We start from the raw sequence: 56,364 nt of genomic DNA, 5'->3' as shown, positions 1-56,364 counted from the left end.
CCTTCGTCGACGGCATTCCCCACACCGCGACCGGCAAGATCCTGAAGACGGCGCTGCGCGACCAGTTCAAGGACTACACGTTCCCGACCGCCGCGGCGTGAAAACAAACGCTCGTCATGCCCGGGCTTGACCCGGGCATCCACGACTTCATCGTGCGGCAAGACATGGATGGCCGGGTCATAGGCGAGCGGAAGCGACGCCGTCCTTCGGACGGCTATGCCCGGCCATGACGATTCGGGGTAAAGCCCAAATCCCTTGAATTCGCCGCAGGTCCGTGGTCTCACACGACTGATCGCGGCGGCCGAGGTCGCCTGAGGACATCTCAACCGGCAGATTTTTCGACGATGGCGCGCAGGTTTTCCGCTCCCTACCAGCAGGAGCCCGTGTCCGGTCTCGCCACCTGGTCGCGCAACCTCGCCATCTTCTCCGTCGTCGCGGTGGTGGTCTCGATCCTGATCGTCCGCTTCGGGTTCCTGGAGATCAAGCCGGCGCTGGCGACCTTCTTCGGCGCGCTGGGCCTGGCCGGCCTGTCGATCCTGCTTGGGCTGGCCGCCTTTGCCGCGATCTGGCAGAACGGCACCCGCGGCATGGGCCGGATCCTGCTCGCGCTGCTGATCGACGCGGCGATCCTCGCCTACCCGGCCTACCTCATCTATCAGTACCGCAAGCTGCCGCGGATCTACGACGTCACCACCGACGCGATCGACCCGCCGAAATTCGAGGCGCTGGCGCGGCTGCGCACCGGGGAAGGCACCAATCCTGCCGCCTATGCCGGCCTCTATTCGGCCGAGCGGCAGCGCGCGGCCTATCCCGATATCGAAACCGTCGAGCTCGAAACCCCGGTCGACCGCGCCTACGAGCTGACGCTGCGGCTGGTGAACCGCCGCAAATGGCTCGTCATCGACGCGCGCGCGCCGCAGCCGCCGCGCCGCATCGGCCGCATCGAGGCGGTGGCGCGGACGCCGATCATGGGTTTCCGCGAGGACGTCTCGATCAGGGTCACGCCTGACGACGAGGACTCCCGCGTCGATATCCGCTCGGCGTCGCGCTATTTCGACACCGATCTCGGCAGCAACGCCGCCCGCGTCAAGAAGCTGATCGAAGACCTCAACAGCGCGGCCGAGAACGACAATGCCAAGCCGGCGAAGAAGGCCGCTCCTGTCGCGCCAAAGGCACCGCCGGCGAAGACGGTGAAGAAGTGACGCGGTAGCGTCATTCCGGGGCATCGCGCAGCGATGAACCCGGAATCTCGAGATTCCGGGTCTGGTGCTCGGCACCATCCCGGAATGACGAACTAGGCCATCCGATACGTCCCGCCGATCACCGGATCGCCGTCCGTCGCCACGACGCCGCGTGCGACAAGGTCCTCCAGATGCGCCAGCACCGAATAGCCGGCGGCATTGGCGAGCCGCGGATCGAGCCCGATATAGATCGCCCGCACCATGGTCGGAATGTCGGCCTCGCCCTTGCCGAGACGATGCAGGATCGACGCCTCGCGCGCCCGGCGATGCCGCGCCAGGAAGCGGACGTAGCGCGGGCCCTCCGGAATCTCCGGGCCGTGGCCGGAGAAATACAGCTGCTCGGGCCGCTGTTCCAGCCGCTCCAGCGAGGCCATGTAATCGATCATCGAGCCGTCCGGCGGCGCCACGATCGAGGTCGACCAGCCCATCACATGGTCGCCGACGAAATTCATGCTGCGCTCAGTCCAGGCGAACGCCAGATGGTTGGCGGTGTGGCCGGGGGTCGCGACCGCCTCCAGCGCAAAGCCAGCGCCCTCGATGACGTCGCCATGCTTGACCTGCACGTCGGGTCGGAAATCGCGGTCGGCGCCGGATTCCGGATTATGCTTTTCGCTCTCGAAGCGCGGCCGCGAGGCGCGGTGCGGCCCCTCGGCATAGACCGGCGCGCCGGTCGCGGCCTTGATCCGCGGCGTGTTCGGCGAATGGTCGCGATGGGTATGGGTGACCAGGATATGCGTCACGGTCTCGCCCTTGACCGCATCGAGCAGCGCCTTGGCATGCGCCTCGTCGTCGGGACCGGGATCGATGATCGCGACCTTGCCCTCGCCCACGATGTAGCTGACCGTGCCGGTGAAGGTGAACGGGCTCGGATTGTTGCAGAGGACACGGCGAACGCCGGGGCGGACCTGTTCGAGCACGCCGGGCTTCAGCGGAAAGTCGCGGTTGAACGGGATGTCGTCGTTGTCGGCCATGGGGATTTTCTCTGCATCGTCATTCCGGGATGGCCCGCAGGGCCAGACCCGGAATCTCGAAAGAAGGGAAAGGAACGCGGCGCGAGATTCCGGGTTCGCGCCGTCCAAGTCGGCTGTTGCCGACTTAGACATTTAAAATCTGCCGAACTCGGGTAAACCTGAGTTCGGTTGGCGCGCCCCGGAATGACGAGCAAGCGCCCTTACGAGAACGCCTGGATGCCGGTGATCGCGCGGCCGAGGATCAGCGCATGGACGTCGTGCGTGCCCTCATAGGTGTTCACCGTCTCGAGGTTCGCGGCGTGACGCATCACGTGATACTCGATCTGGATGCCATTGCCGCCGTGCATGTCGCGCGCCATGCGGGCGATGTCGAGCGACTTGCCGCAATTGTTGCGCTTGACGATCGAGATCATCTCAGGCGCCATCTTGCCCTCGTCCATCAGGCGGCCGACGCGCAACGAGGCCTGCAGGCCGAGCGCGATCTCGGTCTCCATGTCGGCGAGCTTCTTCTGCACCAGCTGGGTGGCGGCGAGCGGCCGGCCAAACTGCTTGCGGTCGAGCGTGTATTGCCGCGCGCGGTGCATGCAGTCCTCGGCAGCGCCCAATGCGCCCCAGGAGATGCCGTAGCGGGCGCGATTGAGGCAGCCGAACGGGCCCTTGAGGCCGGAGACGTTAGGCAGCAGCGCGCTTTCCGGCACCACCACATTGTCGAGCACGATCTCGCCGGTGATCGAGGCGCGCAGCGACAGCTTGCCGCCGACCTTCGGCGCCGACAGGCCCTTCATGCCCTTCTCGAGGATGAAGCCGCGGATCTGGTTGTCGTGCGCCGCCGACTTGGCCCACACCACGAACACGTCGGCGATCGGCGCGTTCGAGATCCACATCTTGGCGCCGTTGAGCTTGTAGCCGTCAGCGACCTTCTCCGCGCGGGTCTTCATGCCGCCGGGATCGGAACCGGCGTCCGGCTCGGTCAGGCCGAAGCAGCCGACCCATTCCCCGGTCGCAAGCTTGGGCAGATATTTCTTGCGCTGGTTTTCGTCGCCATAGGCGTAGATCGGATACATCACCAGCGACGACTGCACCGAGTTCATCGAGCGATAGCCGCTATCGACGCGCTCGATCTCGCGCGCCACGAGGCCATAGGCCACGTAGCTCGCATTGGCGCAGCCATACTCCTCGGGCAGCGTCACGCCGATCAGGCCGAGCTCGCCCATTTCGTTGAAGATCTCGCGGTCGGTTTTCTCTTCCAGATAGGCCTTGGTGACCCGCGGCAGCAGCTTGTCCTGCGCATAGGCCCGCGCAGTGTCGCGGATCAGGCGCTCGTCTTCGGTGAGCTGGTCGTCGAGCAGGAACGGATCATCCCACTGGAAGCTGGCGGCAGCCGGCTTGTCCTTGGCCTGGGGGCGCACGCTCATGAAACATCCTTTCGCATCGTCTATCGGAAATTGGCGGATAAATTAAAGCGCTATGCTGCGAAGCGCAATTGAATTGGGACCTTCGTCATTCCGGGGCGATGCGTCAGCATCGAACCCGGAATCTCGAGATTCCGGGTTCGCGCTATCGCGCGCCCCGGAATGACAGTGCTAGGTCTCCAGCTTCTCGTTCGACACGATCTCGATGCCGAAACCTGACAATCCCTTGTAGTCATGCACCGACGAAGTCAGGTGCCGGATCGAGGTGACGCCGAGATCACGCAGGATCTGTGCGCCGACGCCGACCTCGCGCCACTGCCTATGGCGATCGGCCTCCGCCGTCTTCTGCTCGCCAACCGGCTCGACCGGAACACCGGCGGCACCATCGCGCAGATATACCAGCACGCCGCGGCCGGCATCCTTGAAATGCCGCAGCACGGCTTCCATTCGCGCCGGCCCGGTGAACAGGTCTTTCACGATGTTCGGCTTGTGCAGCCGCGTCAGCACGTCCCGGCCGTCGCCGATGCCGTTATAGACGAAGGCGGCATGCATGATCTCATCGAACGGCGAGCGATAGGCGTAGCCCTGCAGCGGGCCGATCGGGCTTTCGGTGGTGAAGGTCGCGACCCGTTCGATCAGCTTCTCGCGCGCCTGGCGATAGGCGATCATGTCCGCGATCGTGACATGCTTGAGCTTGTGGGCGGCGGCGAATTTGGCGACCTGCTCGCCCTTCATCACGGTTCCATCGTCGTTCATCAGCTCGCTGATGACGCCTACCGGCGGCAGGCCGGAGAGCCGGCACAGATCGACCGCCGCCTCGGTGTGGCCGGAGCGCAGCAGCACGCCGCCGTCGCGCGCGATCAGCGGGAAGATGTGGCCGGGACGCGCGAAATCATTGGCGCCGGCATTGGGATTGGCGAGCGCGCGGCAGCAGGAGGCGCGTTCCTCGGCCGAGATGCCGGTGCCACCATCGGGCTTGTAGTCGATCGAGACCGTGAAGGCGGTGGTGTGGTTGGACTCGTTGTGCGCCACCATCGGGTCGAGCCGCAGCCGGCGGGCATCCTCGGTGGTGATCGGCGCGCAGACGATGCCGGAGGTGTGGCGGATGATGAAAGCCATCTTCTCCGCCGTACAGAACGACGCCGCGACGATCAAATCGCCCTCGCCTTCCCGGTCGTCATCGTCGGTGACGACAACGAGTTCACCCTTCGCAAAGGCTTGCAGCACTTCCTGGATCGTATCGGCCATTGTCCTGACATCTCGCTATATGCAGGCAGTGGATTAGCCGGGTTCCGATGTCAGCGCCAGTATCATTATGCAACCCGCCATGCATCCGGCAGGGATACCAGGAGGGGAGATTTCACCTCTCCCAAAGGGAGAGGTCGGATCGCATCGCTCGATGCGATCCGGGTGAGGGGTTCAGCCCTCTCGTGGGACTCGAGCCCCTCACCCGCTGCGCAAATCGACCTCTCCCCGATGGGGAGAGGTGATGGACAGCCTTGAGACCGGCGTTACGGCAGCACCTCGCGCCGGTCGCTGAGCTGGACGTCCAGCTCGGCGCGCTTGTCGTCGAGCAGGCCGGCGTCGGCCGCCTCGATCACGGAATAGAGCTCGCCGGCGTCGCTGAGCCGGGTCACCGTCACGTAGTCGGCGCCGGCGCTGTAGAGGTCGTCGACGCCGGTCAGGAGGTCCGCGGTGGCAACGATCCGCGCGGTCGGATTGAGGGCGCGGACGTGGCGCACCAGCTTCTCATTGTCGGCGCCGACCAAGAGGAAATCCGGCACGCTCAGGATGATGATCTCGGCCTTGCCGATGCCGGCATGAACCAGGGTGTCGACATTGCTGATGTCGCCATAGATCACATGCATGCCGCGGTCGGACAGCGTGCGGAACACCAGCGGGTTGAAATCGATCACGCTGATCTGCTCGAGCAGCGACTGGTTCTGCCGCTCGATCTGGCTGATCAGCGCGCTCGCCGCGCGGAAAAAGCCGAGGATGACGATGCGCCGGATCTCGCCATGTCCGTCCTCGTGCCCGGCCTCGCCGCGGCCTTCCTGGTCGAGGTCGCGCAGCCCGATCCGCTTCAACGGACCAATCAGGCTGCGCACGATCTGGTCGCTGCGTCCCATCGCGAAGGTCGAGAGCACCGCCAACACCACGAAGGCGAACGAGGCCGCACTCGCGGTTTCGGTTCCGATGTGGTTGGCGGCGACGCCGGTCTGGATCACCACCAGCGAGAACTCGGAGATCTGCGCCAGGTTGATCGCTGGCAGCAGGCTGGCGCGCAGGCCCTGCTTCATCAGATAGAGCGGCGTGAACGTCGTGATCAGGCGGCTCGCCACCGTGAAGGCCGCGATGACGAGCGCAAGCCAGATCACCGAGAGGCCCGGAATCGGGATCGTCATGCCGAGCGCGACAAAGAACAGCGTGATGAAGAAATCCCGCAGCGTCGTGACCTTGGCGGTGACGTCGAGCGCATAGGGAAAGGTCGAGATCGAGACGCCGGCGACCAGCGAGCCCATCTCGCGCGACAGATGCAGCCGCTCGGCGATCTCGCCGATCAGGAAGCACCAGGCGAGCGCGCCGAGCAGCACGAGCTCGGGCCGCCGCGCGATCTGGTGGAACAGCCGCGGCAGCACGTAGCGGCTCAGCACCAGCGCGGTCGCGACCAGCACCGCGACGCGGGCAATCGACAACAGCACGACGCTGATCTGCAGATTGTCGAGGCTCGGCTGCACCGCCAGGAACAGGATCGCGAAGATGTCCTGCAGCACCAACACGCCGAGCGTGATGCGGCCCGGCAGCGTATCCAGCTCGCGCTTCTCGTAGAGCACCTTGACGATGATCACGGTCGACGACAGCGCGCAGGCGACGCAGAGATAGATCGCGTCGAACTTGCCGCCGCCGACCGCAAGCCCGATAGCGGCAAAGAACGCCACGCCGATCAGGCAGCCGCCGATCAGCTCGCCGGCTCCCGCGAACAGGATGACCTTGCCGGCACGGATGATCTTCTTGAGGTCGATTTCCAGCCCGATCATGAACAGCATGAAGATCAGGCCGAGCTCGGAGATGACGCTGATCGATTCCTGGGACTTGACCCAGCCCATGCCGAATGGACCAATGAAAAAGCCGGCGATAAGGTAGGCCAGTATCAGCGGTTGCCGGGAGAAATGGGCCAGCAGCCCAATCCCCCAGGCAAGCAGGATACAGAGCGTGATATCGGGAATCAGTTCATGCATGCGTCAAAGACTTCCTGTTGCCGCAACCTAGAGGGCCGGGCGTGAGGATCAACCGAGCAATGTGTCACATCCGCGCAGGCGGCATTTTTCTCGCAGTTTTGCTCTGCCTGCTCACCGTGCGCATGTCAGAGGCGCTAGCACAATCCTCGGCAAGTATTGAACAAAATTTCGCGAACTCGTTGACGACGGTGCCATCGGAGGGCCTCACCGCCTCCGGTGCATTCTACGTGCCGGTGTATTCCAGCGTGTCGATGAGCCAGGGCAAGCTCAGGGCCGATTTTTCGGTGACGCTCAGCGTACACAACGCCTCCGAGACGAAGCCGCTGGTGCTGAAGCGGATCGGCTATTTCGACACATCAGGCAAGATGGTGGAGAGCTACCTCAAATCGCCGGTCGCGCTAAAACCGTTTGCGACCGTCGAGGTCGCGATCGCCACGACCGATACCCGCGGCGGCACCGGCGCGAATTTCGTGGTCGATTGGGCGGCCGCCGGCGAGATCGCGGAACCGACGGTCGAGGCCCTGATGGTCGGCAGTGTCGGCGCAGGGCACTACGCCTTCATCAGCCAGGGCCGGCCGATCCGGCTGGTCGGCAAGAACTAACTTCACGGAAGACTGCTTGCCGCGGCCTTCTCAACGACAACAACACGGAGCGAAACGTCCATGTCCACCTCAGCCCAGTTCGACTTTGCACCGCTACTCCCGGCCGGCCTACCTGCCCCGGCCGCACGCTGGACCGGGCTCGCCAAATACAGCTTCGTCGGCGGCAACAACGATCCCGACCAGGTCCCGGTCGACGGGCTGCTGGAGGCGGTCAACGCCGTGTTGAAGCGCGAGGGCAGGAATCTGGCGACCTACAATCTCGCGCACGGGCCGCAGGGCTATCTGCCGCTGCGCCAGTTTCTGACCGAGAAGCTGAAGCGCGACGCCGGGATTGCCTGCACGTCGGACGAGATCATGATCGTCTCCGGCTCGCTGCAGGCGCTCGATCTTGTCAATCACACCTTGCTCGCCAAGGGCGATACCGTGCTGATCGAGCAGGAAACCTATCAGGGCTCACTGAACCGGCTGACACGGCTCGGCGTCAATGCGGTCGGCATTCCCCTCGATGGCGAGGGCATCAGGATCGATGCGCTGGCTGCGGCACTCGCCGATCACAAGCGGCGCGGTATCACGCCGAAATACATCTACACCATCCCGACAGTGCAGAACCCGACCGGCTCGATCCTTCCCGAGAGCCGCCGCGCCGAGATGCTGAAGCTGTCAAGGGAATACGGCGTGCCGATCTTCGAGGACGATTGCTATGCCGATTTGATCTGGAACGGCGAACGGCCGCCCGCGATCTATGCGATGAGCAAGCATGGCGGCGTGATCCATATCGGCTCGTTCTCCAAATCGATCGCGCCTGCGCTGCGGGTCGGCTTCATCGTCGCGCCCTGGGGGATCATGTCGCGAATGCTGCCGCTGAAGACCGACGCCGGCTCCGGCGCACTGGAGCAGATGGTGCTCGCGGAATATTGCGCACCGCATTTTTCGACCCATGTGCCGCGCCTGACCAAGGGCCTGCGCGCCAAGCTCGATACGCTGATGGAGGCGTTGAACGAGCAGTTCGGCACCGCGGCCGAATTCGAGGCGCCCAAGGGCGGCATCTTCCTCTGGGTCAAGCTGCCCGACAATGTCGACACGCTGAAGCTCTATCAGGCGGCGCTTGCCGCCGGCGTCTCGATCAATCCGGGACCGGAATGGTCGACCAGCAAGGCCCATTCCGGCAGCCGGCTCCGCCTCTGCTTCGCCAGCCCCTCGCACGAGCAGATCCGCGAGGGCGTTGCCGCGCTGGCCGAGGTGTGCCGCAAGGAGTTCGGCGTGCCGGCGCGCAGCAGCAATGTGGAGAAGCGCGGCTAGATCATGATGACTTTGCGCTGAAGCGAGTTGCGGACTCCGCTTCACCTCGCCCCGCGTGCGGGGAGAGGTCGGAACGCATCGTCAGATGCGTTCCGGGTGGGGGGAGCCTCCGCAACCTCAGCTATCACCGGATACGCGGAGGCAGCCCCTCACCCCAACCCTCTCCCCGTAAGAACGGGGCGAGGGAGCGCAGCGCGCTTGCGGTCGCCATTCGATCTGATCTCATCATGCTCTACCGATCTGCGCGCCTACCTCACCGAGAACGGCGCCTGATAGGGCCGGCCGAACGGCACGCCGTTGACCACGGTCTGCACCGGCCTCAGCAGCAGATTGCCGTCGCGCTTGTTGTTGCGGGTATCGACGAAGGAGACCGGGCCTTCGACGAGATCCATGATCGCGACGTCGCCGGGCGCGCCACGCTGCAGCGTGCCGACCTTCGGGGTCCGGTTGATGATCCGCGCCGGCGCCGAGGTCGCCATCGCCACCACCTGATCCAGCGACGAGCCCATCGCCAGGAACTTGCTCATCACGTTCGGCAGGAACGGAATGCCGGGCGAGTTGCCCGAGAAGACGTGGATGTCGGAGGAGATCGTATCGGGCGCGCAGCCCGCGGGGATCGCGACTTCGGCCACCGTGAAATCGAAGCTGCCGCCGCCATGGCCGACGTCGAACAGCACGCCGCGCTGCTTGGCCGCGAGCGCCGCCTGCAACAGCTTGCCCTCCTGGACGATATTGGTGAAAGCGCCGGACATGTTCGGCGCGCCGGAATAGGCGTGGGTCAGGATATCGCCCGGCCGCAGCAGATCGAGGATGTCGGACATCAGCTCCCTGGTCTCGACGCCGCCGATATGTACCATCATCCGCGCCGGCCAGCCGCACATCTCGCAGGCCTGGATGCCGCGCTTCAGCGGCTCGAGGCCGTGCTTGAAGATGACGTTTTCCGACATCCGCACCTTGACCCCGATCAGGAAGTCGGGGTTCTCGGCCAGCGCCATCGCGCAGGCTTCGACCTGGGCGTTGTCGATGTTGTAGAGCTCGGCCACCGGGAATGCCGACAGGCCGTTGTTGGCGATGTGGACGAAGGCGTAGATCCGCGCCCGCGATTGCGCGACGATGAAGCGCCGCAGCGCCGCGAGGTTGTTGACGCCGGCGTCGCCCGCCGAGACGACCGTCGTGGTGCCCTGGAATTGCACCAGCTCGTCGGCGGGAATGCCGATCGCCGATCCGTACGGGTAGACGTGGCAGTGCAGATCGACCAGACCCGGCATCACGAGCTTGCCCGACGCGTCAATGGTCCTGGCGGCGCGAGCAGCCGGGATCTCGTCTTCGATCGCCTCGATGATGCCCCACCGGATGCCGATGTCGCGCTTGCCGCGCAGCGACTGGCTGGGATCGATGACATCGCCGTTCTTGATCACGAGGTCGAACTTGTCGTCCGGTCCCATCGCCGCAGCGGCCGGCCCCGCGATGGCGGCGGCAGCGGCCGACCCCGTCACTTTCAAAAAATCCCGGCGTGAAAATTCGCTCACGGCAACGTCCCCCGAACATTGATTTTTATGGCGCGATGATGCGTCGGACGCAGCGGTTAGGCAAGGCCGGGAAAGCCGCCCGTGCGCTCGCTGTCGGTTGTGCAGCCTGCTCGCGGCGAACGCCGCGACGGCTGTTATTGCTGAACAAGTGTTCAGAAAACTCCTCTGGTTCCTGAGGAACGTTTCAATATCCGCACGGTTTTCTCTTCACTTATTTGAGGAGGATGAGATGAAAAAGATTGGCTTTGTTCTCGCGGCGGTTGGTGCGCTTGCGGTGGCCGTTCCGTCGATCGCGAGCGCCGAGACGGTCGTGATCAGACATGGCGGTCATCATCACTGGGACCGCGGCTGGGGCGCACGCGCCGAAATGCGCCATGACCGTGGCTGGCATCGCGGTTGGCATCATGGCTGGCATCGCGGCCATGACCGGACGGTGATCATCAAACGTCATCACTACTAAGGACCGACACAACGGAAAATGGCTCCTCACGGAGCCTTTTTCTTTTCTGCTTCCTCAGGGCCAGCGGCCTCAATCCCACGCCGGCGCAAACCCCGGATTGACGCAGCGCATGTCCTTGGGCAGCGCCGCAATCGCCTTGCGGTCCGCGTCGTCGAGCTTGACCTTCAGTGCGTCGAGATTGGCCTTTTGGCTTTCGGCGCGCGAGGCTTTCGGAATAGCCGCCACTCCATCCTGATCGAGCAGCCATTTCAGCGCCACCTGCGCCGCGGTCGCATCATGCTTGCTGCCGATTTTCGCCAGCGTCTCGTCGGTGGCGAAGCGGCCCTGGGCGAGCGGACAATAGGCCACCAGCGGGATCGATTTCGCGGCGAGATATTTGCGCACCGGCGTCTGGTCCAGCATCGCGTGATATTCGATCTGGTTGCAGGCGATCGGCGCCTTGATGTCCTCGACCACGGTCTTGAGCAGCGCGGTGGTGAAATTGGCGACGCCGATCGCACGGGTCCGGCCTTCCTCCTTCAGCTTCATCAGCGTCTCGAAGACGGCAGGCAGCTTCATGCTCCGCGACGGCCAGTGCACCAGATAGAGGTCGACGTGATCGAGCCGCAGCTTCTTCAGGCTGGCGTCGAACGCTGTCCGGATCGCATCCGGCGCCAGGTTCTCGTGCCAGACCTTGGTGGTCACGTGCAGGTCCGTGCGCGCGACATTCGAGGCAGCGATCGCCGCCCCGATCGCCTCTTCATTGCCGTACATCTCGGCTGTGTCGATATGCCGATAGCCGAGCCCAAGCGCGCTCTCGACCGCCGCGCGGCAGGTATCGCCCTGCATGCGGAAGGTGCCGAGCCCGAGCTGCGGAAGGCTGATGCCCTGTGTCTGCAGATTTTCCATGGATAGCTCCTGACGCGTGGGAAGCCGATGCCATCGACGACCTCACGCCAGCAAATCGTTTCGTGGGAATGAAATTGGCAGGACTGCCGACACGCAGTCTGCCCGCAAACCGGGCCCTCGGGCAAGACGCCGGCAATCAAGATGTCGCGACGGATCAGAGACGGCGCTAGATGTGCTGCGCCATGATCTGGCCGGGCCGCGCGTCCGGCCGCGGCTCGATATCGACCGACCAGAGGTCGTGGTTGTCGACGTCCTTCAGCGTCACCGTCATCACGCCGGTCTTGCCGTCGATGTCGACGCGGCCGAAGAATTGCAGCCCGAAGCACGGCGCGAGATTGTCGCCCTGTTCGGCCGAGCAGCCCTTCTGGTACATCGCCTTCGGGCCAAACGTGTTGTCGAGTTCGCCCGGCGACCAGGTGCCGGCATGCAGCGGGCCGGAGACGAACTCCCAGAACGGCTCGAACTCCTGGAACACCGCGCGATTCGGATCATAGTGATGCGCGGCGGTGTAGTGCATGTCGGCGGTGAGCCAGACCGTGTTGCGGACCCCGGCGCGCTTCATGAAGGACAACAGATCGGCGATCTCGTGCTCGCGCCGCGCAGGCGGGCCGTCGCCGAGCGCGACCGCATCGAGGCTGACGAGGCCGATCGGCAGATCCGCCGCGATCACCTTCCAGACAGCATCCGACGCCACCAGCTCCCGCTTCAGCCAGGCGAGCTGGCTCTGGCCGAGGATGCAGGCCTGGTCCGGATCGCCCTGCTTATTCCAGCTGGAATCGCGATAGGAACGCATGTCGATGATGAAGACGTCGAGCAGCGGCCCGTAGGGAATCTTGCGGTAGACGCGGCCATCGCGCTCCGGCATCAGCCCCATCGGCATGAATTCGTGGAAGGCGCGGCGTGCCCGTGCCACCAGGCGCGAGCTGCCGTCCGCCTCATAGCCGGTCGCATCGGTGGTGCCGAGCGGCGACCAGTCGTCGGCCACCTCGTGGTCGTCCCACTGCGCGAACATCGGCACCTCGGCGTGGAAGGCGCGGAAATTGTCGTCGAGCCAGTTGTATTTGTAGTTGCCGCGAAACTGATCGAGGCTCTGCGCGACGGCGGATTTCTCCTCGGTGACGATGTTGCGCCAGATCTCACCGTTGGGGAGTTTCTGCTCCGACGGCACCGTGCAATCGGCGTAGATGTGATCGCCGGAATGGATGAAGAAGTCCGGGCGCTCGTCCAGCATGGTGCGGTAGCTGCGCAAGCCGCCGCGCGCGGGGTCGATGCCCCAGCCCTGCCCGACAACGTCGCCGGACCAGACGAACGAGACCGGACGCCGGTCGGCCGGCGCGGTGCGGAAATGCCCGATGCGGCTTTCGCCTGATGTGCCGTCGCGGTCCTCGAAGCGCACGCGATAGAACAGGTCCTGGCCCGGCGGCAGGCCGTCGAGCAGCAGCTTGGCAGTGAAGTCGCGCTCGGGCAGCGCGTCGGCGGTCGCGGCGCGCAGGATGCTGGCGAAGCTTTCGACCGCCGCGCATTCGATGCGCATCCGCGCCGCGCGATCGGCGCGCGCCCAGATGACCGCGGAATCGCTTGCGACGTCGCCGGACTGGATGCCCGCAATCGCGGGCCGATCCGCGGCGCGGCTCAGATATGGTTTGGCCAGCGCGCCGAATCCCGCCAGCGCGGCGGTCGACGCCGAGCGCACCAGAAGCTGGCGCCGGGTGAGGCCACGCCGCCTCGCGGAGTTCGCAGTCGGCATCGAATAACCTTCGTCGAATCGCAACGAAGGTTTTGCCTGCGCTCCTTGACTCCGGCCTTACGGTTTCTTGACTCTCCGCCGACGGTTTTGCGACGGCGGGATGACTCGGGGGCGGCTGCTGGGACGGCGGCCCCGGATATAGAGCGCTCAAGCACCAAACCCGTCATCCTGAGGAGGTCGCGAAGCGGCCGTCTCGAAGGATGAACGGCCCGTCCGTGGCCGATCCATCCTTCGAGGCTCGCTTCGCTCGCACCTCAGGATGACGGGTCAAGGATTGACGCACTTCGAGAAAGCAGAGGCGCGAGAGCGCCGCCTCACCGATGCCACTTGCAGATGCCGCCGGTGCGGCACGGCCAGGTCTGGATCCTGGTGTCGCGAGCTTCCGCATCGAGCGGGTTCGAGTGGCGGCGCGCGAGCTTGGCACGGGCGGGCACGCGCGCTTCCGCGCGCTTCTTCTCGTGCGGTGCGGTCAACCTGGTGGTCCGCACGGCTTTCTTCGGCGCGACTTTCGGCTCCTCGACCTGCGGCTCGACGTTCGCATGCTGATCGGGGCCATGGTCGGTCTTCGCCTCGACCGGAACGGGCTCGAACTGCGCTGGCGGGCCAAGCGGCTTCGGCGACAACACTGCGCGTGAAAGATCGAGGCTGAAGAACTCGCTGGGGCGATACTCGTCAGCCAACGCCACGCCACCCCAAGCCAGGCACGCGGTACAAACGGTTGCAACAAAAGCGTTTTTCAGGACCATCAAACGGCCTCCTGAAATCACTCGAACAGACAGCCATCATGTAGGGGCTCGGCCGTGCGAATCCAGCCACCGCTTGCAGGCAGGGTCACCGGTCAACCAGGGCGGCCGTGGAAAGTTCCCCGGCCCCTACTCCGCCGCCTGCGCCAGCGGCTGGCTGATCGCGCGCTCCAGCCGCGCGCATTCGGTGCGGTAGCGGGCGACGTTGCCCTCCTTGATGTGGCCATAACCACGCACGAGCTCCGCAGCCTTCGCCAGCGCCACGAGGCGCGGCAAGTCGAGCGGCTTCTTGCCGTCGAGGTGACGCAGGATCATCGCCGAATACTCGACCGGCAATGCGCGCTCCATCTTGCGCTCGGCGGTATAGCCGAAGATGTCGAAGGCGGTGCCGCGCAGGCCCTTCAACCCCGCCAGCATGCCGAACGCGGTGAAAATCCACGGACCAAATTCACGCTTCTGCAGCCGCCCGGTGACGGGATCGCGCTGGGCCAGCAGCGGCGGCGCCAGCAAGACCTTCAAGCCGGAATTGCCTTGGAACTGCTCCCTCAAGGCCTTGCTGAACTCGCCGTCGGAATAGAGCCGCGCGACCTCGTATTCGTCCTTGTAGGCCATCAGCTTGAACAGGCCCTTTGCGAAGGCTTCGGTCAGGTCCTGCGAGCCAGGCGCGGCGGCCGCCTCGGCGGTGCGGACGCGCGCGACGTCGTCGAGATAGCGCTTGGCGTAGGCCGCATCCTGATAGTCGGTGAGGAATTTGGCGCGGAACGCGATCGCCTCGTCCAGCGTCTTCTTTGCCGGCGCGGCGCCGGCGCTCTTGAAGCGTGCGGCGCTGACCACGCGTTGCAGATCATGCGCGGCGAGCCGGCCCCACGAGAACGCGGTCTTGTTCATCTCGATCGCGGCGCCGTTGAGCTCGATCGCCTTCAGGATCGCTTCCAGCGACAGCGGGATCGCGCCGCGCTGGAAGGCAAAGCCGAGCATGAAGGCGTTGGTGGCGATGCTGTCGCCCATCAGCGCGGTGGCAAGCCCGGTGGCATCGAGGATGTCGAGATCGCCAGGCGTCACCGCGCCGTTTAGCGCATCGCGCATCGAGCTGGCTTCGAAGTCGATATCGGGATCGATCACGAAGCTCGCGGTCGGCAAGAGATCGGCGTTGACGACGGCGCGGGTGACGCCGCGCTCGGCGCGGCTCAGCGCCGGCACGCTGGTGGCAACGACGAGGTCGCAGCCGAGGATCAGGTTGGCGTTGCCGGGCGCGATGCGGACCGTGGTCAGCATGTCGGAGGCGGGTGCGAGCCGGACGTGGCTCATGACCGCGCCGTTCTTCTGCGACAGGCCGGTGAAGTCGAGCGTCGAGCAGGCGAGACCTTCGACATGCGCGGCCATGCCGAGCAGCGCGCCGATGGTGATGACGCCGGTGCCGCCGATGCCGGTGATCAGGATATTGTAGGGATTGCTCAACGTAGCCACAGGCGGCGTCGGCAAATCGGCGAACAACGCCTTGGGATCGGCGGCGGCGCGGTCGGCCTTGCGCAGCTTGGGATCCTGCACCATCACGAAGCTCGGGCAGAAGCCCTCGATGCAGGAGAAATCCTTGTTGCAGTTCGACTGGTCGATGCGGCGCTTGCGGCCAAGCTCGGTCTCCAGCGGCTGCACCGAGACGCAGTTCGACGCCACCGAGCAGTCGCCGCAACCTTCGCAGACGCGCTCGTTGATGAAGACGCGCTTGGCCGGATCGGGGAACAGCCCGCGCTTGCGGCGACGGCGCTTCTCGGCGGCACAGGTCTGGTCGTAGATCAGGACGCTGAGGCCCTCGATCTCGCGCAGGGTGCGCTGCACGGCATCGAGCTCGCGGCGATGATGGATGGTGGCACCCGACGGGAAATAATTGGCGGGATATTTGTCGGGATCGTCGGAGACGATCGCGAGCCGCTTGGTGCCCTCCGCCCAGACCTGGTGTGCGATCTGCGACACCGTAAAGCCGCCCTCGGCCGGCTGGCCGCCGGTCATCGCAACCGCATCGTTGTAGAGGATCTTGTAGGTGATGTTGACGCCGGCCGCAGCCGCCGCGCGCAGCGCCAGCAAGCCGGAATGGGTATAGGTGCCGTCGCCGAGATTCTGGAACACATGCTGTTCGCTGGTGAACGGCGCCTGCCCGATCCAGCTCACGCCCTCCGCGCCCATATGCGAGATGGTCTGGGTGTTGCGGTTCGGCACCGACAGCGCCATGCCGTGGCAGCCGATGCCGGCCATGGCGCGGCTGCCCTCGGGAATCTTGGTCGACGAGTTGTGCGGGCAGCCCGAGCAGAAATACGGCGTGCGCTGCAGCTTCGCGGTGCCCGTGCCCTCGGCCGGGCGATCGAACGCCTCGAGTTTTGCCAAGCGCTGCTCCAGCAGCGGACTGCGGTGACCGAGCCGGCGCAGCCGCGCCACCACGGCGGCGGCGACCATGGTCGGCGTCAGCTCGCCCTCGCTCGGCAGCAGCGGCGCGCCGCTCTCGTCGCGCTTGCCGACCACCGACGGACGCTTCGCGGCGTCCATGTTGTAGAGGATGCGGACCAGCTGGTCCTCGATGAAGCCGCGCTTCTCCTCGACGACCAGCACATCCTGCAGGCCCTCGGCGAAGGCGCGCGCGCCGCGCGCTTCGAGCGGCCAGGTCAGCGCCACCTTGTAGATGCGCAGCCCGAGCGCCTGCGCATCGGCATCGGTGATGCCGAGATCGGCGAGCGCCTGGCGCAGATCGAGATAGGCCTTGCCGGTCGCCATGATGCCGAGCCGCGCCGGCTTCGAATCCAGCACGATGCGATCGAAGCGGTTGACGCGGGCGAAGGCCGCGACCGCCTCCATCTTGGGCCCGTGCAGCCGGCGCTCGGCGTCGAGCGGCGGATCCGGCCAACGGATCGAGAGCCCGCCCAGTGGCATCTCGAAATCGTCGGGCATGATGATCTTGATGCGATCGGGATCGCTGACGATCGAGGCCGAGCTCTCCACGGTCTCGGAGATCGCCTTGAAGCCGACCCAGCAGCCGGAATAGCGCGACAGCGCGAAGCCGAGGATGCCGAGGTCGAGATAGTCCTGCAGCGTCGCCGGATTGACCACCGGCATCAGCGCCGAGGCGAACACCTGTTCGCTCTGATGCGCCAGGGTGGAGGATTGGCAGCCATGGTCGTCGCCGGCCAGCGCGATCACGCCGCCGTTCGGCGAGGTGCCGGCGGAATTGGCGTGCTTGAGCGCGTCGAGTGAACGGTCGACGCCGGGGCCCTTGCCGTACCAGATGCCGAACACGCCATCGACCTTGGCGCCGGGGAACATGCCCACCTGCTGGCTGCCCCACACCGCGGTCGCCGCCAGATCCTCGTTGAGGCCCGGAACGAAGGCGATGTCATGCTCCTTCAGGAAGGATTTCGCCCGCCACAGCGCGTGGTCGTACATGCCGAGCGGCGAACCGCGGTAACCGGAGATGAAACCGGCGGTGTTCAGCCCGTGCGCGCGGTCGCGTTCGCGCTGCAACATGGGCAATCGGACCAGCGCCTGGGTACCGGAGAGGAAGATTCGTTTCGTGTCCAACCGGTACTTGTCGTCCAGTCCAACTTCCATCAACGCCATCAGTTTCCCCGTCAGTCAGCCACGCCGGTCCGGACCGGTCTGATTATCTTCCGACATGATCATGCATCAGCATGCACTGATTTTGTTATGCATGAACAGCCCCGTTCCATGGCCGCAGCACATATCTCATGTTGCGCATGCGAGGCCTTGTCGTTCTGCAAGGCCTTGCCGAACCCCGGCATCTTTGAAACGGTGGCGCGCAAAGGGAGACCAAGGATGATTACAGTCGAATCCGCATTCACGACGGAAATCGTGGAGAACGGCAATCTGCTGGTGGGTCCCTGGCGCAGCCCGAAGCAGATGCTGCAGGCCCAGACCTACGATTCCCATGCCTCGATTCACGACGATGCAACCGCGCAGAAGCTCGGCTTCCGCGGCGGCACGATCGAGGGACCGACCCATTTCAGCCAGTTCGCGCCGCTGTGCGAGCGGATCTGGGGCCGCGCCTGGTTCATGACCGGATGCCTCTCGACGCATTACCGCAACCCGGTGTTCGAAGGCGAAGAAGTGCAGGCCCAGATCGAGAAGCCGAAGCCGGGCCAGACCGTTTGCACGATCGGGATGGTCAAGCGCGACGGCACCGAGATCCTGCGCGGCACCGCCTCGATCGATGGCAACGGCAGCGAGACGGCGCTCAGCCACCGGCTCGGCGAATTGAAGCCGCTGACCGATCCCGTGATCCTCGCCGACATCAAGGTCGGCATGAAGACGCCGCGACAGGCGATCAAGATGGATTTCGACCAGAACATGGGCGATCTCTATCCGTTTTCGCTGGCCGAAAAGCTCAAGGTGATCACCGAGCCTTCGGACTATTATTCGCTGGAGCACAATCCCTGGGGCCGCGCCATCATCCCGATGGAGATGCTGAGCGTGCTGTTCCAGTACCGCGCGCGCGAGGACCGGCTGCCGGTCCGCGGCCCCGCCGTCGGGCTGTTCGCCGACCAGGAGATTCGTCTTCTGCGCGGGCCGCTCTTCCCCGGCGAGACCTATTGGGTCGAGCGCGAGGTCGTGGCGCTTTCCGGCAGCAAGCGCACCGAGAGCATGTGGGTGCGCTCGACTGTGTTCGATGCCGACAACGCCGTGGTCGCAACGATGCTGCTCAACGGCGCCAGCATGAAGGACTCCTACGCCAACTACGCCAGCGAGCACAAAGCCCTCTACGGCTGAAACAACAGCCGCCTCTTCCGCAAGCCGCCGAAAAAAGGACAACAACAATGGCCCGCCTGCCCTATCTCGAAGCCGATCAGGTCGCCCCCGAATATCGCGACATGCTCAAGCGCAACACCAATCTGCACAAGCTGCTGGTGAACTCGCCGGACATGGCGCGCGCTTTCAACGGCGTCGGCGGCTATATCCGCTTCAAGAGCAAGCTTGATCCGCGCTTACGCGAACTCGCGATCCTGCAGGTCGGCTGGCTCGAGCAGTCGGAATACGAATTCACCCACCATGTGAAGATCGGCAAGGAGTTCGGCGTCACCGACGAGGATATCCAGAGCCTGATCGCGGAGACCAAAGGCCAGCCGTCGAAGCTCGAGCCGATGGCGAAAGCGATCCTCAAGGGCGCCCGCGAGATGGTGCGCGGGCTCGCGATGTCGGAGGCGACCTTCGCCGAGATTAAGCGCGAGCTGTCCGACGAGCACATGACCGACCTCGTGCTGACGATTGCGTTCTACTGCGCGGTGGTGCGGGTGCTCGCCACCATGCAGATCGACAACGAGCCTCACTACAAGGAGGTACTGCAGCAGTACCCGCTACAGAGAGTGAAGTAAGATGCGCCTGCAAGATCGCGTCGCCATCGTCGTGGGTGCCGGCCAAAGCCCCGGCGAGGGCATCGGCAACGGCCGCGCCACCGCGCTGACCTTCGCGCGCGAAGGCGCCAGGGTGCTGTGCGTCGATCACAATCTGGCATCGGCGCAGGAAACCGTCGACCTGATCGCGGCCAAGGGCGGCACTTCAGTCGCCTTCAAGGCCGATGTCACCAAAAATGCCGACATCAAGGCGATGGTGGCGGATGCACATGGCCGCTGGGGCAGCGTCGACATCCTGCACAACAATGTCGGCGTCAGCCTCTCCGGCGGCGACGCCGAACTGCTGGACATAACAGAGGAGGCGTTCGATCGCTGCGTGGCGATCAATCTGAAGAGCTGCATCCTGGCCGCCAAGCATGTGATCCCGATCATGCGCACGCAGCAGCGCGGCTCGATCATCAACATCTCGTCGATGGCCGCGATCACGACCTATCCTTACGTCGCCTACAAGGCGACCAAGTCGGCGATGATCGCCTTCACCGAACAGCTCGCCTACCAGAATGCGCAATATGGCATTCGCGCAAACGTGATCCTGCCGGGATTGATGAACACGCCGATGGCGGTGGACACCCGCGCCCGCGAATTCAAGAAGAGCCGCGCCGAGGTCGAGGCCGAGCGTGACAGCAAGGTGCCCCTGCGTCACAAGATGGGCACCGGCTGGGACGTCGCCAATGCCGCGCTGTTTCTCGCCTCCGATGAAGCGAACTTCGTGACCGGTGTCACGTTGCCGGTCGATGGTGGCGCAAGCGTGCGGCGCGGTTAATCGAGACGGTTAACCCGTGTGACAATTTGGGATTAATCACTGTGACGAAATCACGCGTCATTGCGCCGCAATGATTCGAAAAAATTGAAGTATTCCAATGACACAGCGATGTGACGACGCGTCCACATAAATCGAAATCCTGACTCGTTGTGGTCGCACGAAATTCATCTGCGCTCTGTATCTCGCACGCCAAGAACTTCTGGAGTGCCTGGACCGATGAGCGAAGAATTCGAACTCAGACCCGATCAATGGGATGCGCTGAAAGCGCTGCGGGCTCCCGCAGCAAACCCTACCCGGCTGAACCGGTTTGCCGTCGAGAGCCTGATCACGCTCGGCTATGTTGCGGTGCGAGGAGACTCGTTTGAGCTGACGCCCGCGGGCCGCAAGGTGCTGGTCCGCGGTTCGTCACTGTTGCTGCTCGATATCGCAGCCTGATTCCGTTCGAAGCTGACATCAAGCTTACACACGCGGCATCATGCCGCGTGTGCTTTTCCAGGGATGGTCGTCTCGCCGTGCTGCGTCAGCGGCTTCATCCCGGTGAGGCTGCGCAGCAGCACGTAGAACACCGGCGTTAGGAACAGGCCGAACACCGTGACGCCGATCATGCCGGAGAACACCGCAACGCCCATCGCGCGCCGCATCTCCGAGCCCGCGCCGGTCGACAGCACCAGCGGCAGCACGCCCATGATGAAGGCCATCGACGTCATCAGAATCGGTCGCAGCCTTAAGCGACTCGCCTCGATCGCGGCACGGATCGGTGACCGCCCGGCGAATTCGAGCTCGCGCGCGAACTCGACGATCAGGATGGCGTTCTTGGCCGACAATCCGACCAGCACGATCAGGCCGATCTGGGTGAAGACGTTGTTGTCGCCCTTCGACAGCCAGACCCCGAACATCGCGGCCAAGAGCCCCATCGGCACGATCATGATGATCGAGAGCGGCAGCGCCAGGCTCTCATAGAGCGCGGCGAGCACCAGGAACACCAGGAGGATCGCCAGCGGAAACACCCAGATTCCGGAGTTGCCGGCGATGAACTCCTGATAGGTCAGGTCGGTCCATTCGAAAGCGAATCCGGGCGGCAGCACTTCGGCCGCGATCCGCGTCGCCGCCTCCTGGGCCTGGCCGGAGGAATAGCCCGGCGCGGCAGCCGCGTTGATGTCCGACGACAGGAAGCCGTTGTAGCGGATCGCGCGTTCCGGACCCGCGCTCTGGCGGACCTTCAGCAACGCCGACAGCGGCACCATGTCGCCCGACGACGAGCGCACCTTCAACTGCCTGATGTCGTCGGCACGCGCGCGGAACGGCGCGTCGGCCTGCACATAGACCGAGTAGGTGCGGCCGAATTTGTTGAAGTCGTTCACATAGTAGGAGCCGAGATAGATCTGCAGCGTGTTGAAGACCTCCGTGACGGGCACGCCGAGCTGGAGTGCCTTGGTGCGGTCGATATCGGCGAACAACTGCGGCACGTTGACCTGGAAGCTCGAGAACACGCCGGCAATTTCCGGCGCCTTCTGCATCGCCGCCATGAACGCCTTGGTCGCGTCGTTCAGTGCTTCATAGCCGAGGCCGGCGCGGTCCTCGATCTGCAGCTTGAAGCCGCCGATGGTGCCGAGGCCGTTGACCGGCGGCGGCGGGAACATGGCGATGAAGGCGTCCTGGATGCCGGCATATTTCTTGTTGAGCGCCGCCGCGATCGCCGGACCGCTGAGCGAGGGATCCTTGCGCTCGTCGAACGGCTTCAAGGTCGAGAACACGATGCCGGCGTTGGAGGAGTTGGTGAAGCCGGAGATCGACAGGCCGGGGAACGCCACCGAGCTTTCGACGCCGGGCTGGGTCAGCGCGATGTCGCTCATCTTGCGGATCACTTCCTCGGTGCGGTCGAGCGTCGCGCCATCGGGCAGCCGCGCAAAGCCGACCAGATACTGCTTGTCCTGGCCCGGCACGAAGCCGCTCGGCACCTGCTTGAACAGCACGCCGGTCAGGCCGATCAGCAGCACATAGAGGCCGATAACCACGGCCTTGCCGTAGATCACCTTGGTGACGGTGTGGCCGTAGTTCTCGGAGGACTTGGTGAAGACCTTGTTGAAGCCGCGGAAGAACCAGCCAAGCGACCTTTCCATGATCCGGGTCAGCCAGTCCTTCGGCTCGTGATGCCCCTTCAGCAGCAGCGCCGACAGCGCCGGCGACAACGTCAGCGAGTTGATCGCTGAGATCACGGTCGAGATCGCGATGGTCAGCGCGAACTGCTTGTAGAACTGTCCGGTGAGGCCGGAGATGAAGGCCAGCGGCACGAACACCGCGATCAGGACCAGCGCGATCGCTATGATCGGGCCGGACACTTCGCGCATCGCCTGGTTGGTGGCATCGCGCGGCGACAAGCCGGACTCGATGTTGCGCTCGACGTTCTCGACCACGACGATGGCGTCGTCGACCACGATGCCGATCGCCAGCACCAGGCCGAACAGACTGAGCGCGTTGATCGAGAAGCCGAACACATGCATCACCGCGAAGGTGCCGACGATCGACACCGGGACCGCGATCAATGGGATGATCGAGGCGCGCCAGGTCTGCAGGAACAGGATCACGACCAGCACGACGAGGGCGACCGCCTCGAGCAGCGTGTGGATGACAGCCTCGATCGACGAACGCACGAATTGGGTCGGATCGTAGACGATCTGGTAGGACACGCCTTCCGGCATGTTCTTCTTGATCTCGGCCATCGTGGCACGGACATGGTCGGAGATCTCCAGCGCATTCGACCCCGGCGCCTGGAAGATCGGGATCGCGACCGCCTGCTTGTTGTCGAGCAGCGAGCGCAGGCCGTATTCGGAGGCGCCGAGCTCGACCCGCGCGACGTCGCGCAGCCGCACCACCTCGCCTGCCGAACCCGTCTTCACCACGATGTCGCCGAACTGCTCCTCGGTCGAGAGCCGTCCCTCGGCGTTGACGGAGAGCTGGAGGTCGATGCCCTTGACGCTGGGCGAGGAGCCGACCACGCCGGCGGCGGCCTCGACGTTCTGGGCCTGGATCGCGCGCACGACGTCGCTCGCGGTCAGCGAATGCTCGGCGGCCTTCTGCGGGTCGACCCAGACCCGCATCGAATAGTCGCCGGCGCCATAGAGCTGGACGTCGCCGACGCCGTCGATCCGCGCCAGCCGGTCCTTGACGTTGAGCACCGCGTAGTTGCGCAGATACGTCATGTCATAGCGGTTGTTCGGGGACAGCAGATGCACGACCATGGTGAGGTCGGGCGAGCTCTTTTTGGTGATGATGCCGAGCTGGCGCACCACGGCCGGCAGGCGCGGCTCGGCCTGCTGCACGCGGTTCTGCACCAGTTGGGTCGCCTTGTCGGGGTCGGTGCCGAGCCGGAACGTCACCGTCAGCGTCATCGCGCCGTCGGTGGTCGCCTGGCTCGACATATAGAGCATGCCTTCGACGCCGTTGATCTGCTCCTCGATCGGGGTCGCGACCGTCTCGGCGATCACCTTCGGATTGGCGCCGGGATAGGTCGCGCGCACCACGACCGACGGCGGCACCACGTCGGGATATTCCGAGATCGGCATCGCCAGCAGCGAGATCAGGCCGGCCAGGAAGATCAGGATCGAAAGCACGCCGGCGAAGATCGGCCGGTCGATAAAGAATTTTGAGAGATTCATGGCTCCGCCCCCGCGTGCAGCGCCTAGCGCTGCACGACGTGCTGGTTGGTTTCAGTGGATGCCTGCTGCATGCCGCGCGCGCCCATTTCGGCGACTTCCATCTTCAGGAGTGCGCCGGGACGCACGCGCTGCAGGCCGTTGACGACGATGCGGTCGCCGGATTTCAGGCCGGCGGTGACGATCCGCAGGCCATCGACCGCGCCGCCGAGCGTGACGGAGCGATAGACCGCGCGGCTGTCGTCGCCGACCAGCATGACGAACTTCTTGTCCTGGTCGGTGCCGACGGCGCGCTCGTCGATCAGCACCAGCGTCTGCTGCTTGGGCTGGCCCATGCGCACGCGGGCGAATTGCCCCGGGATCAATCGGCCGTCATCGTTCTTGAACACGGCGCGGACTCGGATGGTGCCGCTCTGCCCGTTGACCTGGTTGTCGATGAGCTGGATGTGCCCCTTGGCGCTGAGGCCGCCCGACGTCACCATGTCGACCGGAATCTGGTCGAGATTGCCGCGCTTGCCGGAGGCATCCGCGATCGAGTTCAGCGCGCGCAGCACGACTTCCTCGTCGGCGTCGAAGCTCGCATAGATCGGATTGACCGAGACCAGCGAGGTCAGGACCGGCGAGGATGTGCCGGCGGCGACGAGATTGCCGACGGTGACCTCGATCCTGCCGACCCGGCCGTCGACCGGCGCCCGCACCTCGGTGTAGTCGAGATTGAGTTTGGCCGTCTGCAGCGCGGCCTCGGCGGCCTTGACGTTGGCGACTGCCTCGCGATTGGCATTGTCGCGCTGGTCGAAATCGCGCCTGGTCACGATGTTGTTGCCAACCAGCTGCGCGCCGCGCTCGACTTCGCTCGTGGTGAACACGACGCGGGCCTTGGCGGCCTCGAGCTGCGCCTGGGCGCGATCGACCTCGGCGGCGTAGGGCGCGGGGTCGATCTTGAACAGGATGTCGCCGGACTTCACCAGCGCGCCCTCGGTGAAGTTGGTCGAAAGGATCGCGCCCGCCACCCGCGGCCGGAGCTGAACCCGGTCGACGGCTTCGAGCCGGCCCGAGAAGTCATCGAACAGCGTGGTCGGCCGCGGCTGGATCACGGCAACGGTGACCGGGACCGCCGGCTCGGGAGCCGCGGCAGTCGCGGTCGCCTGTGCGGCATGAAAATAGTGGCCGGTCGCGATCGAACCGGCCACCGCGAGGGCGCCAAGGATCACGATACCGCCGACGACACGTCGGAAGCGGCCGGAACGGGGATTTTGGATTGACGAAGGCATTCACGCGCTCCAGATATCTGTAGTGTTCGCTACAGATGTGGAGCTGGACGCCGGTTCGCAAGATACTTATGTATCGAGCACTATGAATTTCTTATCTCATTCATGGGGAAATGGGAAGTCGCGGAAAAACATCACGTGCAACAAGAGGATAAGCCAGGGACAATCCGTCATAGAAACGGCACCCGGCTTACGGAGCAACGAAAAATGGGAATGGGACGCCCCCGCGCTTTCGACGCGGACGCCGCTTTGGACCAGGCCATGGATGTGTTCTGGCGCCATGGTTACGAGGGCGCGACGATCGCGCAGCTCACCGAGGCGATGAATATCAATCCGCCCAGCCTCTATGCCGCCTTTGGCAGCAAGGAGGGTCTGCTGAAGGCCGCGCTCGACCGCTACACCGAGAAGCGCGACGCCTGGATGGAAAAGGTTTTGGGCGCCTCCACCGCCCGAGAGGTGGCCGAACGATTTCTGATGGAGCACGCGGACGCCCAGACCGATCCCGCCAACCCGCCCGGCTGCCTGCTGGTCCAGGGCGGCCTTGCCTGCGGCACCGGCTCGGAGAATGTTCCATTTGAACTGGCAGCGCGCCGCACCCGAACGGAGGACCAATTGCACGAGCGTTTTGTCCGCGCGAAGGCCGAACGCGACCTGGGCGAAAGCGCCGATCCGGCCACCCTTGCCCGCTATCTCTCCGCGGTGACATCAGGCATGTGCGTGATGGCTTCCTCGGGCGCCGACCGCAACGCGCTGCGCGAGATTGCAGCGGTGTCGCTGAAGGCGTTTGATGAGCAGGCGAAGGGGTAGAGCGGTTGAAGGGGTAGAGCGGTTCACGTCAAGCGCCTGCGGCCCCAACGACGTTGGGAGTGACCGGCGATGAAGCATTGGACCGGCTGGCTGCCGGGTCTCACCACGCTGCGTCGATATCAAGCGGCGTGGCTTCCACACGACATCGTCGCCGGGCTGGTGCTCGCGACCATGCTGGTCCCGGTCGGCATCGCCTATGCGGAGGCGTCCGGCCTGCCCGGCATCTACGGGCTCTATGCGACGATCATCCCGCTGCTCGTCTACGCCCTGCTCGGGCCGAGCCGCATCCTTGTCCTTGGGCCGGACTCGGCGCTTGCGGCCATCATCCTCGGCGTCGTCGTTCCGCTGTCTGGCGGCGATCCGATGCGTGCGGCAACCCTGGCCGCCATGATGGCGGTCGTCTCCGGGACGATATGCATCGTCGCGGGTATCGCGCGGCTGGGATTCCTGACCGAGCTTCTCTCCAAGCCGATCCGCTACGGCTACATGAACGGCATTGCCCTGACCGTGCTGATCAGCCAGCTGCCAAAGCTGTTCGGCTTTTCCATTGAAGGCGATGGACCTCTGCGCAGCCTCTGGGCGGTCATCGGAGCAATCGTCGACGGAAAGACGAATTGGGCGACCCTCGGGATCGGCCTTGCGACGCTGGCGGTGATCCTGCTGCTCGCCCGGAACAAGCGGTTGCCCAGCATTCTCATTGCCGTCGTCGCCGCGACGGTCGTCACCGGGGTTCTCGATCTCGGGGCCCGCTTCGGCGTGACGGTCCTGGGTTCGCTTCCCCAGGGCTTACCAGGATTCGCCATTCCCCGGATCGGCTATGGCGACATCGTGCAGGTGCTGATCGGCGGCAGCGCCGTCGCGCTGGTGTCGTTCGCCGATACCAGCGTCCTGTCGCGCGCCTATGCAGGACGATTGGGCGATCGCGTTGATCCCAACCAGGAGATGGTGGGGCTCGGCGCGGCCAATCTGGCGGCCGGCTTCTTTCAGGGTTTTCCGATCAGCAGCAGCGGATCGCGAACGCCCGTTGCGGAAGCTGCCGGAGCGCGCACGCAATTGACCAGCGTCATCGGCGCGCTGGCCATCGCCTTCCTGCTGCTGATAGCGCCGAATTTGCTGCAGCACTTGCCCAACGCCGCGTTGGCCGCCGTCGTCATCGCCGCTGCGCTCGGCCTGTTTGAGATCGGCGACCTCAGGCGAATCTACCGCATTCAGCAGTGGGAGTTCTGGCTATCGATGGTCTGCTTCGTCGGCGTGGCCGTGCTGGGGGTGATTCCCGGAATAGGCCTCGCCATCGTGCTCGCCATCGTCGAATTCCTGTGGGACGGCTGGCGGCCGCATTCCGCCGTGCTGGGCCGCGCCTCCGGCGTGAAGGGCTATCACGACATCACGCGATATCCGGACGCACGCCAGATCCCCGGACTGGTGCTGTTCCGGTGGGATGCGCCGCTGTTCTTTGCCAATGCCGAGTTCTTCAAGGAACGTGCGCTGGATGCGGTGGCGAAATCTCCGACGCCGGTGCGCTGGCTGGTGGTCACGGCCGAGCCCGTCACCAGCGTGGACGTGACCGCGGGCGATATTCTCGCCGAGTTGGACGAGGCGTTGCACGCACAGAAGATCGAGCTGTGCTTTGCCGAGCTCAAGGACCCCGTCAAGGACAAGCTGAAGAAATTCGGCCTGCTGGCGCAACTCGGCGAGAATAACTTCTTCCCCACCATCGGCGTTGCCGTTGCGCGCTACCTCGAGATCAATGCTGACGTGACCTGGGAGGACTGGGAAGACCGGGCTGAAGCCTAAGGCGCGATGGGTTCAATCGTCAGCGCGCTATAAGCGCTTTTGTTTGAGCATGATCTCCGCGCAAACGCTTCGCGTTTGTCGCAGGGAAAACCGCTTCGCACTTTTCCGGATCATGCTTCCCAGCCGTCCGGGCGCATCACCACATCGTCTGTCGCGCGCGCTCCGGCCATTCCCGATCGTATTTTTCGCCGCCGACCGTGTGCTCGCTCATCTCGGCGAGGATCTGGCCCGGCGTCGGCAAGACCTTCGGATCGACCCGCTTGTCCGGATTCCAGAGATCGGAGCGCACGATCGCGCGCGCACACTGGAAATAGATCTCCTCCACATGCATTACGATCACCGTGCGCGGTGCCTTGCCTTCCATCATGAAGGAGGCGAGCAGCTCCGGTTCGGCCGTGACATAAGCGCGGCCGTTGACGCGCAGCGTGCTGCCTGAGCCCGGAATCAGGAACAGCAAACCGACGCGGGGATCGCGAACGATGTTGCGCAGCGAATCGCAGCGATTGTTGCCTCGGCGATCCGGCATCATCAGCGTCTTCGCATCATGGATGCGCACGAAGCCCGGCAGGTCGCCGCGCGGCGAGCAATCGAGCCCTTCGGGGCCTGCGGTCGCAAGCGACACGAACGGCGACTGCTCGATGAGCACACGATAGAGCGGCGTCACGTGATCGGCGACCTTCACGGTCGACGCGTCGTTCGGGAAGCCGTAGATCGCCTCAAGCTGCTCGACCGTTTCGATCACCGACATTCGTGCTTCTCTCCTCTGCTTCCTTTTCGACGCGTTTTCTTCACGCGAACCGGTATCCACCTCGCTGGAAAACGCTCTATTCGTCCCAGCGTTCGCCCTTGATGATGCGGACAAGCTGTCGCGCATGATAGTCGGCGGTGCCGGAATTGACGATGGTGAAATCGGGCGTCGACGTGCTCTCGTCGACGGTGCGGGCCAGCCGCCGCTCGATAAGACCGTCGCTGCTGCGCGCCCGCATTGCGAGCCGCGCGGCCAGCACATCGGGCGGCGCCGTGACCAGCACCACGACAGCGTTGGCATAGTTGCGGCGCGCCGCGGCGATCACGGTGCGCGAGACGTTCGCGATCACGGTGCGTCCGGCGCCGATATCGTCGTTGATCGACCGCGACAGCGCGTAGCGATGGCCGTGCGCTTCCCAGTGCATGGCGTAGTCGCCGGCGGCTACCGCGCGCTGGAAGCTCTCCGCGCTGACCTCCTCATTGTCCTCCGACGCCGAGGCCTGGCGGGTGATCAGCCGGCGCGGAAACACGACATCGCGATCATCGCCACAGGCCGCTTTGGCGAACCCCAGCAGCGTATCCTTGCCGGCGCCGCTCGGGCCGACCACCAGGATCAGCCGGCCGGGGCCGATTCCGGCGCGCCGGTCGGCGACGACGGATGCAACGGTCATGCGACCCTCCCTCCTTCGCGCCAGACGCTGCGCACGACAGGCAGATCGCGCGCGACATGCACGCGGATCAGGTCAGCGCGCCGGCCGACCGCGATCTCGCCGCGGTCGGTGAGCCCGACCGCTTCGGCCGGCGTCTTGGTCACGGTGCGCACGGCGGAAGCAAGATCGATCGCCGGCACATGCCGCGGCAATTGCAGCGCCGCCATCAGCAGGCTGGACGGGATGTAGTCCGACGACAGGATATCGAGCATGCCCTCATTGGCGAGATCGACGGCCGCAATGTTGCCGGAGTGCGAGCCGCCGCGCACCACGTTCGGCGCGCCCATCAGGATGTCGATGCCGGCGGCGTGCAAGCCGCGCGCAGCTTCCATCGTGGTCGGGAACTCCGCGACCGCGACCTTGTCGCTGACGGCGTCGACCACGTTCTCGTCGGTGGTGTCGTCATGGCTCGCCAGCGGGATCCTGTATTCATGCGCCAGCGCGACGATCGCGCGGGTGTTCGCCACCGCATATTCCTTCTGATAGGCGAAGCGCCGCGCGAACAGCACGTCGAGCTGGGCGTCGGTCATGCCGCCGCCCTTGCCGCGATAGTAATCGCGCAGCTTCACCTCGTCGCGGAACTGGCGCTGGCCCGGCGTGTGGTCCATCAGCGACATCAGCCGCACGTCCGGCCGGTCGATCAGTTCCTTGGCCTCGGCGACCACGTCCGGCATCGGGACCTCGCAGCGCAGATGCAGGAAGTGATCGGCGCGCAGCAGATTCTCCTCGCGCGCCGCCGCGATCGCCGCCGCCAGCACGCCGGCGCGGCCGTCGACATCCTCGGCGCCGTCCTCGCGCCAGACCCGCAGCGAATCCAGCACCGTGGTGATGCCTGAGGTCGCGAGCTGACCGTCATAGGAGATCACGGCCGCGACCGGATTCCAGAACACCTTCGGCCGCGGCACATAGTGCATCTCGAGATGATCGGTGTGCAGCTCGATCAGCCCGGGCATCAGGAGGTCGCCGCCGGCATCCTCGGCGGCCTCGGGCGCTCTGCCCTCGCCGAACTCGGCGATCTTGCCATCAGCGATCGCGACCCAGCCCTGCTCGATCACGCGATCGGCGAGGACCAGCCGGGCGTTGCCGATGATGGTGTCTTGCTTGGCGGTCATTTCAAACGGTCCTTCAGGCAGCAGCCGCGAACGAGGTCACATCGACGATGCGGTCGGCGATCAGATGGCGGATTTCGTCGTCATGGACAATCGCGACCATCGCGACGCCCTTGGTCTTTTTTTCCGCGATCAGCTCGACCACCACGGCGCGATTCGCCGCATCGAGCGAAGCGGTCGGCTCGTCCAGCAGCAGGATCGGCAGGTCCGAGATGAAGCCGCGCGCGATGTTGACGCGCTGCTGCTCGCCGCCGGAGAAGGTCGAGGGCGGCAAGGTCCACAGCCGCTCCGGAATGTTGAGCCGGCGCAGCAGCTGGCCGGCGCGCGCGCGGGCCTCCTCGCGCGCCACGCCGTTGACGATCAAAGGCTCGGCGACGACGTCGATCGTCGCCACCCGCGGCACGGCGCGCAGGAACTGGCTGACATAGCCGATGGTCGAGCGGCGGATGCTCAGCACCTGGCGCGGCTCGGCGGTGGCAAGGTCGACAACCTTGCCGTGATGGCGGATGCCGATCCGGCCGCTGTCGCAGCGATAGTTGCCGAAGATCATCTTCAGGATGGAGGATTTGCCGGCGCCCGACGGGCCCGACAGCACCACGCACTCACCCGGATCGGCGTGGAACGAGACGCCGCGCACCACGGGCAGTTCGACGCCGCCCTGCAGATGCATGGTGAAGGTCTTCTCGGCGTTGGCAAGTTCGATCATCGCGGTCATTGGCACGCTCATGGCGGAAGAATCGAGGAAACGAGCAGCTGCGTATAGGGCTCACGCGGATCGTCGAGCACCTGGTCGGTGAGGCCGGTCTCGATGACGCGGCCGCCCTTCATCACCATCACGCGATGCGAAAGCAACCGCGCCACCGCCAGATCGTGGGTCACGACGATCGCGGCAAGCCCGAGCTCGCTGACGAGGTTGCGCATCAGGTCGAGCAGGCGGGCCTGCACCGAGACGTCGAGGCCGCCGGTCGGCTCGTCCATGAACACCAGCCGCGGCTCGGTGACGAGGTTGCGGGCGATCTGCAGCCGCTGCCGCATGCCGCCGGAATAGGTCTTTGGCGCATCGTCGATGCGGCCGGTATCGATCTCGACCCGCTCCAGCCAGGTCGACGCGGTGTCACGGATGCGGCCGTAATGATTCCAGCCGACCGCCATCAGCCGCTCGCCGACATTGGCGCCGGCCGAGACGCCCATGCGCAGCCCCTGCGCCGGGTCCTGGTGCACGAAGCCCCAGTCGGTGCGAAACAGGAAGCGCCGCTCGGCCTCGCCGAGTTCAGCGAGATCGCGCAGCACGCCGTCGCGCATCCGGTAGCACACCCGGCCCGCGCTCGGCGCGAGCTGCGCCGAGAGCAGCTGCAGCAGCGTCGACTTGCCCGAGCCGGACTCGCCGACGATCGCCAGCACCTCGCCGGGATAGAGCGCGAACGAGACGTCGCGGCAGGCCGCAAGCCGGCCGTAATTCTTGGCAAGCCCCTCGGCCACCAGCAACGGCTCGTCGTTGTCGAGGCTCGAGAGCTCAGACATGCGCCTTCTCCTTGTGCGGCGCTGCGCTCTCGGTGCCGTGATGGCCGGCGGCCTGGCGCTGCTCGCAGAAGTCCGTGTCGGAGCAGACGAACATCCGCCCGCCCTTGTCGTCGGTGACGATCTCGTCGAGATAGGAATTGTCGGCGCCGCACAGCGCGCAGGGCGCGTTGAAGCGGTAGCGCGTGAACGGGTGATCCTCGAAGTCCAGCGACACCACGGTGGTGTAGGGCGGGATCGCGTAGATGCGCTTCTCGCGGCCGGCGCCGAACAGCTGCAGCGCCGCGCAATTGTCCATCTTCGGATTGTCGAATTTCGGCGTCGGCGACGGGTCCATCACGTAGCGTGCGTTCACCTTCACCGGATAGGCGTAGGCGGTGGCGATGTGACCGAAGCGCGCGATGTCCTCGTAGAGCTTGACGTGCATCAGCCCGTATTCGGCGAGCGCGTGCATGCGCCGCGTCTCGGTCTCGCGCGGCTCGAGGAAGCGCAGCGGCTCGGGGATCGGCACCTGATAGACCAGCACCTGCCCGGCATGCAGCGACGCCTCGGGAATGCGGTGCCGGGTCTGGATCACGGTCGCGTCCGTGGTCGAGGTCGTGGTCGCGACACCCGCGGTCTTGCCGAAGAACTTGCGGATCGAGATCGCGTTGGTGGTGTCGTCCGAGCCCTGGTCGATCACCTTCAGCACGTCGTCGGGACCGAGGATCGCGGCCGTCACCTGCACGCCGCCGGTGCCCCAGCCATAGGGCATCGGCATCTCGCGGCTCGCAAACGGCACCTGATAGCCGGGGATCGCGATCGCCTTGAGGATCGCGCGGCGGATCATCCGCTTGGTCTGCTCGTCGAGATAGGCGAAATTGTACGTCGGCGCGTTCATTCCGCGGCCTCCTGCATTTCCACGGCCTCGTTGGCTTCCGCGAACTCCTGCCGCAGCTTGCGCAAGAGACCGAGCTCGGACTGGAAGTCGACATAGTGCGGCAACTTGAGATGCTCGACGAAGCCGGTCGACTGGACATTGTCGGAGTGCGACATCACGAACTCCTCGTCCTGCGCCGGCGCCGCCGCCTCCTCGCCGAGCTCACGCGCACGCAGCGCGCGATCGACCAGCGCCATCGACATGGTCTTGCGTTCGCTCTGCCCGAAGGCGAGGCCATAGCCGCGGGTGAAGCACGGCGCCTCAGTCGTCGAGCCCTTGAACTGGTTGACCATCTGACACTCGGTCAATTCGATCGAGCCGAGCGGCACGGCAAAGCCCGCGTCCTCGGCGAAGAACTCGACCTCGACCTCGCCGAAGCGGATCTCGCCGGCGAACGGGTGATTGCGACCGTAGCCGCGCTGCGTCGAGTAGCCGAGCGCGAGCAGGAAGCCCTCATCGCCGCGCGCCAGGTTCTGCAGCCGCAAATCGCGATCGGCCGGAAAGCTCAACGGCTCGCGCGTGAGGTCGCCGACCGGCGTGTCGCAATCTGCCTGCGGCGAGGATTCGATTAGACCGTCACGGCCGAGAATGTCGGTCACCCGCGGCGTGGCGGCCTGCGAGGCCTCCGCGGTCGCCGGCTGCTCCGGCACAAAGCCTTCCGCGAGCTGCGGATCGAGCAGGCGATGGGTGTAGTCGAAGGTCGGCCCCAGGATCTGGCCGCCCGGAACGTCCTTGAAGGTCGAGGAGATCCGCCGCCGCACCTGCATCTCGCCGGTGTTGACCGGCTCGGTGGCGCCAAAGCGCGGCAGCGTGGCACGGAAGGCGCGGACCAGGAAGATCGCCTCGATCATGTCGCCGCGCGCCTGCTTGATCGCGAGCGCCGCGAGCTCGCGGTCGTAGAGCGAACCTTCGGTCATCACGCGATCGACGCCGAGCGCGAGTTGCTCGGAAATCTGTGCCAGCGTCACCTCGGGCACCTCGCGGTCGCCGCGCCGCTCATGCGCGAGCAGACGATGGGCGTTCTCGATGGCGCGCTCGCCTCCCTTGACGGCTACATACATCGCTCACACTCCGCTTGCGATCAGCCGCGTGGTGCGCGGGATCGCCACAATGGCATCGTCATGGACCAGCACGACATCGATGCCGCGCGGGAACAGGGCTTCGTTGATCGCAAGCCGCTGGAACAGGTCGCGCGGCTTGATCATCGCCTGCAGCACGGCGCTGCCGTCGATGCCGGGCCCTTTCAGCTCGAAGGCCGGCCCCTGCGACAGGCTGTCGACCTGCAGGATCAGCGTGGTCGACCGGTCAGGATATTCGCTGCTGCCGAATGCGAAGCGATCGAGCGCCGGCAGGCTCGCGGCATCGCCGATCAAAGCGAAGCTCGCGATCGAGGAATCGGCCACCACCGGCGCGCTGGCGTGAAACTTCAGCCAGCGGGCGACGTCCGGCGTCGCCGACATCGCAGCGTCAAGCCAGATCGGCGTGTCGTGATCGAACAGCGTCAGCGCGATCGCGGCCGAGCCGCGCATCATGCCGGCGGGCGTTCCGACGCTCGCGGCGACGCGCTGCACGCTGCCCGGGCGCGCCATCGCATCCATCACGGAACGGAAAGTCGATTGCGCCGACAGCACCTTGTCGGCAAAGCCCGCGGGCATTTCGGCAATCGTCGTCATTGCATCATCCCTCATCGCGCACCATCGTGTAGAAATCGACCCGCGTCGCCGCGGTTTCCGCCGCCTTGCGGCCGCGTTCGGCGTTCATGGCGACGCGCAGCGGCGCGATCACCTTGACCTCCACCTCGCCGGACAGTTCCGCCGACTGCACCATGGCATCGCACAGCGCGATCATCTGCGCCTTCCGCGCGTCGCGGCCGAGCGTGTAGCCGAAGCCGACCTCGCCGGTCGCAAGCCGCACCGCCGCGCGCGACACCGTCGCCTCGCCGAGATTGAACGGCGCACCGTCGCCGCCGATCCGCCCACGCAGCATCACAAGGCCGTTTTCCGGCTCACGCAGGTTCTCATGCGCGGGCACCGCGATCGCCGCCAGCCTGCCGGCGATATCAGCAGCGGCGGCGTGCGCCAGCACCGTCATCGCGGCCTTGCGCTGGGCCTGTTTGCTGTTTGGTCCGGTCGAACTCATGGGCAAACCTTTGGGCAACCTTGCTTGCATCAAGTTGTCTATGATACTAGACAACTTGATAGCGGAGCGCCATGACTGTTTCGTGACAAACCAAAGATTTCTGGTATCACCGCGCCATGAGCATGCAGGAAAGTTCCGGCGTCGCCTTGTGGCGGCAGGTCGCCGACGGCATCGAGCGCGGCATCGCTGACGGCCGCTTCGCCGCCGGCGAAAAGCTGCCCGGCGAGATGGAGATCGCCGAGACGTACCGGGTCAACCGGCACACCGTGCGGCGGGCGCTCGCCGCATTGGCGGAGCGCGGCCTGGTGCGCGCGGAACGCGGTAGCGGCACCTATGTCGAAGCCCAGCGCCTCGCCTATCCCTTGCGCTCACGCACGCGATTTTCCGAGATCGTCGGCGCCGGCGGTCACGAGCCGCGCGGCCAGCTGATCGATGCGAGCAGCGACACCGCCAATCGCGAGATTGCGCGCGAGCTCGGCCTGAAGATCGGTGCGCCGCTGATCCGGATCGAAGCGGTGCGGCTCGCCGACCGGACGCCGATCTGCGTCTCCACCACCTGGCTGTCGGCCGAGCGGTTTCCCGATGCCGGCAGCGTGTTCGCCAACGTCCGCTCGATGACGAAGCTGCTCGGGCATTACGGCGTCAAGGACTACCACCGCGCCTCGACCCGGATCACCGCGGCGATCGTCGATGCGACCGACGCCGCGCGGCTCGACCTGCCGCTGGGACGGCCGGTGCTGGTGGTCGACGCCACCGACGTCGACATGCTGGACCAGCCGCTGGTGACCAAGCGCTCGCGCTTCGCCGCCGAGCGCGTGGAGTTTCTGGTCGAGAACGGCTGACGTGCTTCTGCTCCCTCGCCCCGCTCTTGCGGGGAGAGGGGCCGCCTCCACAAAGCGGATAAATATGAGTGCGGGGAAACACCCCTCACCCGGATTGCTGCGCAATCCGACCTCTCCCCGGGGCGAGGTAACTTTCTATACCACCGCCCTTTGCCCGATGATCGCAAAGCGCAGCTTGCTCGAGATGAAGTCGATCGCGGCAACCGCGATCAGGATCATCAGGATCAGGAACGATACTTTCTGCCATTCCAGCACGCGGATCTGTTCGGCAAGCTGCAAGCCGATGCCGCCCGCGCCGACGATGCCGATGATGGTCGCCGAACGCGTGTTCGACTCGATGAAGTAGAGCACCTGCCCGGCGATCACGGGCAACACCTGCGGCAGCAGGCCGAAGCGAATCTCGTGCAGCGCATTGCCGCCGGACGCGCGGATACCCTCGACCTGCTTGCGATCCGCGGCCTCGATCGCCTCCGAGAACAGCTTTCCGAACGCACCGAAGTCCGACACCATGATCGCCAGCACGCCGGCGAACGGACCGAGGCCGACGACGTTGATCCAGACCAGCGCCCAGATCAGCGTATCGACGCCGCGGATCGAGTCCAGGAAGCGGCGCACCGGAAAGCGGATCAGGTTCGAGGGGATGATGTTGCGCGCCGCCAGCAGGCTGACCGGGAGTGCCAAAACCGCGGCAAGCGTGGTGCCGAGCACCGCGATCGACAGCGTCTCGCCGAGCGCCTGCATGTAGAGCGGGAACGACGAGCCCGGATTCGGCGGGAGCATCAGCATGGTGATCCAGCCGAGCTGGCCGAGGCCCGCGATCAGCCTGGACGGCGAGAAATCGAGATCAACCAGTCCGAACACGAAGATCGCGAGCGCCGCCACGATCATGGCCGGCATCGCCAGCCGTGCCGATGTGGGACGTTCGAAGACGTCGGGGTACTTCGCGCGCAGTTCCGCGGTGTCCGGCCTCGGCATCTGGCTCATCGACGGGTCTCCTTGCCGAACAGCCGGCCGCGCAGCCAGCCGGTCGAGATGTCGATGATGAAGACGGTGACGATGATGGTGATGAGGATGGCGCTGACGTCGGAATAGTAGAACTTGCGGATCGCGACCACCAGCTCCTGGCCGATGCCGCCGGCGCCGACGAAGCCCATCACCGACGCCTCGCGGACGTTGATCTCGAAGCGCAGCAGCGCATAGCTGGCATAGCCGGCCGAGACCTGCGGCAGCACGGCAAAGCGCATGCAGGACAGCCAGCTCGCGCCGGTGGAGCGGATGCCCTCGACCGGCTTCATGTCGGCATTCTCGACGATCTCGGCGAACAGCTTGCCGAGCGCCCCGGTGGTGTGGATCGCGATCGCCAGCACGCCGGCCATCGGCCCGAGGCCGAACGCGATCACGAAGATCAGCGCGAACACGATGCCGGGGACGGTGCGCGCGAATTCCAGCAGGCGGCGGATCGTGAAACGTACCCATGGGCCCGGCGACGTATTCTGGGCCGCGAAGAAATTGAGCGCGAAGGCGAGCACCGCACCCGTCAGCGTGCCGACATAGCTGATCAGGATCGTCTCGCCGAGCATCTTCAGCCACTTATGCCAACCCCAGAACCATTCGGCGGGATCGGTCCAGACCCGCGCGCCGGAATCCAGCGTCAGGATGCGATCGAAATAGCTGACGAAATTGCCGAAATAGGTGAACAGCGTGCGCAGGTTCACTTCCGCGCCGAACGCCGCGATCACCAGCACCGCACAGAATGCCGCCGTTGCCAGCGCGGCCTTCAACCGCTTGCGTGCGACGGACTTGCGGTAGGCGTCCTCCAGCGTCGCCAGTTGCTGCGCTGGAAGAATGGATACGGCGGTCGCCATCGACGCGTGCCAGTCCGGTTCGGAGTTGAGTGGAGAGAAAGGGCCGGGCTATACGCCCGACCCTCGTGACGTCAGGCGTGCGATCAGCTCGCCTTCTTTCGCAAACCGTCGACGAACTTGATCAGCTCGATGGTGCCGTCCCAATCCTTGGTGGTGGCGGGATGGAAGCCCTTCTTCTGACCGTCGGACAGACGGTCGAAGGCGGCCTTGTCCTTGGTCGGGGCGTCGAAGAAGGCCTTTGCGATCGCGGCCTTCAGGTCCTCCGGAAGATCGGTGTTGTACGCATAGGGGCCGTTGATGATCAGCGCCGACTTGTGGATGATGCGGAAATCATCCTTCTTCATCGCCGAGCCGTCGGCATTCTTCAGCATGCCCTTGGTCAGCATCTGGGCGAGCGTGGAATCGTCCTCGTTGGTCCACTGGTTAGCGGCCACATCAACGGTTCCCTGCGACAGCGCCAGGACGGCGTTCTCGTGGCTGCCGGTGAACACGACCTTGCCGAAAAAGCCTTCGGCGTTCGCGATGCCCATCTTGTTCAGTTCGAAGCGCGGCACGTTGTTGCCGGACGTCGAGTTCGGATCGACCAGGCCGAGATTCTTGCCCTTCAGGTCCTCGACGGTCTTGTACGGGCTCGACGCCTTGACGAAGAACACCGAGTAATAGCCGGTCGAACCGTCGGCGTTCATATCGTTGGCGAACGCGTCGGTCTTGACGCCGGTCAAGCGCGCGCGAGAGAACGAGGCCGAGCCGTAGCTGGCGATCTGGATGTTGCCGGCGCGCTGGCCTTCGATGACGGCCGCGTAGTCGTTGGCGATGCGCAGTGTGACCTTCACGCCGAGCTCCTTCGACAGATACGCCACGAACGGCGTCCAGCGCTCGGTGACGCCGGAGGCGTTCTCGGCCGGCACCACCGCGAAGGTGAGCTCCGGATACTTTGCCTTCCAGTCCTGCGCGGAGGCCGAACCGGCAAATGCCAGCGCGGCGGCGCCAGCCAGAATGATGCGACGAGTGAACATGACTACCCCTCTTTTGTTGTAGTTGCACCTGTTGGCCGGGCAAAATGCCCGGCCTCCCAGATTGAAAAATGCGCGACGCTCAGGCCGCGGCTGCGGTGCCGAGTGCCGGCGCAGTTGCACCGTCGGGCGCGGGCAGCGGTGCTGCGCCGATGACGTCATTGGCCTCGAGGTCATAGAGCTCGCGGGCGATATGGTCGGTGAGCGCCGCGGGGGCGCCATCGAACACCACGCGACCTGCGGCCATGCCGACCAGGCGGTCGCAATAGGTCCGCGCCAGGTCGAGCGAGTGCAGATTGCAAAGCACCGTGATGCCGAAATGCTTGTTGATGCGCAGCAGCGCGTCCATCACGATCTTGGTGTTGCGCGGATCGAGCGAGGCGATCGGCTCGTCGGCGAGAATGATGTCGGGCTCCTGCACCAGCGCGCGGGCGATCGCGACGCGTTGCTGCTGGCCGCCGGAGAGCTGGTCGGCGCGCTGTGCCGCCAGCTGGGCGATGTCGAATTGCTCGAGCGCCGACAGTGCGAGCGCCCTGTCCTGCTCCGGCCAGACCTGCGCCAGCGAGCGCCATGACGGAATCTGGGCCAGTCGGCCCATCAGCACGTTGGTCAGCACATCAAGGCGGCCGACCAGATTGAACTGCTGGAAGATCATCGCCGAGCGCGCGCGCCACCGCCGCAGTTCCTTGCCGCGCAACGCGGTGACGTCGGTGCCTTCGAACAGGATACGGCCGGAGGTCGGATCGGCGAGACGGTTGATCATCCGCAGCAGCGTCGACTTGCCGGCACCGGAGCGGCCGATCACGCCGACAAAGCTGCCGGGCGCGATCGAAAAGGACGCGTTGTCGACTGCGGCTTTCGTGCCGAAACGGCACGTCAAACCTTCCACCACCAGCATGTAATGCTCCAACCGCGCCTCGTTGGGCCATCGCTATCCCCGGCGTTTTACAGTTATGTGACGACAGCGCTGCGGTGCGGCGATCGTCCACACCCCTCCCTTGTCGCTCCCTTGCCGTCATCGCAACGTCATGATGTTGTCATCAAGCATCCCGATGACGAGCGCGCATCCCCCGGAAGCCCAAGATTCTTGAAGATTTGCGGAGGCCCTGATGGCCGGAAAAACACTCTCGGTTGTGCCGACCGTCGACCCGACCGCGTCGGTCCGTGAGAGCAGGCTCGGCAAATATACCGAGGTCGGCGCGCGCACGATCCTGCTCGAAGTCAGCATGGATGACTATTCCTACGTCGTGAACGACAGCCAGATCACCTACACCTCGATCGGCAAGTTTTGCTCGATCGCGGCGATGACCCGCATCAACCCCGGCAACCACCCGATGCATCGCGCGACTCAAGCGCATTTCACCTACCGCGCCAGCGCGTATTTCCCCGGAGAGAGCGACGACACCGACTTCTTCAACTGGCGACGTGCGCATCACGTGCATATCGGCCATGACGTCTGGATCGGGCACGGTGCGATCCTGTTACCAGGACGGAACATCGGAACCGGCGCTGTCGTCGCTGCCGGCGCGATCGTGACCAAGGACGTTCCCGCATACACCATCGTTGCCGGTAATCCGGCGCGGCCCGTGAAGCGGCGCTTCTCCGAGACGATCGCCGACCGCCTCGCCGCGCTCGCATGGTGGGACTGGGATCACGAGACGCTCCGCCGCGTCCTGCCCGACTTTCGCAAGCTCGCGGTCGAGGAATTCCTCGACAAGTACGAGGCCGAGGCCGTATCCCAATCACAGAACAAACAACGGAGCGCCGCATCGTGACGGACATTTTCATCGAGGGCGGGCGCACGCTGGTTGACGGCGCCTTGGTCGAGACCTCGCTGCGGACCGCTGGTCGCGACATCGGCGCGCTCGACGCCGAGCAGGGTCGCGCCGCGCTTCACATCGATGCCAGTGGCCTGCTGGTGCTGCCCGGCATCATCGACCTGCACGGCGATGCGTTCGAGCGGCAGATGATGCCGCGCCCCGGCGTCGACTTCCCGACCGACGTGGCGCTGATCGACAGCGACCGGCAGGCGATCGCCAACGGCATCACCACCGTGTTCCACGGCACGACCTGGTCGTGGGAGCCCGGCCTGCGCAGCGCGGAGAATGCGCGCAAGCTACTCGATGCGATCGAGGCGCTGCGGCCGCAGCTCGCCGCCGACACCCGCCTCCACCTGCGTCACGAGACCCACAATCTCGAGGCCGAGGCCGAGATCATTCAATGGCTCGGTGAAGGCCGCATCGATCTGTTCGCCTTCAACGACCATAGCAACGTCAAGCCGAAGAAGCGCAACCAGCTGGCCGAGCGCTCCGGGCTCTCCGTCGAGGCCGTCAACGACATGCTCGACCGGATCGTGGCGCGCCGCCCCGAGGTGCCCGCCTCGATCGCGCGACTGGCCGCCGCCGCGCGCGCGGCCGATATCCGCATGCTGTCGCACGACGACAACAGCCCGGCGATGCGCCAGGAGTTTCGCGCGCTGGGCGCCACGATCGCCGAATTCCCTGTCAACGAGGAGACCGCGCGCGACGCTGCGGCGGCGGACGACTTCATCGTGTTCGGCGCGCCCAATGTGGTGCGCGGCGGCAGCCATACCGGCTGGACCAAGGCATCCGACATGATCGCACAGGGCCTCTGCTCGGTGCTGGCGTCGGACTATTACTATCCGGCGCAGCTGCTCGCGGCGTTCCGCCTCGTCGCCGATGGCATCCTGCCGCTCGCCAGGGCCTGGGACCTGATCTCGTCGGCGCCGGCCCGCGCGGCCGGGCTCGCCGATCGCGGCGTGCTCGCCGCGGGCCGCCGTGCCGACATCATCGTCGTCGACGACAAGGCGCCGCTGCGGCCGCGCATTATCGCCGTAATAGCGGCCGGACGGCTGGTGCATCTGGCGGACGCGAGCTGCCTCGTTCATTCACTCGCGCCGCGCAAGACGGTTGCGGCGGCGTAGCCCAGTCCCATGGCCAGCACTCCGCGCTACGCGATCTATTATGCGCCGTCACCCGACAGCGTCCTGCACCACTTCGGTTCGACACTGCTCGGTTACGATGCGGTGTCGGGCGACGACCTGCCGTTTCCCGAGGGCGTCACGCCGGACTGGCGCGAGATCACCGAAGATCCGCGCAAGTATGGATTCCACGCCACGCTGAAAGCGCCCACCGCGCTCGCCGACGGTCGAAGCGAGGCCGAGCTTCTCGATGCCTGTGCCGCCTTCGCCGGCCGCGCGCGGCGCATTCCGGTGATCGAACCGGTGGTCGATGCGATCAGCGGCTTCATCGCGGTGATCCCGGCCAACCGCTCGGACGACCTGCAGCAGCTTGCCGCCGATTGCGTCACCGAATTCGACGCGTTCCGCGCGCCGCTGACGCCGGAAGATCGCGCGCGCCGCAGGCCAGAGAAACTCACCGCGCGGCAGTGCGACTATCTCGACCGCTGGGGCTATCCCTACGTCATGGAGGAGTTCCGCTTCCACATGACGCTGACAGGGCGGCTGAGCGACGAGCGGCGCGGCCCGATCGTGGCGCAGCTGCGCATACGGTTCGCGGCGGTCGACCTCACGCGGCTCGCAATCGACCGCATCGCGCTGTTCAAGCAGACCGACAGCGCATCGCGCTTCCGCATCATCGGCAGCTGGCCGTTGCGGGCGTAGCGCGCGCTATTCCTCCACCCGGGTGCGGGCGATGATCTCGGCGGCGCCCTTCTCCAGCAGCTCCATGCCCACGGCGCGGCCGAGTTCGCGCGGCCGATCCGCCGGTCCGCGCCGCGTCACCTCGATGAAGCCGGCGCCGGCCTCGTCGAGCACGGAGGCGCGCAGCGTCGTCTCGGCTCCCGCGAGCGTGGCGTGGCCCGCGATCGGCGAATTGCAATGACCGTTGAGCACCCACAGCACCTCGCGCTCGGCCTCGGCCGCAAGCCGCGACTGCACGTTGTCGATCCCGGCAAGCTGCGCACGCGTCGCCCAGTCGGTCTCGACGCATTCCACCGCGACAATGCCCTGGCCGACCGCCGGCAGCATCTCGCCGACCGAGAAATCATGCGCGATGCGCGCGGTCATGCCGATGCGCTCCAGGCCCGAGCGCGCCATCACCAGCGCATCCGCCGGCCCCACGTCGCCGCCACCGGGCAGCCGCTGCTTGTCGCCGCGATCGAGCTTGGCCACGCGCGTGTCGGCGGCGCCGCGATAGTGGATCACGGTCGCTTCCGGAAACAGCCGGCGCAGATAGGCGGCGCGGCGGACGGCGTTGGTGCCGATCATGAAGCCCTTGCCGCGCGCGGCGCGTAGGGTGTCGAGCGACAGGCCGGGACGCAGCACGAGGCTGTCATTGGCGGCATCGCGCGCCAGCATCGCGGCGATGACGAGACCCGGCGTCTCCTCGTTGCCCGGCACGTCCTTCAGCGAATGCATCGCCGCCTGCAACGTGCCGGCGCGCATGGCTTCGCGGATCTCGGCGACGAAGGCGCCGCCCTTGCCGCCATGGCGCAACAGCTTGCTGGTCTGGTCCTGGTCGCCGCGGGTCTCGAACTTGACGATGTCGACGGCAAGGTCCGGCGCCGAAGCGCGCAGCAGGCGCGCGACCTCATCCGTCTGCGCGAGCGCCATCGCGCTCTTGCGCGTCCCAATCCGCAAAACCTGTCCCGACACGAAAGCTCCGCTACGCGTGATCATCAACGGTGGGGGATTAGAACAAAAAGCCAGTCAAAACAACGGTTTTTGCCCCTCTTTGGCGACGCTCAGACGAGCTCCTCGACAAGCTCCACCCCGGCCGCGCACATCGCCGCGGTGGCGACGGCAAGCGAACCGCCGAGATCGATGGCGCGGCAGCCTGCCAGCACGACAATAGTCTCGAAACCGAGCCGGCGCGCATCGAGCGCCGAATACTGCACGCAATAGTCCGTGGCGAGCCCCGCCATCACAATGCGCTTGAGGCCGCGCTCGCGCAGATAGCCGGCGAGCCCGGTCGGCGTCTTGCGGTCGTTCTCGAAGAACGCCGAATAGGAATCGATCGCGGCCCGGAACCCCTTGCGGATCACGAGCTCGGCCCGCTCGGTGGCGAGGTCAGGATGAAACGCGGCGCCCACGCTGCCCTGGACGCAATGATCCGGCCACAGCGTCTGCGGCCCATACGGCATGGCGATCTCGGAGAACGGCGCCGCGCCCGGATGCGAGGTCGCAAACGAGCTGTGGCCCGCCGGATGCCAGTCCTGGGTCAGCACGACATGGTCGAACCGCCCGGCGAGCCGGTTGACCACCGGCACGACGGCATCGCCGTCCGCGACCGCCAGCGCGCCGCCGGGGCAGAAATCGTTCTGCACGTCGATGACCAGCAACAGATCGTCGGGCAGGGTCTTCATCAGGTGCCGATCCGCAATGACGCGCGCAGCTTGCGCAGGCAGGCGATCACCGACAGCGCGGTGATGCGGCCGGTCTTCGGGTTCTCTGAGGGAATGTTCTCGATCATCATCGAGAACCGCGCGGAATCGGAATCGACCTCGATCCGATGGGTGTTGCGGGTCACGGTCGGATCCGCCCAGATCTCGACCCTTGTGCGGTCGGGGCCGATGCCGGCCAGCGACAGCGCCACCGCGACGTTGAGGTTGGCCGGAAAGCCCTTTGCGGCATCGCGCGCGCTGCCCTCGAAGATGCGCAGCGGCTCGGTGATGCCTTCGATCCGGATGTTGTTTTCGACCAGGTGCGGCGCGCCGACGAGGCCCGCGACCGGCTTGCGCGTCACCAGCCTCGCCGAATGAATGGTCCCGATCGCCGCCGCGGTCACCGCATCGAGCCCGATCAGCGCGCCGGTCGGCACGATGATCTGGCCGCCATGGGCCTTCGCGAGATCGACGAGGTCCTCGTTCTGCAGCAGCGCGCCGACGCTGAGCACGACCGCGGTCTTGCCGCGCTCGACCACCGGCGCCACGATTGCGCGGACCACCTTGCTCGGCGCGCACTCGACCACGATGTCGGCGACCTCGGCCAGCTGCTCGATCGGCACCAGCTTCGGCGCAGACTTGAGCTCCGCCACCCAGCCGCGATGCTTGTCCGGGCTGTTCGCCGACACCGCAACCAGCGCGAGGCCCTCGATGCCCTGATCGAGCGCCTTGACGACGTCGGTGCCGATCGCGCCGAGGCCGGCGACCGCAACCCGTGTCCTTGTCTTGCTGTCAGCCATCATTTCCCGCCGGCGAGCATCTTGACCAGGCGATAGAGATACTCTTCGCCCTCGTAGAACGACTTAACGAGCACGCGCTCGTCCTTGCCATGGATACGGTTGTCGTCGGCATCGGCGGCCAGCCCGGAGTGACCATAGGTCGGAATCCCCGCGTTACGCAGATAGCTGCCGTCGGTCGCGCCGGTGCTCATGACCGGAACGATCGACGCATCCGGCCAGAACTCCTTCGACAATTTCTCGATCGAACCCATGATCTCCTCGTTGAGGGGCGACGGCGGGCTCAGCACGGCCTTGCCGGTCGGAGCCACCGCGATCTCCTTGTCGGCGAGCACGCGCTCGATCGTCGCCTGCACGCCCTCGACCGGCTCGCCGGGCAGGATCCGGCAGTTCACCTTGGCGGTCGCCAGCTGCGGCAGCGCGTTGATGGCGTGGCCGCCCTCCAGCATGGTCGCAACGCAGGTGGTGCGGAGCTGCGCATTGTAACCCGGATTCTCCGACAATCGCGCCAGCGCTGCCGGATCAGGCTGTGGCGCCAGAATGGCCTTGATATCGTCGGCATGCGACGTGTCGACCTCGGCGGTCTTGGTGAAATAGATCCGCGTCGTCTCGTTGAGGTTCATCGGGAAGCTGTAATTGGAGAGCCGCACGAGGCCTTCGGCGAGGTGATAGATCGCATTGTCCTTGCGCGGCAGCGACGAGTGGCCGCCGCGATCCTTCACCGTGAGCTGGTAGCCGATCGAGACCTTCTCGCTGGTCTGCACGCTGTTGCGGATCGCCTTGCCGTTCTTGAGACCGACGCCGCCGCCTTCATTGAGCGCGAACTCGGCATCGATCAGATCGCGGTGGTTCTTGATCAGCCACTGCATGCCGAGACCGTTGGCATCGAGGATCTCCTCGTCGGTCTCGAGCGCGACGATGATGTCGCGATCGGGCTTGTAGCCCTCCTTCTTGTAGCGGATCAGATTGGTGATGAAGGCGGACGCCATGTATTTGTCGTCGCTGGAGCCGCGGCCGTAGAAATAGCCGTCCTGCTCGGTGAGCTTGAACGGATCCACCGACCAATCCTCGCGGTTGGCGGGGACGACGTCGATATGGGCGACCAGAAGGATCGGCTTGCGCGCGCCGGAGCCGTGCAGCCGCGCCACCAGATTGCCCTTGTGCGGCGCCGGCGAGAACACGTGGACGTCGGCCTCGGGGAAACCCGCCGCGCGGAGCCGCGCGCCCATCGCCTCCGCCGCCTTCTGGGTATCGCCGGTCGCGGTGGTCGTGTTGATCTCGACCAGCTCCTGGTAGATGCCGCGGGCGAATTGCTGCTGCTCGGTCAGCCCCTGCGCCGCGGCGGCGGTTGCGAGCAGCGCCGGACCGAGCGCCGCCGCGAGCCGCAGCGATCGAACCGTGTCTCTAGCCTTGTGCGACATCGTACTCTCCCAGAATTGCGCCGCCTGATTGGAGACGAATTCAGACAGGCGACACGCGCTTTGGCAAGACGGCGAGCCCTTCAATTTCCGCGCGCATGCTCCGCAGTTTCGCGCACGCCATTTGCAGTCCTTATTTCGAATCCTTGGCCGCGATCACCTCGATCTCGACCAGGAATCCGGGATTGGCGAGCGACGCGACGCCGACCACCGAGCGCGCCGGCAGGTTCGGCTGGCTGCCGCCGAAGAACTGGGTGTAGCCCTCCATGAAGGCCTTGAAGTCCATCGGCGCGGATGCGTTGTGCACCAGGAATACCTGCATCTTGACGACGTCGCCCATGCCAAGGCCCTGGCCTTCCAGAATGCCCTTGATGCGGTTGAGCACGCCGACGGTCTGCGTCTTGGTATCGCCATAGGCCTGCGGGCTCGACGGATCGGCGTCCTTGTTGATCGCCGGCGGCACCTGGCCGCTGACATAGACGGTCGTGGTGTTGCCGGTGACGGTCACGGCCTGCGCGATCGGGAATGTCGAGTCGGGAATCGGATGCCTGACCACATCCGCGCAGGCGACCGTCGCCACCGCGGATAGCGCCGCGCCCAGTGCGATACCGATGAATTTCATCAAACTCTCCCCGAGTGTTTTTGTCAGCGGCGGGCGTCCTGGACATCCTTGGTCGTCACCGCATCCTCATAGTTGTTGCTGAAGTGCGTCCGCAGATAATTCACAACGGCGGCGATCTGACCATCGGTCATCATGTCGCCGAACGCCGGCATGCCGCGGCGGCCGTTGATGACCAGGAAGACCGGATAGCTGCCGGCCTCGAGATTCTTGTTGCCGGCCAGCGACGGGTAGCTGCCCGCCCCGCTGGCGCCCGTCGCATCCGGCATGTGGCAGCCCTGGCACACATTGGCGAACAGCTCCTCGCCGGTCATCTCGACGAAGCGGTAGCCCGAAGAGAAGGTACGCTTGCCCGCGCCGCTGTCCTGCCCAAGGGCTGCCGTCGCCGACAGCAGCGCCAGGGCGGCAATGATCGATGTTGCGGTCCGCATCATCATGTCTTCACCACGCGTTCGTGCAGCCGGGAGATGACGTCGAGCGCGGACAGGATGGCGCCCTCCTGCCAGGCCGGCAGCTGCGAGGCGTGCTCGCCCGCCAGCACGATACGGCCGTCGATCTGGCAGAGATTGCGGTAATGCTGCGCGCGGGTGGCCTCGGTCCATTCGCCGGCACAGCCGAGCGTGAACGGCACGCGATGCCAGGCCACCGCGACGCCGTTCTCGAATTCGTTCCTGTACTGCGGATGGATTGCGGCGCCGAACTCGACCGCGCTGGCGACCCGCTCGGCCGGCGTCATCGCGGTGAACTCGAACGAATTGGCACCGCCATACATGTAGGCACCGAGCAGGATGCCGCGGCCGCCGCGGTTGAAGCCATAGTTCGGGTAGGCGATCTGCCGGATCGGCAGGTCCGTATAGCTGATGCCGCCATAGATCGCGTCATCCTCCTCCCAGAACCGCCGCTTGAACTGCAGGCCGATCTTCACCGAGGCGGCATAGGGCACGGAGTCGATCGCACTCTTCATCGGCGCGCTGACATCGACCGGCAACTGGCTCAGGATCGGCAACGGGATGGTGCAGATGCACCAGTCGGCGGTCGCCTGCTGCACCGTCGATGGACTGGCGGTGTCGACATAGCTCACGGTGACGCCGGAGCCGTTCTGCTGGATCTGCGTCACCTTGGCGCCATAGCGGATGAGATCGCCGACCTCGCGCGCGAACGCCTTGCCGATCATGTCCATGCCGCCGACCGGCTGGAACATGGTGGTCTGGAAATCGTAGCGCGCAAAGGTCTGCAGATAGCGCCACATCCGCGACCGCAGCAGCTCCTGCAGCGGGATCGGCTCGCTGGGCAGCGGATCGCCCATCAGGCCGCCGCCGGGATCGCGCGCATACCCGCGGAACTCGGCCGAGATGAGGTTGGCATTGTACTTGTAGTCGCGATCCAGCGCGCCCCAGTCGCGCAGCGACTGCAGCAGGATCTCCTGATCTTCCTTGCCGACGGTCTCGTCGAGCCGGCCCTGCTGGGTGATCTTTGCGAGCAGCTCCGAGACCCCGCCCTGGAAATCCGCCTTGATGCTGCGAAAGCGCTGCGGCTTGCCGCCGAATGCACGCGTCGCGTGCAGATAGGCGTTGTGATTGAGCTGGATGAAGGGTTCCAGCGTCACATTGAGCCGGCGGCAGTAGTCGAGCAGCGCACGGTGATGATAGGGAATCCGCCACGGGCCGGGATTGAGATAGAGCCCCTGCTCGAACTGGCTGGTCTGCCTGAAGCCGCCGAGCTCGACAAAACTGTCGCCGCCGCGGATCGACCAGTTGCGGCCGCCGGCGCGGCTGTTGAATTCGAGGATCTGGACCTTGTAGCCGGCCTTGCGCAGCTCCAGCGCCGCCGTCATCCCGGCAAGCCCCGCGCCGAGAATCAGCACCGAGGCGCCCTTCACATCGCCTGCGAGCTTCAGCGGCCCCTTGTAGGCGGATTCGGACGCGAAGCCGAGGCTCGTCATCGCGTGATACATCGCCGAACTGCCGGCAATGGTGCCAATCAGCGCCAGCAGATCACGCCGCCTGATCACAGATTCGTTCTGCACCCGCGCTCACCCAGCCGCTGACGTCGATGGCGAAGGGAAACGGTTGACGCGATCCGTGTCAAGAAAGGGCGCACGCTTCCACATGCACCCACACGCGCTTTTGATGCATCACGCGACCGCCACGTCACACCACGCGCTCGCGATGCACGCGCCGGCAATCCATTTCGAAGTCGAGGCCAACCACCGGCGGCCGGTCGAAATGCCAGGTCAAGCCGTTGCGCAGCACGCCGCCGGCGACCGAGCTCGCTTTCGAGCACCGGATAGGCGTCGTGCACAGTGTAGAGCTGCACCGCGGTGGTGTCCTGCCAACGGCCGCCGAACGCGCTCATCCGGCGTTCCATCTCGTCGGCCACGAATTTCGCCTTCGCCAGCAGGCCGGCCGGGCTGGTGTCGCCGAGAGCTACGGTATGATCGCGATAATTGGCCTTGCCCTCGACCGACTCGCCACTGCCGGCGACGACAAAGCTGGCTGGTTCGTCCTTGGCGGCCGGCACCGTGTAGCAGAAGGCGTGGAAGCTCGGCTCGCCGGGCGGATCGAGCTTCGGACAGACATTGCTGCGCGCCACCGGATTGACGCCGTCCCGCATCACGCCCCAGGCGACCAGCGTCTTGATGTAGATCTCGTTGAAGGCCCTGAACCCGTCCTCGGTGAACGGCGCCGGGGAGCGCAGTTCGCAGGCGCCGAACGCCGTTAGCGGACGACCCGCCGCTTTGATGATGTCGGCAATCCTTGCAAAACCCGCGCCCAACGGCAACGGTTCGGAGAACCTGACGCGCTCGATGGCAAAGCCGGGCAGCGCACCGATGCCGCAGGAATACTGACTGACGCCGGGCATGAAGCGGTAGCCGCCGTCGGAAGCCTCGATGGTGTTGGTCATGGTGCCTCGTGAACACGGTGATGGGTCCGTCGCGATGACGTCTCGCTTGATTTCACCACAGCTGTCGTCCCTGCGAAAGCAGAGACCCATACTCCGCGGCCGAGGTTGTTAAAGGGACTCGTCATTTCGGCGTCGTGAAACAATGACGATCGGTGGTTATGGGTCCCTGCTCCCGTGCGCAATTGCGCACTAGGCAGGGACGACACTGAACTTGTTGCACGACCACCGGTGGAAGGGCTCCCTTCCCTCTCACCGTCGTCCCGCGACGAGCCGGGCGGTCGTCGGCCGACAGCGATCGTCAGTCGGCTGGAATGAAGCGGAGTGTGCCTGCCCGGCGCGTCGGCTTGCCGGTGTCGTTCGTATGATTGACGCCGTCCATCACAGGCACCTCGGGGAAATCGAACGGGCTTACGCCGTCCAGACAGGCCACGTTCACCGCATACAGGTTCTGGTTCGATCGTCGTTGATGATGGGTGTAGATTCCGCAGCGCGAACAGAAGAAGTGCTGCGCCGATCCGGTATGGAAGCGGTAGCTTGTCAACGCCTCCTCGCCGTGCAGGAACTTGATCCCGCCCATCTCCGCCATGGCAACGACGGCGCCCCGCATCCGGCAGTAAGAGCAGGTGCAGCGGCGGATCGAATTGAAGCCGTCGCTGAGCGTCACTTCGAAACGCACCGCGCCGCAATGGCACTGGCCAGCCCGAACACCCGTGTCGCCCGTCATGTTGCCGCGTCTCCTCTCCAGATCGCCTCTGCGCCCGGTCTTGCCGGGCGGACGAGAAGGTCTCAGCGACGTCAACGCGCAGCAAGCTCGTAGTTCGCTCGGAACCGCGCAGCGACCTGCGCGACGATCATGATCTGTCGACTGAGACTGATCTCAATACGAAAGTATCTTGAGGATCGGCACCGGACAATCGATCAAAACTCGCGCATGATGCCAGAAAAACTCACGCGAAGGCTCGATGCAGATTTTGACGAGACTAGTGCGATTTGGCGACGTAAGGGCAGCCGCCTTCATCGAGCGGACGGAAGGCCTGGTCGCCCGGCACCGTCGCGAGATACTCGTAGAGGTCCCACTTGCTCTTGGACTCTTCCGGCTTCTTGATGCGCATCAGGTACATGTCGTGCACCATCCGGCCGTCCTCGCGCACGAGGCCGTTCTGGGCAAAGAAATCATTGACCGGGGTCTTGCGCATCTGCGCGATCACGGTCTCCGAATCGACCGAGTTGGTGGCGGCGACTGCCTTGAAGTAGTGCCGGAGCGCCGAGTTGACGCCGGCCTGATAGGCGGTCGGCATCGCGCCGTGCCGCTTGAAGAACTCCTGGGCGAACACGCGCGTCTCCGGCGTGCGATCCCAATAGAAGGAATCGGTGAACAGCAGATCGTGCGCATGCGCGAGGCCGAGCGCGGGCACGTCGGTGAGCGTCACCTGCAGCGCGACAAGCTGCATGCTGGCGCGGATGTTGAACTCGTCGGCCTGCGAGACCGCGTTACGGAAGTCGGAACCGGCATTGGCGAGTGCCAAGATCTTGGCGCCGGAGGACTGGGCCTGCAGCAGGAAGGACGAGAAATCGGCGGTGTCGAAGGGATGGCGGACCGCGCCCAGCACCTTGCCGCCGGCCGATGTCACCGCCTTGCTGGCATCGCGCTCCAGCGCCTGGCCGAACGCATAATCCGCCGTCAGGAAGAACCAGGGTGTGCCGCCGCGCGCAACCACGGCCTTCGCCGTCGCGTTCGAGGAGGCGTAGGTGTCGTAAGTCCACTGCACGCTGGTCGGCGAGCATTGCTTACCGGTGAGGTCGGACGAGCCCGAGCCCGAGATCAGGAACAGCTTCTTGCGTTCGCGCGTCACGGTCTGGATCGCGAGCGCCACCGCGGAATTGACGCCTTCGGCGATCACGTCGACACCCTTGTTGTCGATCCAGTTGCGCACGATGCCGGTCGCCACATCAGGCTTGTTCTGGTGATCCGCCGAAATGATCTCGATCTTGCGTCCGGCGACCGTGCCGCCGATTTCCTCCGCGGCCATCTGCGCCGCGATCACCGATCCCGGGCCATTGCCGTCGGAATATTGCCCGCTCATGTCGGTGATGATGCCGACCCGCAGCACGCCATCCTCCGCTCGGGTAGCGCCGGCCGCAAATGAGAGACACACGGCGGCAATTGCGGCCAGGAGATGCGAGCGTTTCGTGATGGACATTTCGTTCCCGGGGGGTTTCGACGTTTCGGACGATCTCCTGAAGCAATCAGGGATCGCCGACAACCCCGTCGCCGGCATGGCGCTCTGCGCTTCCGCTCAGAAATTCCGGGAGAAGGAACGCAGCCGGCGCGGCGACATGCGCGCGACGCCGATCATGCGAACGCCGCGACGAGGTTTCACCGCGGCGGAAGTTCACCTCTCCCTTGGGAGAGGTCGGCGCGCAGCGCCGGGTGAGGGGTTACGCTCTCTCGTTGGAGCCGCTGCCCCTCACCCGATTTGCTGCGCAAATCGACCTCTCCCCAGTGGGGAGAGGTAAACCCAGTCCGCGGATTCGATTCAAGCCAAACTCGCCCTGCTTTAGATCACACGATTGGAGGCGCCGAGATCGCCTCAGCGCCGCTGCCACAATTGCCGTGCCAGAATGCCGGCCTTGCGCTCGATCGCCTCGGCGGCGTCGAGACACATGTCCTCGCGATAGCGCGAGCCGACGATCTGGACGCCGACCGGCAATTCCTCATCGAGGCCCACCGGCACCACCGCTGCCGGCAGCCCCAGCACGTTCATCGACGAAATGAAGCGCAGGTCGTTCCAGAACAAATCCTTGACGCGCTGATCGCCGCCGAGATCGGCATTGACCTCCGGCGTCTTGCGCACGGTGGTCGGCATCAGCACCAGCGGATACTGCTCGAGGAACGTCATCCAGTTCCGGATATGGCGCGAGCGCTCGGCGATCGCCTTCATGTACGCGGCCTGGTCGAGCGGGTTGGCCAGCGCCATGAAGCCGCGGAACGTCTTCTGGAAGTCGGCGCTGGTGGTAGCCAGCATCTGGTCCTGCTGCAACACGCTGGTCTCAGTCATGATCAGGTCGCACCAGAGCTGCCAGACCTTGTTGAGGTTGGGAACCTCGACCTCGCTGACCGCATAGCCGGCATCGGCGAGATGATCCGCCGCCTTGCGCTGGAGCGCAATCACGCCGCGATCGGTCGCCATGTCCTCGGGGATCTTGGCGAGCGCGACCCTGATCGGCCCAGCCGGCTTCGGCCCCGTCAGCGGCGCCGGCACATACCAGGGATCGCGCGGGTCGCGCTGCGCCATCACCTCGAGGCCGAGGCGCACGTCGGCGACGTGGCGCGCCAGCGGCCCTTGCGACGACATGAACTGCGCCATCAGCGGCCGCTCCGCGGTCGCGCTCGGATTGAACGCCGGAATGCGGCCCTGGGTCGGCTTGATGGTGGCGATGCCGTTGCAATGCGCCGGCCAGCGCAGCGAGCCGCCGATGTCGTTGCCATGTGCGATGGTGCCGATGCCGGCGGCAATCGACGCGCCGGCGCCACCCGACGATCCGCCGCAGGTCACGTCGGCATTCCAGGGATTGCGCGTCAGGCCGTGCAGCGGGTTGTCGGTGAAGCCGCGCAGCGAGAACTCCGGCGTGTTGGTGAGGCCGATGATGACGGCGCCGGCCTTCCTGAGATTGGCCGTCACCGGCGAGTCGCCCGGCGCGATGTTGTCCTTGAATGCCACCACGCCGTTCGAATTGGCCTGGCCCTCGACGTCGATGTTGATCTTGATCGTGACCGGCACGCCGTGCAGCGGCCCGACGGCGCCGCCTCCGCGCTTGCTCGCGGCCAGCGCCTCGTCCGCGGCCTTCGCCGCCTGCATCGCCGACGCGCCGAGATCGACCACGACGGCGTTGAGCGCCGGATTGGCTTCCCGCATGCGGTCGAGATGGGCGCGAACCACCTCTTCCGACGTCACTTCGTTGTCTCGGATCGCCTTGGCCGTGTCGACGGCGGACCATTGCCAGATCGGTGCATTCGTCACGTGATATTCTCCCTTGATGTTCAGTGCTTTGTTGTTGGTTCAATCTCGCGGGTCGATCGGCGTCAGCTTTGATGCGCGCGCCTCGATCAGCTCGGCCACTGCGAGACAGATGTCCTCCCGGAAGCGGCCGGCGATCACCTGCACGCCGACCGGCACGCTGCCGGCGGTCCCGGTCGGTACCACGACCGACGGAAAGCCGAGCGCGGGCACCGCCAGCAACGGCCGCTGCGCGTCGAGCACCGCGCGGACCACCGTCGCATCTTCCTGATCCTGATCGAAACGAAACGGCAGTTGCGCCGAGACCGGCAGGATGATGACCGGATAGCGCTCCTGAAACAGCTGCCAGGCCCGCACGATCGCCAGCCGCTGCTCGAAGCAGGCGAGCACCTGATCGCCGTCGAGCTCGGGCGCGTAGGCGATATGACACTCGAGATTGTAGCGGCTGCGATCGTCGCCGAACTTGCGGATCATCGGCGCCAGCACGCGCCGCTCCTCATTGATGACGAGGCGATGCCAGAGATCGGCGGCCTCCGCGAGCCGCGGCGGCACGGTCTCCTCCACGGCAAAGCCGGCCTCCGCGAGCCAGCGCCCGGCAGCGCGCACCGCCGCGCTCACCTCCGGCGCCTCGTCGCCGAACGGCACGGGCGCGATCGCGACACCAATCGGACGCTTGAGCGGCGCACCTTGCAGGGGCACCGGCAGCCATGTGCCGTCGCGCGCGTCCGCCTGGGCCATCGCGGCAAGGCCGAGCCCGAGATCGGCGACCGAGCGGGCGAGCGGCCCCTGCACCGACATCATCTGCGCGGTGATCGGACGGTCGCCGGTTGCCGACGGATTGAACGCGGGGATCCGCCCCGGCGTCGGCCGCAGGCCGGCGACGCCGCAGGCGTAAGCCGGATAGCGGATCGAGCCGCCGAAATCATTGCCGTGCGCGATCGCGCCCATTCCGGAGGCAACCGCCGACGCTGCGCCGCCGCTGGAGCCGCCCGGCGTCAGCCGGCGGCTCCACGGATTGTAGGTCGCGCCGTGCAGATCGTTGTTGGTGAACCAGCGGTGCGAAAAGGCCGGCGTGTTGGTGCGCCCGACAATGACCGCGCCCGCCTTGCGAAGATTCGCGACCACCGGGCTGTCCTCGGTGGCGATCACGTCGCGGAAGGCCACGACGCCATTGGTGGTGGCGCAGCCGCGCTGGTCGACATTGACCTTGATCGTGACCGGCACGCCGTGCAGCACGCCGAGCTCCGCGCCTGACTTCACCGCTTCGTCCGCCGCGTCCGCGGCGGCCAGCGCTTCATCGGCGAGCACAGCGACAATGGCGTTCAATGCCGGATTGACCTCGGCGATGCGATCGAGGCTGGATCGCACGGCTTCCCGGCTGGAAATCGCGCGCGTCGCGATCGCACGCGCCAGATCGACGGCCGACCAGCTCCACAACTCATTCTCGCGCCGCGTGTCCATTGTCGTTTTCTCCAGGGCGTGATGCAGCAGTCCGCCGATGCGGTTCAATCGAGCCGCAACGGCTGATGAAACACGGGCAGATCGATGCGCCGGTCTTCCGCGGGAACGACCACCGCTTCGGCGCTCAGCACATGATCGAGCATCACGCGCCGGGCGCGCGCGGCATTGCCGGAGCGGAACGCGGCCATCAGACGCTTGTGAAACTCGATATTCTCGCAGGTGAAGCTGGATGCGAATTCCTGCACGCCGAGCTTGCCGATCAGATGCCTGATGGCCTCGTTGACGAACCGGCACACCAGGCCGAGCAGCGGGTTGGGACAGGCCTCGATCAGGATGTCGTGAAAATCGATCTCGGCGTGACGATGATGTTCCCAATCGGCATCCCCACGGGGATGATGCTCCTGGACCGCGATCGCCTTTTCCAGTGCTGCGAAATGCTCCGCCGTGAGGTGGCCGACCACGCTGAAGGCGAGCTCCGGCTCGATCAGCCGGCGGATCTGGTAGATTTGCGCGGTAGAGACCGACTGGAAGTAGAAGTAGTTGCTGAGCAGGCCGACGATCCGGTTGATCGACACCGGCGCCACCCGCGCGCCGCCGCCGGGACCGGTGGTGTTCTGCACTAGCCCCTGCACCTCCAGGGACTTGAGCGCCTCGCGGATGGTCGAGCGGCTGCAGCCGAACATCTCGATCAGCTCGCCCTCCTGCGGCAGCCGGTCGCTCGGCTGCAAGCCGGCCTGGAAGATGTGGCTGCGGATCAGGTCGGCGACGGCGTCCGAGCGCTTGCGCTTGATCGAGGCGCGGCGCGAAGGGTCGAGGGACGGGAGAGCCGATTTATCCATTTTATGATCATAAATAGGTCCGGCACGGTATGGCAAGACGTTTCCGCCGGCCGCCCGGGCTACATCGGTCAATACTCCCGTTCCAGGAAACGCAGAAATCGACGCTGCGGACTCAGGATCGATCAACATCTGATGCCTAGAATGCCACGGCAAATTCCAATGAGGCCGGCATGACAGGCGACGAAGTTCGAGATCAGGCTCAATCCGGTGGCGGCGTGGGACTGTCCGACGAAAACCTTGCGCTCCACCGAAGC

Annotated in this window: 52 protein-coding genes and 1 pseudogene (2 of these 53 cut by a window edge); 16 read left to right on the top strand and 37 right to left on the bottom strand. The window is 65.5% G+C overall.

The window, feature by feature from the left end:
- Both ACVW1B_RS04380 and ACVW1B_RS04375 read left to right on the top strand, forming a co-directional pair.
- Window positions 1-101 carry the 3' end of a fatty-acid--CoA ligase gene (locus ACVW1B_RS04380; protein ID WP_456821220.1) on the top strand. 1,528 nt of this gene lie to the left of the window's left edge, so the window shows 101 of its 1,629 coding nt (coding positions 1,529-1,629); the start codon falls outside the window, past its left edge; its stop codon occupies window positions 99-101.
- 243 nt (window positions 102-344) lie between these two features.
- The gene (locus ACVW1B_RS04375) at window positions 345-1,202 is read left to right on the top strand and encodes a DUF1499 domain-containing protein (protein ID WP_157345591.1); all 858 of its coding nucleotides are present in this window, start codon (window positions 345-347) and stop codon (window positions 1,200-1,202) included.
- Between the two features lie 92 nt (window positions 1,203-1,294).
- Here the strand turns inward: ACVW1B_RS04375 and ACVW1B_RS04370 are convergent, their stop codons facing one another.
- From ACVW1B_RS04370 to ACVW1B_RS04355, 4 genes are all read right to left on the bottom strand, one after another.
- The gene (locus ACVW1B_RS04370) at window positions 1,295-2,212 is read right to left on the bottom strand and encodes an MBL fold metallo-hydrolase (protein ID WP_456821219.1); all 918 of its coding nucleotides are present in this window, start codon (window positions 2,210-2,212) and stop codon (window positions 1,295-1,297) included.
- A 200-nt stretch (window positions 2,213-2,412) separates the two neighbouring features.
- Window positions 2,413-3,627: an acyl-CoA dehydrogenase gene (locus ACVW1B_RS04365; RefSeq protein WP_028334515.1), complete on the bottom strand. Its 1,215-nt coding sequence runs from the start codon at window positions 3,625-3,627 to the stop codon at window positions 2,413-2,415.
- A gap of 168 nt (window positions 3,628-3,795) precedes the next feature.
- Complete coding sequence (gene ribB / locus ACVW1B_RS04360; protein WP_028334516.1) at window positions 3,796-4,872, bottom strand: 3,4-dihydroxy-2-butanone-4-phosphate synthase; 1,077 nt, start codon at window positions 4,870-4,872, stop codon at window positions 3,796-3,798.
- Window positions 4,873-5,135: 263 nt separating this feature from the next.
- Window positions 5,136-6,863, bottom strand: a complete 1,728-nt coding sequence (locus ACVW1B_RS04355) for a cation:proton antiporter (protein WP_456821218.1) — start codon at window positions 6,861-6,863, stop codon at window positions 5,136-5,138.
- Window positions 6,864-6,922: 59 nt separating this feature from the next.
- Between ACVW1B_RS04355 and ACVW1B_RS04350 the strand changes: the two genes are divergently transcribed.
- Window positions 6,923-7,465, top strand: coding sequence for a DUF3124 domain-containing protein (locus ACVW1B_RS04350; protein WP_456781396.1), 543 nt, complete (start codon window positions 6,923-6,925; stop codon window positions 7,463-7,465).
- A gap of 60 nt (window positions 7,466-7,525) precedes the next feature.
- On the top strand, window positions 7,526-8,764 hold the full coding sequence (locus ACVW1B_RS04345) for an aminotransferase-like domain-containing protein (protein WP_456821217.1): 1,239 nt from the start codon (window positions 7,526-7,528) through the stop codon (window positions 8,762-8,764).
- A 248-nt stretch (window positions 8,765-9,012) separates the two neighbouring features.
- Here the strand turns inward: ACVW1B_RS04345 and ACVW1B_RS04340 are convergent, their stop codons facing one another.
- Window positions 9,013-10,293 carry an amidohydrolase family protein gene (locus tag ACVW1B_RS04340; protein ID WP_456821216.1) on the bottom strand — a complete coding sequence of 427 codons (1,281 nt, stop codon included), beginning with the start codon at window positions 10,291-10,293 and terminating at the stop codon, window positions 9,013-9,015.
- A gap of 229 nt (window positions 10,294-10,522) precedes the next feature.
- On the opposite strand from ACVW1B_RS04340, the gene ACVW1B_RS04335 reads away from it, so the two are divergent.
- Window positions 10,523-10,753 (top strand): hypothetical protein, encoded by a 231-nt coding sequence (locus ACVW1B_RS04335; protein ID WP_438080533.1) that lies wholly within the window; start codon window positions 10,523-10,525, stop codon window positions 10,751-10,753.
- 69 nt (window positions 10,754-10,822) lie between these two features.
- Here the strand turns inward: ACVW1B_RS04335 and ACVW1B_RS04330 are convergent, their stop codons facing one another.
- The 4 genes from ACVW1B_RS04330 to ACVW1B_RS04315 all read right to left on the bottom strand — a co-directional run bounded on the left by ACVW1B_RS04330 (window position 10,823) and on the right by ACVW1B_RS04315 (window position 17,734).
- The gene (locus ACVW1B_RS04330) at window positions 10,823-11,641 is read right to left on the bottom strand and encodes an aldo/keto reductase (RefSeq protein WP_438078792.1); all 819 of its coding nucleotides are present in this window, start codon (window positions 11,639-11,641) and stop codon (window positions 10,823-10,825) included.
- Between the two features lie 166 nt (window positions 11,642-11,807).
- The gene (locus tag ACVW1B_RS04325) at window positions 11,808-13,388 is read right to left on the bottom strand and encodes an alkaline phosphatase D family protein (protein ID WP_456821215.1); all 1,581 of its coding nucleotides are present in this window, start codon (window positions 13,386-13,388) and stop codon (window positions 11,808-11,810) included.
- Between the two features lie 314 nt (window positions 13,389-13,702).
- Entirely contained in the window at window positions 13,703-14,134 is a 432-nt protein-coding gene (locus ACVW1B_RS04320; protein ID WP_456821214.1) for a hypothetical protein, read from the bottom strand.
- A 126-nt stretch (window positions 14,135-14,260) separates the two neighbouring features.
- Window positions 14,261-17,734 carry an indolepyruvate ferredoxin oxidoreductase family protein gene (locus tag ACVW1B_RS04315; protein WP_456821213.1) on the bottom strand — a complete coding sequence of 1,158 codons (3,474 nt, stop codon included), beginning with the start codon at window positions 17,732-17,734 and terminating at the stop codon, window positions 14,261-14,263.
- Window positions 17,735-17,950: 216 nt separating this feature from the next.
- On the opposite strand from ACVW1B_RS04315, the gene ACVW1B_RS04310 reads away from it, so the two are divergent.
- From ACVW1B_RS04310 to ACVW1B_RS04295, 4 genes are all read left to right on the top strand, one after another.
- Window positions 17,951-18,901: a hypothetical protein gene (locus ACVW1B_RS04310; protein WP_456821212.1), complete on the top strand. Its 951-nt coding sequence runs from the start codon at window positions 17,951-17,953 to the stop codon at window positions 18,899-18,901.
- A gap of 47 nt (window positions 18,902-18,948) precedes the next feature.
- Window positions 18,949-19,503, top strand: a complete 555-nt coding sequence (locus ACVW1B_RS04305; protein ID WP_253603155.1) for a carboxymuconolactone decarboxylase family protein — start codon at window positions 18,949-18,951, stop codon at window positions 19,501-19,503.
- 1 nt (window position 19,504) lies between these two features.
- A complete protein-coding gene (locus ACVW1B_RS04300) occupies window positions 19,505-20,305 on the top strand; it encodes an SDR family NAD(P)-dependent oxidoreductase (protein WP_253603156.1) in 801 nt (266 codons plus the stop codon).
- A gap of 216 nt (window positions 20,306-20,521) precedes the next feature.
- Window positions 20,522-20,740, top strand: coding sequence for a hypothetical protein (locus ACVW1B_RS04295; protein WP_168857210.1), 219 nt, complete (start codon window positions 20,522-20,524; stop codon window positions 20,738-20,740).
- Between the two features lie 38 nt (window positions 20,741-20,778).
- Here ACVW1B_RS04295 and ACVW1B_RS04290 read toward each other — a convergent pair whose 3' ends face one another.
- Complete coding sequence (locus ACVW1B_RS04290; protein ID WP_456821211.1) at window positions 20,779-23,961, bottom strand: efflux RND transporter permease subunit; 3,183 nt, start codon at window positions 23,959-23,961, stop codon at window positions 20,779-20,781.
- 23 nt (window positions 23,962-23,984) lie between these two features.
- Window positions 23,985-25,229, bottom strand: coding sequence for an efflux RND transporter periplasmic adaptor subunit (locus ACVW1B_RS04285; protein ID WP_253603158.1), 1,245 nt, complete (start codon window positions 25,227-25,229; stop codon window positions 23,985-23,987).
- Between the two features lie 204 nt (window positions 25,230-25,433).
- Here ACVW1B_RS04285 and ACVW1B_RS04280 point away from each other — a divergent pair, with 204 nt between their 5' ends.
- Together ACVW1B_RS04280 and ACVW1B_RS04275 are read left to right on the top strand one after the other, a co-directional pair.
- A complete protein-coding gene (locus ACVW1B_RS04280) occupies window positions 25,434-26,033 on the top strand; it encodes a TetR/AcrR family transcriptional regulator (RefSeq protein ID WP_050387852.1) in 600 nt (199 codons plus the stop codon).
- A gap of 69 nt (window positions 26,034-26,102) precedes the next feature.
- Window positions 26,103-27,827, top strand: a complete 1,725-nt coding sequence (locus ACVW1B_RS04275) for a SulP family inorganic anion transporter (protein ID WP_253603160.1) — start codon at window positions 26,103-26,105, stop codon at window positions 27,825-27,827.
- A 136-nt stretch (window positions 27,828-27,963) separates the two neighbouring features.
- On the opposite strand, the gene ACVW1B_RS04270 is transcribed toward ACVW1B_RS04275, so the two are convergent.
- The 9 genes from ACVW1B_RS04270 to phnG form a co-directional block, all read right to left on the bottom strand.
- Window positions 27,964-28,575, bottom strand: a complete 612-nt coding sequence (locus ACVW1B_RS04270) for a pyridoxamine 5'-phosphate oxidase family protein (RefSeq protein WP_253603162.1) — start codon at window positions 28,573-28,575, stop codon at window positions 27,964-27,966.
- 76 nt (window positions 28,576-28,651) lie between these two features.
- Entirely contained in the window at window positions 28,652-29,245 is a 594-nt protein-coding gene (phnN, locus tag ACVW1B_RS04265) for a phosphonate metabolism protein/1,5-bisphosphokinase (PRPP-forming) PhnN (RefSeq protein WP_253603164.1), read from the bottom strand.
- Window positions 29,242-30,396 carry an alpha-D-ribose 1-methylphosphonate 5-triphosphate diphosphatase gene (locus tag ACVW1B_RS04260; RefSeq protein ID WP_253603166.1) on the bottom strand — a complete coding sequence of 385 codons (1,155 nt, stop codon included), beginning with the start codon at window positions 30,394-30,396 and terminating at the stop codon, window positions 29,242-29,244. Before ACVW1B_RS04260 ends, phnN begins: the two co-directional genes overlap by 4 nt.
- A gap of 13 nt (window positions 30,397-30,409) precedes the next feature.
- The gene (phnL, locus tag ACVW1B_RS04255; protein ID WP_225646316.1) at window positions 30,410-31,108 is read right to left on the bottom strand and encodes a phosphonate C-P lyase system protein PhnL; all 699 of its coding nucleotides are present in this window, start codon (window positions 31,106-31,108) and stop codon (window positions 30,410-30,412) included.
- 8 nt (window positions 31,109-31,116) lie between these two features.
- Window positions 31,117-31,914 (bottom strand): phosphonate C-P lyase system protein PhnK, encoded by a 798-nt coding sequence (gene phnK, locus ACVW1B_RS04250; protein ID WP_028339544.1) that lies wholly within the window; start codon window positions 31,912-31,914, stop codon window positions 31,117-31,119.
- Entirely contained in the window at window positions 31,907-32,791 is an 885-nt protein-coding gene (locus ACVW1B_RS04245) for an alpha-D-ribose 1-methylphosphonate 5-phosphate C-P-lyase PhnJ (protein ID WP_016846424.1), read from the bottom strand. Before ACVW1B_RS04245 ends, phnK begins: the two co-directional genes overlap by 8 nt.
- The gene (locus ACVW1B_RS04240) at window positions 32,788-33,891 is read right to left on the bottom strand and encodes a carbon-phosphorus lyase complex subunit PhnI (protein WP_057015440.1); all 1,104 of its coding nucleotides are present in this window, start codon (window positions 33,889-33,891) and stop codon (window positions 32,788-32,790) included. Before ACVW1B_RS04240 ends, ACVW1B_RS04245 begins: the two co-directional genes overlap by 4 nt.
- 3 nt (window positions 33,892-33,894) lie before the next feature.
- Complete coding sequence (phnH, locus tag ACVW1B_RS04235; protein WP_076829005.1) at window positions 33,895-34,503, bottom strand: phosphonate C-P lyase system protein PhnH; 609 nt, start codon at window positions 34,501-34,503, stop codon at window positions 33,895-33,897.
- 4 nt (window positions 34,504-34,507) lie between these two features.
- Window positions 34,508-34,969 (bottom strand): phosphonate C-P lyase system protein PhnG, encoded by a 462-nt coding sequence (gene phnG, locus ACVW1B_RS04230; RefSeq protein WP_456821210.1) that lies wholly within the window; start codon window positions 34,967-34,969, stop codon window positions 34,508-34,510.
- A gap of 116 nt (window positions 34,970-35,085) precedes the next feature.
- On the opposite strand from phnG, the gene phnF reads away from it, so the two are divergent.
- Window positions 35,086-35,811, top strand: a complete 726-nt coding sequence (gene phnF, locus ACVW1B_RS04225) for a phosphonate metabolism transcriptional regulator PhnF (protein ID WP_028334541.1) — start codon at window positions 35,086-35,088, stop codon at window positions 35,809-35,811.
- Between the two features lie 135 nt (window positions 35,812-35,946).
- Here phnF and phnE (ACVW1B_RS04220) read toward each other — a convergent pair whose 3' ends face one another.
- The 4 genes from phnE (ACVW1B_RS04220) to phnC form a co-directional block, all read right to left on the bottom strand.
- Entirely contained in the window at window positions 35,947-36,795 is an 849-nt protein-coding gene (phnE, locus tag ACVW1B_RS04220; protein WP_057018812.1) for a phosphonate ABC transporter, permease protein PhnE, read from the bottom strand.
- Entirely contained in the window at window positions 36,792-37,676 is an 885-nt protein-coding gene (gene phnE, locus ACVW1B_RS04215; protein WP_050387861.1) for a phosphonate ABC transporter, permease protein PhnE, read from the bottom strand. Before phnE (ACVW1B_RS04215) ends, phnE (ACVW1B_RS04220) begins: the two co-directional genes overlap by 4 nt.
- A gap of 83 nt (window positions 37,677-37,759) precedes the next feature.
- Window positions 37,760-38,692 carry a phosphonate ABC transporter substrate-binding protein gene (gene phnD / locus ACVW1B_RS04210; protein ID WP_057018814.1) on the bottom strand — a complete coding sequence of 311 codons (933 nt, stop codon included), beginning with the start codon at window positions 38,690-38,692 and terminating at the stop codon, window positions 37,760-37,762.
- Between the two features lie 79 nt (window positions 38,693-38,771).
- Complete coding sequence (gene phnC / locus ACVW1B_RS04205) at window positions 38,772-39,587, bottom strand: phosphonate ABC transporter ATP-binding protein (RefSeq protein WP_028334545.1); 816 nt, start codon at window positions 39,585-39,587, stop codon at window positions 38,772-38,774.
- A gap of 211 nt (window positions 39,588-39,798) precedes the next feature.
- Between phnC and ACVW1B_RS04200 the strand changes: the two genes are divergently transcribed.
- From ACVW1B_RS04200 to ACVW1B_RS04190, 3 genes are read left to right on the top strand one after another with little or no spacing between them, the layout of a single operon-like run.
- Entirely contained in the window at window positions 39,799-40,464 is a 666-nt protein-coding gene (locus ACVW1B_RS04200) for a transferase hexapeptide repeat family protein (protein WP_253603173.1), read from the top strand.
- Window positions 40,461-41,633, top strand: coding sequence for an alpha-D-ribose 1-methylphosphonate 5-triphosphate diphosphatase (locus tag ACVW1B_RS04195; RefSeq protein WP_253603175.1), 1,173 nt, complete (start codon window positions 40,461-40,463; stop codon window positions 41,631-41,633). The genes ACVW1B_RS04200 and ACVW1B_RS04195 overlap by 4 nt, the downstream gene beginning before the upstream one ends.
- Before the next feature lie 9 nt (window positions 41,634-41,642).
- Entirely contained in the window at window positions 41,643-42,332 is a 690-nt protein-coding gene (locus tag ACVW1B_RS04190; protein WP_456821209.1) for a DUF1045 domain-containing protein, read from the top strand.
- A 6-nt stretch (window positions 42,333-42,338) separates the two neighbouring features.
- On the opposite strand, the gene hemC is transcribed toward ACVW1B_RS04190, so the two are convergent.
- The 13 genes and pseudogenes from hemC to ACVW1B_RS04125 all read right to left on the bottom strand — a co-directional run bounded on the left by hemC (window position 42,339) and on the right by ACVW1B_RS04125 (window position 56,110).
- Complete coding sequence (gene hemC / locus ACVW1B_RS04185; protein ID WP_456821208.1) at window positions 42,339-43,349, bottom strand: hydroxymethylbilane synthase; 1,011 nt, start codon at window positions 43,347-43,349, stop codon at window positions 42,339-42,341.
- 65 nt (window positions 43,350-43,414) lie between these two features.
- Window positions 43,415-44,035 (bottom strand): bifunctional nicotinamidase/pyrazinamidase, encoded by a 621-nt coding sequence (gene pncA / locus ACVW1B_RS04180; RefSeq protein ID WP_456821207.1) that lies wholly within the window; start codon window positions 44,033-44,035, stop codon window positions 43,415-43,417.
- Window positions 44,035-44,853 (bottom strand): aspartate dehydrogenase, encoded by an 819-nt coding sequence (locus tag ACVW1B_RS04175; RefSeq protein WP_456821206.1) that lies wholly within the window; start codon window positions 44,851-44,853, stop codon window positions 44,035-44,037. The genes pncA and ACVW1B_RS04175 overlap by 1 nt, the downstream gene beginning before the upstream one ends.
- Window positions 44,853-46,271 carry a M20/M25/M40 family metallo-hydrolase gene (locus tag ACVW1B_RS04170; protein WP_456821205.1) on the bottom strand — a complete coding sequence of 473 codons (1,419 nt, stop codon included), beginning with the start codon at window positions 46,269-46,271 and terminating at the stop codon, window positions 44,853-44,855. The genes ACVW1B_RS04175 and ACVW1B_RS04170 overlap by 1 nt, the downstream gene beginning before the upstream one ends.
- Before the next feature lie 130 nt (window positions 46,272-46,401).
- Window positions 46,402-46,890 (bottom strand): Rid family hydrolase, encoded by a 489-nt coding sequence (locus tag ACVW1B_RS04165; RefSeq protein ID WP_456821204.1) that lies wholly within the window; start codon window positions 46,888-46,890, stop codon window positions 46,402-46,404.
- A gap of 23 nt (window positions 46,891-46,913) precedes the next feature.
- On the bottom strand, window positions 46,914-47,318 hold the full coding sequence (locus ACVW1B_RS04160) for a c-type cytochrome (protein WP_092083849.1): 405 nt from the start codon (window positions 47,316-47,318) through the stop codon (window positions 46,914-46,916).
- A 2-nt stretch (window positions 47,319-47,320) separates the two neighbouring features.
- The gene (locus ACVW1B_RS04155; protein WP_456821203.1) at window positions 47,321-48,913 is read right to left on the bottom strand and encodes an FAD-dependent oxidoreductase; all 1,593 of its coding nucleotides are present in this window, start codon (window positions 48,911-48,913) and stop codon (window positions 47,321-47,323) included.
- A gap of 124 nt (window positions 48,914-49,037) precedes the next feature.
- Window positions 49,038-49,791 (bottom strand): annotated as a pseudogene (gene cnbZ, locus ACVW1B_RS04150) (2-amino-5-chloromuconate deaminase CnbZ).
- Window positions 49,792-50,089: 298 nt separating this feature from the next.
- The gene (locus ACVW1B_RS04145) at window positions 50,090-50,515 is read right to left on the bottom strand and encodes a GFA family protein (RefSeq protein WP_456821202.1); all 426 of its coding nucleotides are present in this window, start codon (window positions 50,513-50,515) and stop codon (window positions 50,090-50,092) included.
- Window positions 50,516-50,771: 256 nt separating this feature from the next.
- Window positions 50,772-51,992 carry an ABC transporter substrate-binding protein gene (locus ACVW1B_RS04140; protein WP_456821201.1) on the bottom strand — a complete coding sequence of 407 codons (1,221 nt, stop codon included), beginning with the start codon at window positions 51,990-51,992 and terminating at the stop codon, window positions 50,772-50,774.
- Between the two features lie 390 nt (window positions 51,993-52,382).
- Window positions 52,383-53,813 carry an amidase family protein gene (locus ACVW1B_RS04135; RefSeq protein ID WP_456821200.1) on the bottom strand — a complete coding sequence of 477 codons (1,431 nt, stop codon included), beginning with the start codon at window positions 53,811-53,813 and terminating at the stop codon, window positions 52,383-52,385.
- A gap of 39 nt (window positions 53,814-53,852) precedes the next feature.
- Complete coding sequence (locus tag ACVW1B_RS04130; RefSeq protein ID WP_456791830.1) at window positions 53,853-55,271, bottom strand: amidase family protein; 1,419 nt, start codon at window positions 55,269-55,271, stop codon at window positions 53,853-53,855.
- Window positions 55,272-55,315: 44 nt separating this feature from the next.
- Window positions 55,316-56,110 (bottom strand): FadR/GntR family transcriptional regulator, encoded by a 795-nt coding sequence (locus ACVW1B_RS04125; protein ID WP_141343101.1) that lies wholly within the window; start codon window positions 56,108-56,110, stop codon window positions 55,316-55,318.
- 170 nt (window positions 56,111-56,280) lie between these two features.
- Here ACVW1B_RS04125 and ACVW1B_RS04120 point away from each other — a divergent pair, with 170 nt between their 5' ends.
- A protein-coding gene (locus ACVW1B_RS04120; RefSeq protein WP_253603202.1) for a DUF4274 domain-containing protein crosses the window boundary here: on the top strand, window positions 56,281-56,364 show its beginning. The gene runs 954 nt beyond the window's last position; only the first 84 of its 1,038 coding nucleotides appear in the window; its start codon is at window positions 56,281-56,283; the stop codon falls past the right edge of the window.

Source organism: Bradyrhizobium sp. USDA 4502, assembly GCF_054063355.1.
The sequence above is the reverse complement of the archived record's forward strand: the minus strand, read 5'-3'. Positions and strand labels throughout refer to the sequence as shown.

Excerpts from the sequence above, each read along its gene's own strand:
- ACVW1B_RS04295 (WP_168857210.1), top strand. The coding sequence starts at position 20,522 with ATGAGCGAAGAATTCGAACTCAGACCCGATCAATGGGATGCGCTGAAA.
- ACVW1B_RS04355 (WP_456821218.1), bottom strand. The coding sequence starts at position 6,863 with ATGCATGAACTGATTCCCGATATCACGCTCTGTATCCTGCTTGCCTGG.
- ACVW1B_RS04275 (WP_253603160.1), top strand. The coding sequence starts at position 26,103 with ATGAAGCATTGGACCGGCTGGCTGCCGGGTCTCACCACGCTGCGTCGA.
- phnK (WP_028339544.1), bottom strand. The coding sequence starts at position 31,914 with ATGTCTGAGCTCTCGAGCCTCGACAACGACGAGCCGTTGCTGGTGGCC.
- ACVW1B_RS04160 (WP_092083849.1), bottom strand. The coding sequence starts at position 47,318 with ATGCGGACCGCAACATCGATCATTGCCGCCCTGGCGCTGCTGTCGGCG.
- ACVW1B_RS04310 (WP_456821212.1), top strand. The coding sequence starts at position 17,951 with ATGATTACAGTCGAATCCGCATTCACGACGGAAATCGTGGAGAACGGC.
- phnH (WP_076829005.1), bottom strand. The coding sequence starts at position 34,503 with ATGACGACGATTGCCGAAATGCCCGCGGGCTTTGCCGACAAGGTGCTG.
- ACVW1B_RS04260 (WP_253603166.1), bottom strand. The coding sequence starts at position 30,396 with ATGACCGCCAAGCAAGACACCATCATCGGCAACGCCCGGCTGGTCCTC.
- phnL (WP_225646316.1), bottom strand. The coding sequence starts at position 31,108 with ATGACCGCGATGATCGAACTTGCCAACGCCGAGAAGACCTTCACCATG.
- ACVW1B_RS04245 (WP_016846424.1), bottom strand. The coding sequence starts at position 32,791 with ATGAACGCGCCGACGTACAATTTCGCCTATCTCGACGAGCAGACCAAG.
- ACVW1B_RS04240 (WP_057015440.1), bottom strand. The coding sequence starts at position 33,891 with ATGTATGTAGCCGTCAAGGGAGGCGAGCGCGCCATCGAGAACGCCCAT.
- ACVW1B_RS04125 (WP_141343101.1), bottom strand. The coding sequence starts at position 56,110 with ATGGATAAATCGGCTCTCCCGTCCCTCGACCCTTCGCGCCGCGCCTCG.
- phnC (WP_028334545.1), bottom strand. The coding sequence starts at position 39,587 with ATGCTGGTGGTGGAAGGTTTGACGTGCCGTTTCGGCACGAAAGCCGCA.
- ACVW1B_RS04315 (WP_456821213.1), bottom strand. The coding sequence starts at position 17,734 with ATGGCGTTGATGGAAGTTGGACTGGACGACAAGTACCGGTTGGACACG.
- ACVW1B_RS04175 (WP_456821206.1), bottom strand. The coding sequence starts at position 44,853 with ATGGCTGACAGCAAGACAAGGACACGGGTTGCGGTCGCCGGCCTCGGC.
- phnE (WP_050387861.1), bottom strand. The coding sequence starts at position 37,676 with ATGGCGACCGCCGTATCCATTCTTCCAGCGCAGCAACTGGCGACGCTG.
- hemC (WP_456821208.1), bottom strand. The coding sequence starts at position 43,349 with ATGATCACGCGTAGCGGAGCTTTCGTGTCGGGACAGGTTTTGCGGATT.
- ACVW1B_RS04345 (WP_456821217.1), top strand. The coding sequence starts at position 7,526 with ATGTCCACCTCAGCCCAGTTCGACTTTGCACCGCTACTCCCGGCCGGC.
- ACVW1B_RS04325 (WP_456821215.1), bottom strand. The coding sequence starts at position 13,388 with ATGCCGACTGCGAACTCCGCGAGGCGGCGTGGCCTCACCCGGCGCCAG.
- ACVW1B_RS04370 (WP_456821219.1), bottom strand. The coding sequence starts at position 2,212 with ATGGCCGACAACGACGACATCCCGTTCAACCGCGACTTTCCGCTGAAG.
- phnG (WP_456821210.1), bottom strand. The coding sequence starts at position 34,969 with ATGAGTTCGACCGGACCAAACAGCAAACAGGCCCAGCGCAAGGCCGCG.
- phnF (WP_028334541.1), top strand. The coding sequence starts at position 35,086 with ATGAGCATGCAGGAAAGTTCCGGCGTCGCCTTGTGGCGGCAGGTCGCC.
- ACVW1B_RS04285 (WP_253603158.1), bottom strand. The coding sequence starts at position 25,229 with ATGCCTTCGTCAATCCAAAATCCCCGTTCCGGCCGCTTCCGACGTGTC.
- ACVW1B_RS04290 (WP_456821211.1), bottom strand. The coding sequence starts at position 23,961 with ATGAATCTCTCAAAATTCTTTATCGACCGGCCGATCTTCGCCGGCGTG.
- ACVW1B_RS04375 (WP_157345591.1), top strand. The coding sequence starts at position 345 with ATGGCGCGCAGGTTTTCCGCTCCCTACCAGCAGGAGCCCGTGTCCGGT.
- ACVW1B_RS04200 (WP_253603173.1), top strand. The coding sequence starts at position 39,799 with ATGGCCGGAAAAACACTCTCGGTTGTGCCGACCGTCGACCCGACCGCG.
- ACVW1B_RS04140 (WP_456821201.1), bottom strand. The coding sequence starts at position 51,992 with ATGTCCATCACGAAACGCTCGCATCTCCTGGCCGCAATTGCCGCCGTG.
- ACVW1B_RS04280 (WP_050387852.1), top strand. The coding sequence starts at position 25,434 with ATGGGAATGGGACGCCCCCGCGCTTTCGACGCGGACGCCGCTTTGGAC.
- ribB (WP_028334516.1), bottom strand. The coding sequence starts at position 4,872 with ATGGCCGATACGATCCAGGAAGTGCTGCAAGCCTTTGCGAAGGGTGAA.
- ACVW1B_RS04330 (WP_438078792.1), bottom strand. The coding sequence starts at position 11,641 with ATGGAAAATCTGCAGACACAGGGCATCAGCCTTCCGCAGCTCGGGCTC.
- ACVW1B_RS04335 (WP_438080533.1), top strand. The coding sequence starts at position 10,523 with ATGAAAAAGATTGGCTTTGTTCTCGCGGCGGTTGGTGCGCTTGCGGTG.
- ACVW1B_RS04130 (WP_456791830.1), bottom strand. The coding sequence starts at position 55,271 with ATGGACACGCGGCGCGAGAATGAGTTGTGGAGCTGGTCGGCCGTCGAT.
- ACVW1B_RS04145 (WP_456821202.1), bottom strand. The coding sequence starts at position 50,515 with ATGACGGGCGACACGGGTGTTCGGGCTGGCCAGTGCCATTGCGGCGCG.
- phnN (WP_253603164.1), bottom strand. The coding sequence starts at position 29,245 with ATGACCGTTGCATCCGTCGTCGCCGACCGGCGCGCCGGAATCGGCCCC.
- ACVW1B_RS04350 (WP_456781396.1), top strand. The coding sequence starts at position 6,923 with ATGTGTCACATCCGCGCAGGCGGCATTTTTCTCGCAGTTTTGCTCTGC.
- phnD (WP_057018814.1), bottom strand. The coding sequence starts at position 38,692 with ATGTTCACTCGTCGCATCATTCTGGCTGGCGCCGCCGCGCTGGCATTT.
- phnE (WP_057018812.1), bottom strand. The coding sequence starts at position 36,795 with ATGAGCCAGATGCCGAGGCCGGACACCGCGGAACTGCGCGCGAAGTAC.
- ACVW1B_RS04270 (WP_253603162.1), bottom strand. The coding sequence starts at position 28,575 with ATGTCGGTGATCGAAACGGTCGAGCAGCTTGAGGCGATCTACGGCTTC.
- ACVW1B_RS04170 (WP_456821205.1), bottom strand. The coding sequence starts at position 46,271 with ATGTCGCACAAGGCTAGAGACACGGTTCGATCGCTGCGGCTCGCGGCG.
- ACVW1B_RS04165 (WP_456821204.1), bottom strand. The coding sequence starts at position 46,890 with ATGAAATTCATCGGTATCGCACTGGGCGCGGCGCTATCCGCGGTGGCG.
- ACVW1B_RS04365 (WP_028334515.1), bottom strand. The coding sequence starts at position 3,627 with ATGAGCGTGCGCCCCCAGGCCAAGGACAAGCCGGCTGCCGCCAGCTTC.
- ACVW1B_RS04320 (WP_456821214.1), bottom strand. The coding sequence starts at position 14,134 with ATGGTCCTGAAAAACGCTTTTGTTGCAACCGTTTGTACCGCGTGCCTG.
- pncA (WP_456821207.1), bottom strand. The coding sequence starts at position 44,035 with ATGAAGACCCTGCCCGACGATCTGTTGCTGGTCATCGACGTGCAGAAC.
- ACVW1B_RS04305 (WP_253603155.1), top strand. The coding sequence starts at position 18,949 with ATGGCCCGCCTGCCCTATCTCGAAGCCGATCAGGTCGCCCCCGAATAT.
- ACVW1B_RS04300 (WP_253603156.1), top strand. The coding sequence starts at position 19,505 with ATGCGCCTGCAAGATCGCGTCGCCATCGTCGTGGGTGCCGGCCAAAGC.
- ACVW1B_RS04190 (WP_456821209.1), top strand. The coding sequence starts at position 41,643 with ATGGCCAGCACTCCGCGCTACGCGATCTATTATGCGCCGTCACCCGAC.